Raw genomic sequence first — 55,609 nt, 5'->3', positions numbered from 1 at the left:
TACGGAAATGTTACGGTTATTGAAGAACAAGAACTTCCTGATCCGAATTTCTCGACGGTTAAATCTCCGAATCCTGAAGAGCCGGCTGCATTTGAATATGCTGTTCGTAAAGGAAAAGAAATTGATGCCGATATCTTAATCGCAACGGATCCAGATGCAGACCGTTTAGGAATTGCTGTCAAAGATCCAAGCGGCGAATATGCGTTATTAACAGGAAACCAAACCGGTGCTTTATTGCTTCACTATTTGCTTTCTCAAAAGAAAGAAAAAGGTGTGCTGCCTGCTAATGGCGTTGTGTTAAAAACGATTGTAACGTCAGAAATCGGCGCACAAATTGCTCGTTCATTTGGATTGCAAGTTGTTGACACTCTAACAGGTTTTAAATTTATCGGTGAAAAAATTAAGCAATATGAGCAAACGGGCGAGTATACATTCCAATTCGGTTATGAAGAAAGCTACGGCTATTTAATTGGTGACTTTGCTCGTGACAAAGACGCTGTACAAGCAGCCATTCTAGCGGTAGAAGCTTGTGCTTATTATAAAAAGCAGGGCATGACGCTATATGAAGCGCTTCAGCAAGTGTTTACTAAATATGGTTTCTATCGTGAAGGTCTGAAATCTTTAACGCTTAAAGGAAAAGAAGGATCTGAGCAAATTCAGCATATTTTGGCTACATTTAGAAATGAGCCTCCTACTGACATTGCAGGGTTAAATGTTTCGGTTGTAGAGGATTATACATTAAGTGAGCGCCAGCATATTAAAGCAGGAAAAGTAGAAGAGATTACATTACCAAAATCAAATGTATTAAAATATATCTTAGAGGACGGTTCTTGGTTCTGCCTTCGTCCGTCTGGTACAGAGCCAAAGGTGAAGTTCTATTTTGGCGTTGTGTCAGAAGATGAAGCAACGAGCATTGCCCATTTAGAAGCTGTACAAACAGCTGTAATGGGTGAAGTGGAGCGTGTACTAGATAAAGTGAAAACGGTATAAAAATAAAGCCTGCTTAAACTTGAGCAGGCTTCTTTTATGATACTTTATTTGATTGCGTATTTGACAAATATGAAGAAGATCGTAGGGCTTTATAAATTCTCGGAGCAAGCATAGCCCCAAGAACAGTGAAAATAAGATCCTTTACAGCAAACCACGACATAATCTTCCAAGCAGCTGCATATGTCATTGCAGGAGCTTCAAGCCAGTAGTTAACCGCTATATACATATACGTAGTACCAATTAAATAAATAACGGCAATACCAACTAGCGATGAAATTAAAAAGATAGAAAAAGTCGGCTTGCCGCGCATTTCCATAATTTTTCCTGTGATAAATGCAGCGACAATATAAGAAAGCAAAAAGCCGCCGGTGCTTCCAAATAAAATACCAATTCCTGCTTTAAATTGAGCAAATACCGGAGCGCCGGCAATGCCAATTAATACATATACAATCATCGAAATAGAACCCATTCGGCTCCCAAGTAAAAGTCCTGCTAATATAACAAAAAAAGGCTGAAGCGAAAGAGGCACGCCGCCTACTTGTAAAAAAGGTGCCCAAGAAGTAATGTTTGCACCAATAGCCATAAGAGCTGCAAACATACCGGCTAATGTTAAATCTAATGTGCGAAACCTTTTAGTATTCATATATGTTCCTCCCAGTATGTACTGAAATATCTTAGCGTATGTACTGAAGATTGTACGTCGAATTCACTTTTATGTCAACGATAAAAATAAATATGTTTACATATATTATTTGATGTTTTTTGAAATGAAATATGCATATTTTTAGTGCAACATAAAAAAATAAAGAAGGGAATTCATCCCTTCTTTGTCCAAGTGTGTGTATCAAAAATACTAGTACAATGATTCTTCCAGAAGCTCCGGGTTGTGCTCCGAATATTCCGTTGCATGATCAATGTAGCGTAGTAAAGAATAAAGCTCTTCTTGAATGATGCGGTAGTTTCGTTCAAAATTGTAGGCGTGCAAAAAATGTTCAATCTTTTTTGAAAGAAAATCGTCGTCTGTTCGAACCATTAAAATTAATAAGTTATCCCATTGTGAACGGTGTGTGTAATATAAAGCTCGATCATAATCAATTACATCCATTAATAACGTTCCTCCTTTTGAGGAGTTGAAATTAGTGTATGATATTTGCGGGAATTCTTACGCTGTAAATGTTGGGCAAAAGACCAGTGCATAATTAAAAGAGGTTGTAGTCATTATGTAAGAAGAATAAACGTACAGCACCGGATAAATGATAAGAAAGGCAAAGAATAACGAAGCGTAACAGTTACATTACATCCATTATTTAAGACAACTAAATAAAAATCCCCTTTTCTTGAAAAAATAAAGCTTCTTTTTGATGAAAACACATGAATTGACATGTTTGTACATAGATTGAAGTAAGGAGTGAAAGGGGGAGCTGTCGTGAAAGAAGCAGATTATAAGCAATTATACCGTGCGATTGATGAAATTACGGAAATAGCTAGCGGTTTCGGTTTGGATTTTTATCCGATGCGCTATGAAATTTGCCCGGCAGATATTATTTATACGTTTGGTGCATATGGGATGCCAACTCGTTTTTCACATTGGAGCTTTGGAAAACAATTTTACAAAATGAAATTACACTACGATCTTGGATTGAGTAAAATTTATGAATTAGTTATCAATTCAGATCCTTGTTATGCATTTTTATTGGATTCCAATGCGCTTATTCAAAATAAATTAATTGTAGCTCACGTGTTAGCTCACTGTGACTTCTTTAAAAATAACAGCCGTTTTGCCAACACGAAACGGGATATGGTAGAAAGTATGGCAGCGACCGCTGATCGAATTAAAGAATACGAAGTAAAGCACGGTAAGCGTGAAGTAGAAAAGTTTTTGGATGCTGTCTTATCGATTCAGGAACATATTGATCCGTCTCTTATGCGTGCCAAGCTTTCTTGGAGCATAGATGATGTAGAATCATCGGAAGAAGAAATCATTTCTCCTTATGATGATTTATGGAATTTGGACTATAAAGAAAAGAAAAAACCAAAACCTCCAAAGTCTTTTAAAAAATTTCCGCCTCAGCCTGAAAAAGACATCTTATTATTTATTGAAGAATACAGTCCTTATTTAGAGGATTGGCAGCGGGACATTTTAACGATGATGCGAGAAGAAATGCTTTATTTCTGGCCGCAGCTTGAAACAAAAATTATGAATGAAGGCTGGGCTTCTTTTTGGCATCAGCGCATTATTCGAGAAATGGACTTAACGAGTGATGAAGCGATAGAATTCGCCAAGCTAAATGCAGGGGTTGTGCAGCCGTCCAAGACGGGAATCAATCCATATTATTTAGGATTAAAAATATTTGAAGATATTGAAGAACGTTACAACAATCCAACAGAAGATATGATTCGCCGAGGCGTAGAGCCGGGGTCAGGAAGAGAGAAGATGTTTGAGGTACGTGAAGTTGAATCAGATATTTCCTTCATCCGCAATTACTTAACAAAAGATTTAGTTATGCGCGAGGACATGTATTTATTCCAAAAGCAAGGAAAAGATTATAAAATCGTCGACAAAGAATGGACGGAAGTCAGAGACCAGCTTGTTAACATGCGCGTAAACGGAGGCTTTCCTTATATCACAGTAACGAATGGAGACTATTTAAAAAATGGAGAGCTTTATTTAAAGCACTGGTATGAAGGAATTGAATTAGATGTCAAATACTTAGAAAAAGTGGTACCGTATGTTCATCAGCTTTGGGGCCGACCGGTTCATTTAGAAACGATGATGGAAGGCAAGCCAATTGCCTTCACGTATGATGGAAAAACAGTGCATCGAAAACATTTATAAAAAGGAGACCGCTTAAATAGCGGTCTTTTTGTGCTTCTGTAATTTTATTATCCATATAAATTGAAAAAATAAAATTACTATGCAATAATTTGGTGAGAATCATTTTCATTTAGAAAGGGAGATAAGATGTTTGTTGTAAACGCAAGTTTTGAAACGGAAAAGAAATTTGAAAAACAGCTCAAGCAAAAAGCTAAGAAAAATAAAACAGAAATTGAGGAAGCCAAAGGAAATTTATCGTTCGAATGCTGGAAAAAAGATTCCGCAGATAAAGTTGAATATGTCTTTGTATCCAAGTGGGAAGATAAGCAGTTCTTTCAAGCGTGGATATCCAAGAGAAGAACATGTGAACGAACATAAAGAAGCGAATAAAAAGAAAACGAAAGCATGTTCTGAAGCTATGGAAATCAAGAAAACGCTGCGTTTTTATGAGGCGGTAGAAGAGGACATTCTTTTCTAAAAAAGCATGCTTGACTTTCATAAATGTTGTAACTATAATGATTACAACAAAATAGGAGTGAGAGCAATGAAAATTAGCAGTCGATTCACCGTGGCCGTTCACATACTATCTTTAATTAAAGTAGATAGCAGTCATCCTAGTACTTCAGAGTGGATTGCTAGCAGTGTAAATACAAATCCTGTTGTTATAAGACGAGTAATTGGGATGTTAAAGAAAGCTGGACTCGTGGGTGTAAAAGCCGGAGCTGGCGGAGCGTATCTATTGAAAGATTTAGACGAGATAACGTTGTTAGACGTTTATCGAGCGGTGGCAGCAGTGGAAGAAGGAGAATTGTTTCAAATGCATGAAAATCCGAATGTGGAGTGTCCTGTAGGAGCCAATATTCAAAGTGTTCTTGAATTGATTTTAAAACGTTCTCAAGATGCCATGGAACAAGTCTTAGCCGATGTGACCATGAAAGAATTAGTGACGGATTTAATAGCAAAAATAGATGCATAATAACATGCTTCTGTTTGTAAAAAACGGAGAAACCTAGGTTTCTCCGTTTTTTTTATAGCTTCACAATTGTTCGTCCTCGAGCTTGTCCTTCTAATAAAGTCGGAAGTACCTCAGGGAGCTGTTGTAGTGAAATTTCCTGCTGAATGAAAGGTTCGAAGCTTTCAGGCTTAAAGTCATTAGCGAGTCTATTCCAAATCTCTTTTCGAGTATTCATTGGACAGTAAACAGAATCGATACCGAGTAAATTAATCCCTCTTAAAATGAAGGGAAAGACGGTTGTTGGCACTTTGCCTCCAGCTGTTAGCCCGCTGACCGCTACAGAGCCTCCGTACTGAATTTGACTGAGGACAGAAGCTAGAGGCTCTCCACCCACAGGATCAACCGCAGCGGCCCATTTTTGCTTGCCTAATGCTTTTAATTTGCCGTTATAAACGTCTTCACGCGCTACAATAGAGGAAGCGCCAAGCTCTTTCAAATAAGCTGCTTCCGAGCTTTTTCCCGTACTTGCTTCCACTTTGTAGCCTAATTTTGAAAGAATGGCAACCGCAAAGCTTCCTACACCTCCCGTAGCGCCTGTTACAAGCACAGAGCCGTTAGATGGACTAGTATGGTTTTCCTCTAAGCGATGCACAGATAAAGCAGCTGTAAAGCCCGCTGTTCCGATAATCATTGCTTCTTTTAACGTTAAATTTTCAGGAAGAGGGACAATCCATTCGCTGGGTACGCGCGCATACTCACTGTAGCCTCCAAAGTGTGATACGCCAATGTCATAGCTTGTTGCGATGACACGATCACCTTCTTTAAAATCAGGGCTGTCAGAAGATACAACGATTCCTGCTAGGTCAATACCTGGAACAAATGGATAGCTTGTCACAATATTGCCGTTTGCGATGCTGGCTAAGCTATCTTTATAATTCACCCCTGAATAATGAACGCGAATAAGTACATCGCCTTCTGGCAAATCGTTTAGCGTCAGTTCTTGGACAGACGCCTCCACTTGGTCTTCACTTTTTTTATCTACTATTAATGCTGAAAATGATTGCTCCATTTTATTTCTCCTTTCTATACTGAGATGTATACATCTATACATAGATTACCTTATTTCTATACCCATTATAGAAAATAGTAAAAGAAGTTCCTAATACTTTGATTACGAAAGAGATCATTTCATTATAAAATAGCGGTATAGCTATTAGTTAGCAATACATAGAAAAGAGGAGAAGAGACATGAGCACAAACGTATATTTTAACCATGATGCAGGCATTGATGATTTAGTATCGCTTTTTTTACTGCTGCAAATGGATGATGTAAAGGTAACGGGGGTATCTGTTATTCCTGCTGACGGATATCTAGAGCCAGGTATCAGCGCAAGCCAAAAAATTATTGATCGTTTTGGAAGTTATGATATCGAGGTAGCCAAATCTACGTCACGCGGTATGAATCCATTTCCAAAAGAATGGCGCATGCATACGTTTTATGTAGATGCACTGCCGATTTTAAATGAAAAAGGGAAAGTGCAAACAAAAATAAGTCAGCTGCCTGCTCATGATCATTTAATTGAAACATTGCAGCACACAGACGGAAAAACGACTTTATTATTTACAGGACCGCTAACTGATTTGGCAAGAGCACTTGAAAAAGCGCCGGAAATAGAAGAGAAAATTGACAAGTTAGTGTGGATGGGCGGTACATTTCAAGAAGTAGGAAATGTGCAGGAGCCTGAACATGATGGAACGGCGGAATGGAATGCTTTTTGGGATCCAGAAGCAGTAGCAAAAGTATGGGAAAGCAGCATTAAAATTGAGATGGTTGCTTTAGAAAGCACGAATCAAGTTCCATTAACGCCGGCTATTCGCCAAATGTGGGCTTCACTTCGCAGGTATGAAGGAGTAGACTTTGTAGGGCAGTGCTACGCGGCTTGCCCACCGCTTGTGCATGTTGAAACCAATTCGACTTATTATTTGTGGGATGTACTCACAACAGCATTTACAGGGAATTCAACACTTGTGAAGGTAAAAACCGTTTCGAGTATTGTGTATACAGAAACACCAAGACAAGGAAGAACAGAAATTTCTGAAGAGGGACGACCTGTAGACGTCGTGTATGACGTCACAGCTGAAGCATTCTTTGCGTACATTACAGATTTAATGAAAAAAGCAGTAGCCAAATAAAGAAAAAGGTTGCACGTGAAAATGTGCAACCTTTTTAATGAATCATATTCAAGAATTGACGTGTCCGCTCTTGTTGAGGATTTGAAAATATTTGATCCGGTGTACCTCTTTCCATAATGACACCTTGATCCATAAAAATAACTTCATCTGCTACTTCACGGGCAAAGCGCATTTCGTGAGTTACCACCACCATCGTCATTCCTTCTTTTGCCAGGTCTTTCATCGCTTGAAGAACGTCTCCTACAAGCTCAGGGTCAAGAGCTGAAGTAGGCTCATCAAATAGCATAACTTTTGGGTCCATCGCCATTGCTCTGGCGATGCCAACACGCTGTTGTTGTCCGCCAGACAGCTGGAAAGGGTAAAAGTCGAGCTTATCGCCTAAGCCAACGCGTGTTAACAATTCTTTCCCTCTTTTTTCTGCCTCTTGAGTAGAAACGCCTTTTACAATTACAGGACCTTCCATAACATTTTCAAGCGCACTTTTATGAGGAAATAAGTTATAGTTTTGAAAGACCATACCTGTTAGGCTTCGAAATGAAGTAATGTCTTTTTTACGAACAGGTTTGGTGAAATTCATGCTTTTTTTATCAAGTTCAATCGTGCCGTCTGTTGGGATTTCTAAAAGATTTAAGCAACGTAAAAAAGTAGTTTTACCCGATCCAGAAGGACCAATTAATACAATTACCTTGCCCTGTTCAACTTCTAAATCAATCCCTTTTAATACTTGCAAATCACCGAATGATTTATGCAAATTTTTGATATTAATCATATGAAAAACTCCTTTAGCTACTCGAAACGGTTATTTAGATACGTAACGATCTAGTCTTATTTCAATGCGTCCTTGGATAATGGATAAGATTGTACACATAATCCAGTACAAGAGCGCTGCTTCACTATAAAGAAGTAAAAATTCATAGTTAGTCGAAGCAATTTCTTGAGCTTTACGGAACATCTCAGAAACAAGAATAAGCGATGCAAGTGACGTATCTTTAATAAGGCTAATAAAAGAGTTAGATAATGGCGGAATCGATACACGTGCTGCTTGCGGTAAAATAATCCGTCTTAACGCTTGGGAATAGGTCATACCAAGTGAGTAGCCAGCTTCCCACTGTCCTTTAGGAATAGATTGAATCGCTGCTCGGATAATTTCAGATGCATACGCACCTACACTTAATGAAAATCCAATAATAGCAGAGATAAATGGGTCAATTGTTATATCTAAATTGGGTAAGCCGTAGAAAATAATAAATAATTGCACAAGCAGCGGTGTACCTCGAATAATCGATACATAGATGCGCGCAATTATATTTAAAACTTTTATAGATGATAAACGAGCCAAGGCTGTTAAGACAGCTAAAATGATACCGAGTACAAACGTGATTAATGTTAGTGGAATAGAATATTGAATAGCTCCCTTTAGCATTGGTAAGAGAGATGATTGAGCGATTGAAATCAATTGATTCAATCGCTCTCCATCAGGGAAAATATTATTTAGGAGAAACATCTTCGCCAAACCATTTCTTAGAAATTTTTGCGTATGTTCCGTCTTTTTTCATATCTTTCAATGCTTTGTTTACTTCATCCACTAACTTACCGCTGTCTTTTCTAAACATAAAGCCGCTTGCAGCACCATCGGATTTTTCATCCGCGATTTTGATAGGTGCGTTAGGGTGCTTTTTCTTATAGTCAAGGAACGATAATTTATCGTTGATTGTAGCATCAACACGGTTTGCGCTCATTAGTTCTACTGCTTGAGCAAAACCTTCAGCACTCGTAATGTTTGCACCATAAGATTGAGCCATGTCTTTATAGTTACTTGTTAATGACTGCGCTGATTTTTTTCCTTTTAAATCTTTAAATGATTTGATATCTTTTTCGTCTTTACGAACAATTAATACAGCCCCTGACTGGATGTATGGATCAGAGAAATCGTATTTCTTTTGACGATCTTCACGAATACCAACTTCATTAGCAATCATGTCAAATCGTTTAGCATCTAATCCAGCAAACATGCCATCCCACTGTGTTTCTTTGAACTCAGCTTTTACGCCAAGACGTTTAGCTACTTCTTGAGCCAATTCTACATCAAACCCAGTTAGCTTTTGTTTGTCATCATGAAAAGTGAACGGAGGGTATGTACCTTCAGTTCCAATTGTTAATACACCATCTTTTTTCACTTTATTATATAAATCCTCTTGTGAAGATTTATTGTCTCCATTGTTTGCTTCATTTTTTGAGCTAGAACCGCATGCGGCAAGCACAACTGTGAAAGCTAATAGTAGCGACAAAAGTGCAGCAAATTTCTTCATTTTCTAAACCCCCTAGTATTCTGATAGGAAATGATACTCTGTGATACTAAACAAGAACACAGCAAAAGTCAACAAAAAAAACTTATACGATTAATGTGACTTAAAATAAGGGAAATATACCTTCTATACACGGTTTGTCATAAGGATACAGAAAGATTTTAGAATTTGGATTAAATGGATTTTTAAGGGATATTCGAGGAGTAAAAAGGAAGTTTCATGCGACGATTTTCTCTTTCATTTTTTCATGACTTTTGGTGCAATAAACATATAGTTAAATGTTAAGGTAGAAATAAATTCCTTATGGTACACTTAAAGAAGAATTTATGAAACGGAGCGATATGATGAAAGCCATAAACTTAATCTCAATTGCCTTTGGTGCTATCGCTGGTACGTATGCACGTTATTTTCTAAATCTTTCCTTATTATATACGGGGTATCCAATAGGAACAGTAATTGAAAACCTATTAGGTAGCTTCATATTAGGACTATTAACGGGATTTTTTGCGTGGAAACAGCCAAAGGAATGGATCAAGCTTGGACTAGGCGTGGGCTTATGCGGCGGTTTTACCACGTATTCAACGTTTGCAGGAGACTTCGTTTCTCTCACTCAGCATTATTTATGGGGTGGAGCCATTTATTTCATTGTCTCTTTAGTAGGCGGAATCCTTTTTGCTTTAGCAGGCTATCTATGCGGTGAAACGGCAGGAAAAAATTTAGTAAAAGTACATGAGGTGAAGTAAATGAGCATAGTGAGCTTGGCACTTGGGGGGGCAGCTGGAGGCATATGCCGTTATCTTTTGGGATTAAAGGTTACAAAAACAGCTTCAAATCCTCCTTTTCCAGTATCAATGCTGTTTGTTAACTTGCTTGGTGCGTTTGGACTTGGTCTTTTTTACGGTAGTTATTATGGAAAGGTTCCGAGTCATGCTTATAATGATTCAATATTTCTAATGATCGGCATTGGTTTTTTCGGGGCTTTTACCACTTTTTCAACGTTTAGTGTGGAAACCGTGCAGTTAATTCGAGAAAAATCTTATCAGAAAATGTTGGTGTACGTGGGGATTTCAGCATTTGGAACAATTGGTTTATTTACAGTCGGTTTACTGGCAGGAACGTTTTTATTTAAATAAAGAGAACGTTTCTAGTAGGGAAAAACAAAAAGACGGAGAAGTAGAGAATGGATAGAAAAGCAGAAGTTTGGAAATACATTTTGTTGATTGTTGCTGTTGCAGGTCAGATCATCGGTTTTTTATTTTTATTTATAAATGTTGTGGCGGCATTTATTTTTTACGGTTTTTATATTCTAACTTTTATTATGTTACTCCTGCTGTTTATATGGGATCGGAAAAAGGAAAAAGACAAAGAAGAATTTGACGACTATACCGATTACTAACGATATAAAAAGCAGAATGGTGCGGTGCGCCGGGCCTCTTAGTAAAGAAGCTTAAAAGATACATCTATAAAAGGAAGAGAGCCGTAAGAGCATAAAGAGATATTGTATTTACATCTAGTTGTGTTATAATTTTAAGTGCAAAAACAAAATCAATAAATAGCAATCACTAGGGGAGCTTTTTGAAGCTGAGACGAATGCATTTCGGACCCTTTGAACCTGATCTGGTTTGTACCAGCGTAGGGAAGTGGCGATCATGTTTACATAACGATACATGCTAACCACTCTACGTTGTAGAGTGGTTTTTTTGTATGTAATAAAGCCCTCTACACAAGATAAAGTGATTGAAATTTCTCTTTATTCTGAATGGAAAGGTTTCGATCATATGGATATTCCTAAATTTCATGTCATTACAACAGATAAGCAGCCAATTGAAGAGGTTCGGGACATTTTAACGGCTATCGTGCCTTTTGCGGGTGCCATTCATATTAGAGAAAAAAAGAAAACGGCAAAGCAGATTCAATGTTTACTAGAAAGCCTGCCATTTTGTCGCTCTAAAATTATTGTAAATGACCGAGTTGATGTAGCGCATGCTTTAAAAGCAAAAGGGGTGCAGCTTGCCTATCATAGTTTAGACGTTTCGTGCGTTAGAGACGCATTTCCTTCTCTTATTGTCGGAAAATCAGTTCACTCTGTGGAAGAAGCTCTAGAAGCTGAAAAAGATGGAGCTCACTATATTCTATACGGACATATTTATTCAACTCATTCAAAAAAAGAATTAAAAAGCCGAGGGATAGCAGCGTTAAAAGAAGTAGTAGACGCTGTGAAGATACCAGTTATTGCGATTGGTGGAATTACACCTGTAAATGCCAAAGAGGTGCTGCAAACAGGAGCACACGGTATAGCTGTGATGTCTGGTGTCATGCTTGCGCAATATCCGCTTAAAGCAATCAAACAATATTCTCATATATGGACATCTGGAGGTGGAGAAAATGAAGCAGCATTATGATGTACTGTTAGTCGGAGGAGGCATAATTAGCTCTTCTATCGCTTATCATTTGTCAAAACAAGGAGCGTCAGTAGCCATTCTTGAGCGCAATCAAATTGGTTGTGAAGCTTCAAGTGCAGCTGCTGGTATTTTAGGTGCTCAAGCTGAAATTGATGAAGAAGGTCCTCTTTTAGACCTTGCTATTAAGAGCAGAAGTATGTTTCCTGAACTGGTGAAGGAACTAAAAGAAAAAACGGCAATCGACGTAGAGCTTATTCAAAAAGGCTTATTAAAAGTCGCTGTAACAGAAGAAGATGCACACGTATTAAAGAAAAAAGCCGATCAGCATCATCAATGGGACAAAGATGTAAGATGGATCGACGTAAAAGAAGCGCGGTTGTTAGAACCGGGGCTCTCTCCAGACATATACGGAGCCATTACAATACCTGGAGACGGCCAGCTAGCTCCGGCTAAGTTAACACATGCTCTTGCTCATGGAGCCTTGTATCACGGAGCAGATGTATTTGAATACTGTGACGTTCATTCTCTTATTACGGAAAATGAAACAGTAAAAGGTGTACAGACGTCTAAAGGCTCTTTTTATGGAGGAAAAGTAGTGATCGCAGCAGGCTCATGGGCTAAACGTTTTATTTCTTCTGAACATTTAGGTCAGGTATTTCCTGTAAAAGGAGAGTGTATTGCTCTTCAAAGTCATAAGCCGCTGCTTTCTAAAACGATTTTTTTAGATGAAGGTTTTTATTTAGTGCCAAAGGCTGGTGGAAGAATCGTAATCGGGGCAACTAAGCTGCAGCATGATTTTACTAAGACCGTTTCTGCACAAGGTATTCAATTTCTGCTGGATAAAGCTGCTGTGCTTCTGCCGGCTATTAAAGAAGCCACATTTGAAAAAGCATGGTCAGGTCTTCGTCCACAAACAAATGATGGCTGGCCTTATTTAGGAGAGCATCCTGAAATAGCGAATCTACACATGGCGTTTGGCCACTACCGAAACGGTATTTTATTAAGTGCTGCAACTGGAAAAATTATGGCTGATGCTTTGGTAGGGAAAGAGCCGAATCATTCATTTTTTACATCATTTCAGCTAACGAGAGTAATGGAGGGAGTTCATTGAATCTAATCATTAATGGTAAGACCGTTACTGTTGGAGATGAAATTGAAACGGTCGAGCACTTGTTGCAGGCTCAGAACCTGCATGAACGAGTGGTAATTGTTGAGCTAAACAAGAACATTTTACAAAAAGAAGAACATAGTGCTGCAAGTTTAAAAGATGGAGATACATTAGAAGTCGTTTCATTTGTAGGAGGAGGATGAAGAGTATGTTAAAAATTGGACAATATACATTTAATTCACGTTTATTATTAGGAACAGGGAAATTTCCGGACTTTACGACTCAGCGTCAAGCGGTAGAAGAGTCGGAAACAGAAATTTTAACATTTGCTGTTAGACGAATGGATATTTTTGATCAAAATCAGCCTAATTTACTAGAAGCACTTGATGTGAAGCGTTTCACTCTGTTACCTAACACGGCTGGAGCAAAAACTGCAGAAGAAGCGGTACGTATTGCTAAATTAGCTAAAGCTTCTGGACTTTGTGACATGGTGAAAGTAGAAGTAATTGGATGTGATAAAACGCTGCTTCCTGATCCCGTTGAAACATTAAAAGCTAGTGAAGAGCTGTTAAAGGAGGGCTTTACCGTTTTACCTTACACATCAGATGATGTTTTACTTGCGCGTCGTTTAGAGGAGTTAGGCGTACATGCCATTATGCCAGGAGCTTCGCCTATCGGTTCAGGTCAAGGTATTATTAATCCGTTGAACATGCGTTTTATCATTGAACAATCAACTGTTCCAGTAATTGTAGATGCAGGTATTGGAACGGCTTCAGATGCGGCTCAAGCTATGGAGCTAGGAGCAGATGGTGTGTTATTAAATACAGCTGTTTCAGGAGCAAAAGATCCTGTGAAAATGGCTCGTGCTATGAAGCTAGCGATTGAAGCAGGAAGAGCAGCATTTGAAGCAGGACGTATTGAAAAGAAACAATATGCAACGGCAAGCAGTCCAACAGAAGGGATGAGTATCGGTTGATTAATCGTTATTCCCGCCAAGAACTGTTTCAACCTATTGGAAAAGGCGGACAGCAGCAAATTCAAGAAAAGCATGTTCTGATTGTAGGAGCAGGTGCTCTTGGAACAGGGAACGCCGAGGCCCTTGCGCGAGCGGGGGTAAAGAAAATAACGCTCATTGACCGGGACTATGTAGAGTGGAGCAACCTTCAGCGGCAGCAATTGTATAGTGAAAAAGATGCTGATAAAAGAATCCCAAAAGCAATTGCCGCTAAAAAACGGCTTCACGATATTAATCATGATGTAAAAGTAGAAGCGCACGTAGCAGACGGTACCCCTCAAGTTTTAGAACAGCTTGTTGAGGGGGTAGATGTTATGATTGATGCGACCGATAATTTTGACACACGCCTTGTAATGAATGATTTATCACAAAAATATGATATTCCTTGGATTTATGGAGCATGTGTAGGAAGTTATGGAATTAGTTATACTATCATACCAAGTGAAACACCGTGTTTATCCTGTTTGCTTGAGTCTGTACCGCTTGGAGGGTTAACATGTGATACAGTGGGGATTATTAGTCCTGCTGTACAAATGGTAGTCGCTCATCAAGTAACAGAAGTGTTAAAAATATTAGTCGGAGACTGGAATGCGCTCAGAAGGGAACTTGTTTCGTTTGACGTATGGAAAAATGAGTATACGAGCATCAATGTGAACGTGTTTCGCAAATCTGCTTGCCGCTCATGCGGCAGTGAACAAACGTATCCCTTTTTACAATATGAAAATCAAACGAAAACAGCTGTGCTATGCGGAAGAAACACGGTACAAATCCGTCCGGGCAAATCAGCTAAGCAGCCGCTGCAGTCTTTAGGTGAACGATTAAAAGAAAAAGGATATAAAATTGAACAAAATCCGTATCTGCTTTCTTTTTATGTAGATGATTACCGTTTAGTGATGTTTCAAGACGGGCGCGTCTTTGTCCATGGAACAAACGATATAGTAGAAGCAAAGTCACTTTATCATCGGTATATTGGGTAAGAAAGAGATGGAGGTTTCAAGCATGACAGTACCAAAAGCATTAACCATTGCTGGATCAGACAGCGGTGGAGGAGCAGGAATTCAAGCAGATTTAAAAACATTTCAAGAGCGTGACGTTTTTGGCATGTCTGTTATTACAGCTGTGACTGCACAAAATACAGTTGGCGTTCAAGGAGTTTATCCTTTAGAAGTAGAAGCAGTTGAAACGCAGTTAGATTCAATTGCCACTGACTTATTTCCCAATGCAGTGAAGACAGGTATGTTGTTCAGTGCTGATATTATTTACGCAGTGGCTCGTAAAATCAAACAGTACGGACTGCAAAATATTGTAGTTGATCCCGTTATGATTGCAAAAGGTGGTCAATCTCTTCTTCAAAGAGAAGCTGTACAGGCTCTAAAAGAATTGTTGCCTCTTTGTGAAGTCATTACGCCGAACATACCGGAGGCGGAAGTCATCACGGGTAAAGAAATTCACACGATTGAAGACAGAAAAGAAGCGGCAAAACAGATGCATGAGCTGGGTGTAAAGCACGTGGTAATTAAAGGCGGACATGATCAATCTCATCAAGATATGATTGATATAGTGTATGATGGTCATACGTACGTTGAAATCACGCATGAAAAGATGAATACAAAGCATACACACGGAACGGGATGCACGTTTGCTGGTTGCGTCACGGCTGAACTAGCAAAAGGCAAAAGCGTGGTTGAAGCAGTTCAAACCGCCTCGGATTTTGTTCACTATGCGATTAAGCATACGCTTGAAATTGGTTCCGGACACGGTCCTACTAATCACTGGGCGTATAGAAAATACTTTCGTTCAAACACATAAAAAAACGTGCCTACAATCTAGGCACGTTTTTTATGAAGAAGGAATATGTGTAGGAATCTCTCCGTCGATGCCTAAGTAATAATGTCTAATGGGCTTTAAATTATCATCAAGCTCATACACAAGCGGCACACTTGTGGGAATATTCAAGTTCGCAATGCCATCAGGTGAAATGTTATCCAAATACTGCATCAGAGCTCTAATCGTATTACCGTGAGCGGAAATAATAACTCTTTTGCCAGCTTTAATAGAAGGAGCAATAGTTTCGTTCCAATATTCTAGAACCCGCTTTTCTGTATCAGCTAAGTTTTCCGTTACAGGAAATTGTCCCTTAGCTAATTCCTTATACTTAGGGTTGGAAGCTTCATAGCGAATATCTGTTGTCTTTAAAGCAGGAGGGCGTTCGTTCATCGACCTTCTCCACAAATGTACTTGCTCTTCGCCAAATTTTTTTGCGGTTTCTTCTTTGTTCAAACCTTGAAGAGCTCCGTAGTGTCGTTCATTCAACCTCCAAGATTTGTATACAGGAATCCACATGAAGTCCATTTGATGTAAGATAATCCATAGAGTGCGAATGGATCGTTTTAAAACAGAAGTATAGGCAATATCAAAAGTATATTCGTTTTTCTTTAGCACTTTTCCAGCTTCTCGCGCTTCTTGCAATCCATTTTTAGAAAGATCTACATCCGTCCAGCCTGTAAATTTATTTTCAAGATTCCACACGCTTTGTCCGTGCCGAATCAACACAAGTTTTATCATCGTGTTCTCCTTTCAACAGTGACTAAGGACTCTATTCTTTTTTATTATGAGAAGGAAAGAGTTTTTTATCCTAAAGCCGGGGAAAGGAGTTTTTATCATTTAGAAAAAGTGATGCTGAAAAGTAAAGCTTTAACTTTTTTACGCATATGATAAAAATAAAAAGGGAGGGGAAGATAGTCGATGAGTGACCAAGAACGTCAGATTCAAGCGTTGCACGGCCAGATTGAAGATTTAAAAGAAGAAATGTATCAGATGAAGCTTGATATTAGCGCATTAGAGAAAGAAAAAGGAAAGCCTGTTTTGACACCGGCTCTCGTTGGTCAAATAGGAGGTTTTGTTCTAGGTGGATTAGCTATAATCGGTATTTTCTGGATGTAGAACTTCTCGTTTTGAAAACGAAAAGTTCTTCTGATTTTTCAATAAGCAATTCCAACGCGGCATTTGGAGAAGTTTTGAGCCCATATCTCATGGTAGGTAAAGTGAGCGGTATCTCCCGTTGAAATTTTAACCGCATCAGCTGGTAAAATATCTTTTTCCACTCGATAAGTGCCTGTTACTTCACCGTCAGGCAAGTAGGTTGGGCATATAACAGTCCAGTTTAGATCACTTTCCTTCAAGTGTAAGTATCCTTTTAAATGATCTTCTGCTGCTCTGGTCGTTTTACGCTTTGATTCATTTGATTGAAAACGATACTTTTCTGGTTCTGTTCGTGACTGTAAGATGCCTGCAGTTCCAATAGTAAGAATACGATGAACGCCGTAATGCTTCATGCTGTTTATAATTAGCGGTATACTTTTTGAAATCGTCTCTGCACCATCTGTATTTAACGCGCTGACTACAATATCTTGGTGCTTGAGGGCAAAGCTGATATTTTCTTGATGAAGTACATCGCCTTGTAAGATATGTAGGTTTGGATGACTGATTTTTAGCTTATTGCGGTCTCTGACAAGTACAGTAACGTCGTTTTCATCTTTGAGCATCATTTTTAATAAAGACTGTCCCACTCGCCCTGTAGAGCCTAATAGTAAAATTTTCATTGGCTACACCCCTCTATAAAAGATAGTATCTATTCTTTAGGATATACAATCTGTATACTTATTCATAATAAAAAGCATGCGTAGCATAAAGTAATACAAAGTTGATGAATGAAATATTCAACAACAAAAAAATTTGATATGATAAAAAGACAGAAAAATCAAAAAACAGGAGTGTGAATGTCTTTTGGGAGACTTGCCTCTGAATCAAATGATGATATTAGTCGTTTTGCTTATGTTATCAGCGTTCTTTTCATCTGCTGAGACAGCCTTTTCAAGCGTAAATAAAATTCGTTTAAAACATTACGCTGAGAAAAAGTATCGAGGAAGTAAAAAAGCGCTGCATATTGCTGAACACTTTGAGCAGACGCTATCGACAATTTTAGTAGGAAATGTTGTCGTAAACATTGCTGCGTCCTCTTTGGCAGCTAAAATTGCCCTCGATGTGTTTAAAGGAAACCTAGCACTTGTGATTAGTATCATCGTTATGACCATCATCATTTTGATTTTTGGTGAAGTCTTACCGAAATCGTTAGCGAAAGAGCATGCCGAATCTTTTGCGCTGATGATTTCTTCCTTGTTATTTCTTATTATTAAATTATTAACCCCGATTTCCTTCTTATTTTTACAGGTGAGAAAAGGAGCTTCTCACTTGTTAGCGTCTGCTCCCACACCAACGATCACAGAAGATGAAATTAAAGTGATGGTAGATTTAAGCGAAGAAGAAGGAACGATTAATAATATTGAAAAAGAGCTAGTTCATCGTTCACTCAATTTTAATGACATTGTGGTGGGGCAAATTTTAAAACCTAGAATAGATGTCACAGCAGTTGACGTAAATGCTGATATTGATTCGGTTTGTCAAATGTTTCTTGAAGAGAGATATTCGAGAGTCCCTGTATACGAAGATCATATTGATAACATTATTGGCATTTTATCAGAAAGAGAATTTTTAACCTGTTTAGTCCAAAGAAAAGAGATTTTTATTCGTGATTTGTTGAGACAACCTATTTTTGTAGTAGAATCCATGAAAATATCTGTACTATTGCCAGAGCTCCAAAAAAGTAAGGTTCACATGGCAATTGTAGTTGATGAGTTTGGGGGAACGGCCGGTCTTGTGACCTTAGAGGATATATTAGAAGAAATTGTAGGAGAAATTTGGGATGAACATGATGAAGCTGTTAAGTATGTACACCAGATAGGGGAAAAGGAGTACGAATTTAACGCAGACATCCCTATTGATGAATTTTTAACCTATGTAGCAGTTAGTTCTCCTGACAGTACGTGCCATACCTTAGGGGGATGGATATATGAGCAGTTTGATCATATTCCTGCTAAAGGAGACTTTTTCTCATATGAAGAGATATTGTTTACCATTAAGGAAGTAGAAAATCGACGCATTCGCAAAGTTTCCGTAAAATCATTTGCGAATAAGAATGAGGAAGCTGATTAAAAGAAATTAGAAAGCGCTCCAAGAGATCTTGGAGCGCTAAAGCCATAATATGAAATTAGTTAATATTAGTACTTGCCGCCTAAGTTTTGCTCAGCTAATTGTACTAAACGTTTTGTGATTTCGCCACCAACAGATCCGTTCGCACGAGCTGTTGCATCTGGTCCTAAGTTTACACCAAACTCACTAGCGATTTCGAACTTCATTTGATCGATAGCAGCTTGAGCACCAGGAGCTACTAACTTGTTTGATGAATTTCTGTTTGATGCGTTTTGATAATTTGCCATGTGTATTCATCTCCTCGTTAGATAAAATAGATTGTAATGGTTGAGTTAGCTGGAGTTGAACCAGCCGAGCAGATACATCGATTAGACCTGCTTGCCTACCGCGGCGTAACTCAATGTTTGCGAGCTGTTGTGCTCGGTTGTTACTAGTATTATGGCGAAAGGTAAAAAAACATATACATAGAAAATTATTGGTAATTTATAGAAATTTTTGTGTGGAGTTTGATAAAGAGTAAGAGAGTTTTATTCCGTGCATATTATAGGTACATATTGATCAGGTAAAGCGAGGTGTGCGGATGTCGATTTGTTCCTTATGTAATGGGTTTAGTGATGTACAAATGACGTGTAAAGCATGTGGAGAAGTGCTAGGGGATATGGGAAAAGTCAGCGATTATTTTGATGATTACAGTGCTTACATGGAAATCGATCAGTTAAAAGTAGAAAATGGGTATCCTAGTGATTTAGCAAATCACCAATGTATTCATCTCTTTTATTGCTCTACTTGTCACAGTGAGGAATTGAAGCAAATACAGGAATAAAAAAAGACCCCTAAGGGTCTTTTTTATTCGTGTTCAGCACGGATGCGCTGTTCAGATTCTGCATCAAAGAAATGTGCTTTGTTCATATCTAATGCTAAGTCTAGAGACTGAAGCGGTTTAATATCTGTTCTTGAATCTACGCGTGCTACAAAATCTTGTCCGCCAAGTTTAGAATAAAGCATGGTTTCAGCTCCCATTAACTCGGATACATCGACTTTAATGGTAACTTTTGTGCCGGGTGAAGATTCAATAAATACAGGCTCATCATGGAAATCTTCAGGACGGATGCCTAAAATAATTTGTTTATTTAAATATCCTTGCTCGCGAAGTATTTTCATTTTACCTTCCGGAACTGCAAGAAGAGAATCGCCTACTTGAACCTTTCCGTCTTTTAACGTTCCGGTTAAGAAGTTCATAGCAGGAGAACCAATAAACCCGCCTACAAATACATTTTCAGGTTTTTCATATACTTCTTTTGGTGTACCAACCTGCTGGATAATCCCATCTTTCATAACAACCAGACGAGAAGCCATTGTCATTGCTTCGGTTTGGTCATGTGTTACGTAAATTGTCGTTGTACCCAAACGCTGGTGAAGCTTCGCAATTTCAGAACGCATTTGCACACGTAATTTCGCGTCTAAGTTTGATAAAGGTTCGTCCATTAAGAAGACCTTAGCATCACGAACGATTGCACGACCTAGAGCTACACGCTGACGCTGTCCGCCGGATAATGCTTTTGGCTTGCGCTCTAAGTATTGCTCAAGTCCTAAAATACGAGCGGCATCTTTTACGCGGCGTTCGATTTCATCTTTTGGTAATTTACGAAGTTTTAAGCCGAAAGCCATGTTGTCATATACGCTCATATGCGGATACAATGCGTAGTTTTGGAATACCATTGCAATATCGCGATCTTTTGGAGCAACGTCATTTACACGCTTGCTGTCAATATAAAAATCACCTTTGGAAATTTCCTCTAGCCCTGCAACCATACGAAGCGTTGTCGATTTCCCGCAGCCTGAAGGCCCAACAAATACAATAAATTCTTTATCTTGAATGTGAAGGTTAAAATCTTTTACCGCCGTCACATCTTTATCATACATTTTATAAATATGTTCTAAACGTAATTCAGCCATTTCCATTTCCCCCTTGTATGTACTCTGTGAAACCGTTTTCTTAACTCTAGTGTAATTTTTTTTAATGAAACGGTAAATGGCAAACATGCACAAAAAAAAGAAAGAGTTTTCGTGCACTATTTACGAAAACCCTTTCATTTTATTTTTTATCCTGCGAATTTTTTAACGCAAGAATAGCTAAGTAAGCAGACACAGCTCCCGTGAAGTGTTTGATATCAAGGTGTGTGCGATCAATAAATTTCTCAATTCTATACTGCAAGCTGTTGCGATGCATGTACAATTTCTTAGCAGCAAGAGATACGTTTAAATTACATTCTAAATAAACTTTAATCGTTTCTAAAAGATCTCCATCATCTTTTACTAAGTCAAGTAAATGTATCATATGATTTTGGATTGCCTCTGAAGACTCTTGCAGAACCAAATGGGGTAAAACGTCGGTAAAATGGATAACATGGTTTTGTTCGACTGTATGCTTAATTTGATAAAACCATTTCTTTTCACGCTCAAAAATTAATCGCGGTGAAGACGGAAAAAAGTGAATTTGTCCTTCAAAGAACTGAATTGAAGTTTCAAAATCATGACATAGCACCTCGATAGAATCTGATAAATTTTCAGTTAAGTCATTAGGATCATCAAAGGTTTCGATAACGATACCTGATTGTTTATCAATCCACAACACAGTAATCGAGGTAGAATACAAGGCGTGAAGCGCATTTTCAAACTCTATTTTTTGTTCAAACAAACGTTTAATTAAAAACTGGGTAAAGCGAAAAGAATGGTGCGTATGATGAGAGTGAATGACTTTTTCAGGTGCTTTAAATAACAGGTTTGACCAATACAATTGTTCTGGCGTCAGGAAAGAAACTTCCTCATCATAAGGCGTTAAAAAAGCAGAAAGTAATGCCTGCTCTTTTTGAGACAAAGCCGTGTGTTCAATTCCAATGAAGCCTTCATCACATGAAAACCATTTGTATCGTTCAAATTGAGAAGGGATTTTAGCCTTAATCATTTTATCCCCAAATAGTGTGTGCAGCTGTTTCATCTGTGCTCGTTCCCTTCGGTGAAAGCTTACTATTCATAAACGTGAAAAAGCATAAGCTCATGAATATAATCAATTAATTGTGTTTCATCTATTTGATTAGAAAGCGCAGTTTTCCATACAATTTGTCCATCTTTTAAATAATCAGCCTCGTAATAAACCCGATTCATATAAAACGAGATGTGCCAGCCCGGCATTCGATTATTTTGATACAGTGGTTTAACCTGAAAATGTGCAACCATAAAGAAAATCTCCTTTCTCAAGTAGTTATTATAAGCTTACCATGAGAAAAGGAGATGAAAAATCATTTAATCTAAAAATTTTGTTAATTTGTAAAATATGTTGCATATGTGTTTAGCACCTTGCGTTTGAATGTCTGTTTCATCAAAAATCATCGGTTTTGCATTCACTTCAAACAGATAATAATGACCTTGGACTGACTTTGCCATATCAAGAGAAAATTCTTCAATGAGAGGGAAGGACTTTTGAAGGACTTGCCCGCACGTATTTACAAAAGACGAAAGAAAGGAAGTATCTACTTCATCTTCAAGATCTTGAGAAGGTGAAATGCTTCCGCCGTTTAACGTATGTGTTGTAATGGAGTGATAGGGACTATGTCGAATACCGACGCCGCTAATAACATACCGGCTATCTTTGTGATGCGCTAAAATACGTAAGTCATAGCGCCGGTCTTTGAATGGCTGCGTCTCAATTGCTTCTTGAATGAGATAAGCAGACCTGGGAAGGTCAATTGCTTGTAAAGAAGAAAATTCTTCTTTGCGTGTATGATCTTGATAAATAATCGTATGCTTATCGGAAGATAATCGGAAAATTCCAGCGCCTTTACTGCTGTTAATAGGCTTAAAATAAAGAGAAGAGTGTTTTTGCAGAAGCTTAGCAATATCAATTTCTGGTGTTAAACGATAGGTTTTAGGAAGGTGAGAAGATAATAGTGGATGTTTTGAAAATAACTGATACACTTTCCATTTTGAAAAAAAAGCGGAATTAAAAAGGGGGATGTGCCTGCTTTTTATTTTTTTGTGTAAAGATTTCAGCTTTTTGGTTTCTGATTTTCTTCCTGGATAACGATTATATATAACGTTTGGCAGCGGCAAAGTTGTTTTGATCCACTGCTTTTTTGCCCCGTCAAAGCAATACCCTTCAAAGAAGTGATGAGACATTGTTTCTTCAGCGAATAAAGCAAGAAGCCCGCCTTTCTCTTGCAGGGTATGATGTAAGAGTTCTAATAAAGGACGCTGTTTTACATTCAGTTTTTCCAAAACAGCTTTGTTCGTTAAAACTCCCACAATAGGACCTGCTTTTTCTCCTTTTAAACGAAGAAAAGCTTGAGTAGGAGAAATGCTTTGAGTAAAGGGAAGTTCAATTTCTTGAACTCCCCATGTGTAAGATGCTGAAGGATTATTATGAAACCACTGCTGCTTTTCTTTGTGATAGTAAATTGTAATCATATGCTGATGCCTTCAGGTGTATTTAGATAGTATCCAGATAAGTAAATCGCATATTCTAGAGAAAGTTTTCTAGTTTGTTGATCTGCTTTTCGTAAGGCAGGGTGTGAAAAAATAGAGCGACCGGGCTTAGAGTTAGCTTCAAACAGCCACACGTTTCCTTGATAATCCACTCCAAAATCGAATCCAAGCTCTCCAATTAATCCGTTCAACTCCTGTTCAAGTATATGACTAATTGAGATAGCGGCATCTTTTAGCTTATTTTCAATTTCTTTTTTGTAAGAAGGGTTAGTGAATATTTTGGCTGTAGCTTCAATTTCTCCGCCGTAATCAAGATGCGTAGTGATGCTGTTGGGACCGGCTACTTTAGCAGCTAGAGCAGTAAGCACCCATTGGTTATTCCCGTCTTTATTCGTATGCACGCGAAAGTCTACACAGCGCTTTTCTTTTTTGATTAATGAAATACCTTGCTGAGCAATGTATGAAGGATTAGTAAGTAAATATTCAAATTCTGATAATAGTTCCTCCAAGGTTTCTTTTTCTTGAACATGAAGACCTTTTTCTCCTTTGTAAGTCAGCGTGTACATGGAATCCTTAAAAGATAGGGTATAAATGCCGCGGCCTAAGCTTCCGTTTTTCGGCTTTAAATAAACGGTTTGATGAAGAAGCAGAAGTTTTTTTATTTGCTCACACGAAGGACTTTCAACCGTGTAAGGTAACAAATAGGCTGTCTGCTCGTTCAGTTTTAAAAGCTCATGAATTTCCCACTTGTTGAAAAAATCAGGATTAAAAAATGGAATGCCGTAATCAGTCATCATCTTTTCTTTAATGAACTTAAAAGGAGCTAACCCCTCTGTTTTTCGATTTGGCAAACGGTTATATACAACGTTAGGAAGCGGGACTTCATGCTGTGTCCAGCCGCTTTCTTCGTAAAAATAGCCGTTTATGGTCCCGGTTTCCCAGTTGATATGATGAGTTCCAAAAATAAAAGGAAGTCCCCCTGTTATACTTGCAGTAGAAAGAAGTTTAGCTAAGTGAAGGGAACGCTTTCCAATTGGCCGCAGCAGAGAACCAGTAAAACCAGCTGATAACACACCAATTAAAGGTCCTAAGTGAATGGTCTCATTCACAATAATAGGGTGCATCATATGAGCGAAAGGAATTTGCAGTTTTGTCATTAGCTCAGCTGAAATCTGAATTTCTTCACATTCTGAAGATTGTATAAGGCATGGAGCTGTCATTGTTCCAAAAGCTGCTTGTTTCAAGGAGTCTTTGTAAAGAGATGCAGGAACAGAAAGATCGCATCCTAGCTGCTCTACTACAACAAGGCGAGTAAGAGTTTTTTTCATAGCATTACTCCTTACGATACGATAGTGTGTTAGCTAAATAGATGCAGTAAGACAGGACATTTTTATACATGACTTCTTTTTGTTCAGGAGCTGTCTCCATTACGATTTTTCTTCCTGGTTTCGAATTTAAATCTAGAATCCAGATGCTGAAGTCTCTCGAGATACATAAATCAATACCTAATTCAAAAAGAGAAGGAAAATGATTTTCCAGCACGGACGGAATCGTTTTACAAATGGTGTTGATTTCATCCATTACATATTGACGGTGAACGCGAGGGATGCGAGGCAGCAAGTTCTCAAAAGGTACAATAGAGGCTCCTGAACTTACATTTGTTACGATGGAGTCTCGTTCACCTTGTCTAATTCCTCTTCCAATTTCTTTCCAAGCACCATCGTTTCCTTTTTGTAATAGCAGTCTTATATCAAAAGGAGTGCGCTCATAAGGGAAAAATGAAATATGGGGCTGAGCAATATACAATACATCACGGGTCGTTTTCGTAAACCAGTTCTTAAACTCCTGAAAAGAGGAAAATAGAATGGTGTTTACAATGTCATTTTGTTGATAAGAAGCTTCAATTTCACGTCCACGCTGTCTTAATTTCACAATTCCTTTACCTTGTGAACCGTTGGCAGGCTTAATCATTAGGCTATCATTTGTTCGAAGCAGCTGAACAAGCTGCTCTACACTTTCGATTGGAGTGGTAGGAGGAATATATGAAGATAAATAGCTATCTTTTTTAATGGCTTCATAGACATCTAGCTTATTGGGCAATCCATGGCCTAAAAATGTAACATCTTCCCGCTGTTTAAGCCAGTTTACAATAGGGCGAGCCTTATTAGACAGCGAGTCTTTTCGATAAAAGCAGCGATCGTAAATAAACGAAGGAAGTAAAAAGGAATCTTCTATCCATTTCTTTTGTTGTAAATCGTAGCGGAAGCCTTCAATATTTTCGGTGTTAGGATGAATGTTAAAAGGAGTAAAACGGTATATTTCAATTGAAAACTCAGAAGCATGTTTAGCAATTTCGGTCACATACTCCACTTCTTGCTGTGGGTGAATCGTTAAAAAGCCTAATGAAATCATCGTAAATCCTCCTTGGCAAATTGAAAATTCGTTGCATGCAGACAATAATCAAGCAGTGCTTTTGTTGAGGGACGAACAGAGGAAGCGCTTGAATCTAATTGTTTGGAAGGTTTGACATTTACTTCAATAATCCAAGGCTTTCCTTCTTGATCAATCGCTAAATCAATACCAAATTCTGCATAAAGTTCAGACGGGTGAGAAAGCTGTGTGCAAATTTCAATCGCAATCTCTTTTAAAAGTGAAAGGATATGGCGCGTCGTTTTTGAATCATAGAGCTGAGTTAAAACTTGATGAGAAGGATAAATATCCCCTCCACGGGCAAGATTTGAGACGAAATTGCCGGGTTTTGATACACGCGTGACAATGGACGTGATTTTCCACGTCAAGTCGTCTTTTTTATGGCAGAGAATGCGGAAATCAAAAGGGCACTGTTTGTATGTCTGCAGTGAAATTCCTTCTTGGATGAGAAATCCTTGTCTTTTTAATTGACTATAAAGCGTTTCAAATAAGTCATAGAGAGATTCATATTCTTTTTCATACGTCTGTGTAAACGTTGTATAGTCTAAAATATACTTCTCTTTCTTTGAAATTTTAAAAATATTTTTTCCTTGGCTACCATGAACAGGCTTCAGAAAAACATCGTCATGAAGTTCCAAAGCGTCAAGAAGATCTTGACGTGAACGAAGCTGATACGTTTTTGGCAAATATGGAAGCAAGTGTACAACATCTTTAAGCTGTTGAAAAACCGTCCATTTATTTAAGTAGCGTGCGTTAAAGAAAGGAACGTCATGCTCTTTCAAAAATGTTTTAAAGGTTTGAAAATCAGCGCTTTGCTCGGTTTTCCTGGCATGAATCCGGTTGTGTACGATTCCCGGAAAGGGAACGTCTGAATAAACCCATCGATCACCGCGATAAACATATCCTTTAGGGGACAATGACTTCACGTCGCTCAATTTGCTCACATAGCAAAAACACCCTAACTCCTTGCAAGCTTGAACAAATTCCTTACAAAATACAGAAATGGAGCCAAAGGGTTCTTCATCTTCTCGAACTTCTGTTACGATGCTAATCACGGGTCCCATCCTAAACGTGTTCTCTTCGTAAATGCCTCTCAGCTGATGCGTTTCATACGGAAAGCAAAAGTCTGCAAATAGAGCTTCCGACATCATGAAGCAGCATTCTCGATGCTGAAAAACAGTGGCTTTGACTTCTTTCGTGATGGAGCCTACTGTTAACGTAAACTCGTGCTTGCATTTCACACGTGAGAACAGAGCAGAACTAATGTAAATGTCGTCGTTCATATGGTTCTCTAGTGGTTTTAGAGAAATGGTAAAAGTATTCATAAACGAATCCTCTTTTTCTTTCCTTTAGTAGGCGAATGCTGATATATACTATGAGGAATTAGCCCAATCTGTGAAGAGAATTTATCGTTTTCTGAGAAAATAAAGGTCTTAAGCTGAATTTTATATAATAATTTGTTATAGTTAGGGAAGTCAAGAAATTATAGAACTGAATTAGGAGGAACTTAACGTGTCTGTAAACTTACATGATGTAGCAAATGATTTAGAAAAAGCAATTCGTCAAAGCGACGATTACACAAACTTAAAAAACTTATATGCAGCAGTAAACGCTGATCAAGGTTCAAAACAATTATTTGAGCGTTTCCGTACAATGCAAATGGAGCTGCAACAAAAGCAAATGATGGGCCAAGAGATCACTGAAGAAGAAGTTCAGCAAGCTCAACAAACAGTTGCAATCGTTCAACAAGATCAAAATATCGCGAAGCTAATGGAAGCTGAGCAACGTATGAGCATGGTAATTGGTGAATTAAACAAAATTATCATGAAGCCACTTGAAGAACTTTACGGTGCGGCTGAATAAGAGATAGAGAAAAGAGGAAAAGAGAAATCTTTTCCTCTTTTTTTATGCGGAAATTCCTTCTAATTGTGCAGTTCTGCTCATAAGCTTAGTAACAAGGCTACACATGCCGACTATCATGAAAAGGTCATTTATAACCGTATCCTAACGGATTAGACATCTATGAAAGAAGGGGTTCTCATATGGCTTATCGATTGCTAGCGTTGAATATTGATGGAACCATTTTAAATAGCCAAGGGCGCGTTACAAAAGAAACGAAAGACGCAATTCAATTTGTGAAAAATAAAGGGGTTTACGTTACATTAGTAACAAACAGGCATTTTCCGTCTGCTAAAAAAATTGCTCGATCGCTTAAAGTTCATCCAGCAATGCTCATTACTCATAGCGGTGCCTTTATCGGAACATCGATAGACAAACCGATACTAGATAAGAGAATTAGCGAGGAAAAAACATTTAATCTCATTCAGCTTTTTGAAAATTTTAATTGTCATGTCCGCATTTTGCATGAAAGGTTTTCAATTGGAAATCGTGTAAAGCTTCCTAATAATATTGTAGCTAAAAGCGTGTTAAAAACGGGAGAACCGCTCTTTTATCCCGTGCAGTTCGTAGATTCATTAGGAGATACGCTTCGTGATGAACCTGTTTCTACTCCAAAAATAGAAGTGTATTTTGCAGATCGTAGAGAAAAAGAATACGCTGAGCAAACAATTGCCAGTGCAGTTCCGGATATTGAATGGTTTTCGTATCCAAATGAAAATAGATGCTATATTACGCCAAAAGGAGCCACAAAAGCTGCCGGCGTTCGTTATGTAGCAAATCGTCTAGGGATACTGATGGAAGACGTAGTAGCCATTGGAAATTGCTATGATGATGTAGAAACGATTGAACACGCGGGAATGGGTGTGGCCATGGGTAATTCACCAACGGAATTAAAAATGCTTGCGGATTGGGTTACTCGTTCTAATAATGAAAATGGTGTAGCATATATGGTGAAAGAATTATTTAGAAAGCAGCAGCGTCTTGGTTATCTTCATCAAATTGACAGCTTTCGTTTAAAATAAATAAAAGTATGTTAGTTGAAGGGAAATCCGAACGAAGAATCCAACTCGTTCGGATTTTTTTCATTGGTAGGATAAACGTCAGCTTCACGTATGTAGCTGTTTCTAACTGTTGATTGAAGGGCAAGGCGAAGACTCCTGCGTAAATCAACAGAAGTGTAACAAGCAATTCATATGAGCTTATTTGTCCCATTTGTTCGTCTGTAGGTTGAATTAATGTAATTATGGTTCAACTTCTTTTTCCGTTTGTTTCCTGTCCGCATATTCCCTTGAGCTGAGCACCTTGACCGGACATACGTAGGTTTTGTAAACTGATTACTTAGATAGAATTGATTTGAAAGGTGATTATATTGAACATTTATATAAAAGGTATAGAAGATGAGCGTTTTTTACGTCCGCTTCACCGAATTTCAGATTTGTTTTTTGAAGAAAGCAACGTCTCCTTTGAGGATGATAACGAAGCTCAGCTGAAGGTCGAAGTAGAGCTAAAAGTTCATGAAGAAATTTATGCGAAAGCAGTGCTGCATGATGCTGCAACGGACAAGGTGTTTACAGAAGAGCTTTCTAAATCGTTTACGCCGTATGAAACAGAAAAAGAAAAATTTAAGCAAATAAAAAATGTGGTGCTTCGCGTCTACTTATCTGTGTTGCAGGAGTATACAAACATTGTTCAAAAATGGGGTATTTTAACCGGTATACGTCCAACGAAGTTGCTTCATATGAAACTGCAGTCAGGCAAAAGTAAAGAACAAGCACATCGTGAGCTAAAGGAAGAATATTTAATCACTGATGACAAAATTAATTTAATGCAGCATATTGTGGATCGTCAACTAGCAGCTATTCCCGATTTACATGAGTTAAAGAACGAGGTAAGCATTTATATAGGCATTCCGTTTTGTCCGACGAAGTGTGCATACTGTACATTCCCAGCCTATGCGATTAACGGACGTCAAGGATCCGTTACGTCATTTTTAGGCGGCTTGCATTATGAGATGCGTGAAGTAGGGAAATGGTTAAAAGACAATGATGTCAAGATTACAACCGTCTATTATGGCGGAGGCACACCAACGAGCATTACCGCTGAAGAAATGGACATGCTGTATGAAGAGATGTATGAATCGTTCCCTGATGTACAAAATATCCGTGAAATTACGGTAGAAGCAGGAAGACCCGATACGATTACGGAAGAAAAGCTAGCTGTTTTGAACAAATGGAATATTGACCGGATTAGTGTAAATCCGCAGTCTTATATTCAAGAAACTTTAAAAGCTATTGGACGTCATCATACAGTTGAAGAAACGATTGATAAATTTCATCTTTCTCGAAAAATGGGGATGAATAACATTAACATGGACTTAATTATTGGGCTTCCAAATGAAGGTGTAGAAGAATTTCAGCATACGCTAGACGAATCTAAAAAATTGCTTCCTGAATCTTTAACTGTTCATACGCTATCGTTTAAACGCGCGTCGGAAATGACTCAAAATAAAAGGAAATACAAAGTAGCAGATCGCTATGAAATTGGTAAAATGATGGATTTAGCGACTGAGTGGACTCAAGAACAAGGATATGAACCTTATTATTTATATCGCCAAAAAAATATTTTAGGTAATTTAGAGAACGTTGGATATTCATTCCCTGGTCAAGAGAGCCTGTACAATATTATGATCATGGAAGAAAAGCAGACGATTATTGGCCTTGGGTGCGGGGCATCCAGTAAGTTCGTGCATCCAGAAACAGGCATTATTACAAGGTTTGCGAATCCAAAAGACCCAAAATCGTACAACGATGGATTCGAGCACTATACGCAAGAGAAACTCAAGATTTTAGATGAATTGTTTAGGAAATAAAAAGGTCACTTTTTAGTGATCTTTTTTATTTTCAGCAGGGAAATGTCGGAATCTGTTGAATATATAAGAAAGTTGTAAGCGTTTTCTTATTATGACGATGCGAGGTGCCGCTTAATGATGAATGTACAGTTAACCGTACCATCTATGATGGAAAGAGCTGAAAAGCTGTTTGGTAAAAAAGAAGTGGTTTCTAAATCTTCAAAAGGGATTCAACGTTTAACTTATAATCAGTTAATAAAACGGACTCGGCAGCTCTCTAGTATGCTAGAACGAATTGGAGTGAAGCGAGGAGAAAGAGTCGGAACGTTTGCATGGAATCATCATAGACATCTGGAGGCTTATTTTGCTGTACCGGGAATAGGCGCTGTGCTTCACACAATTAATATCCGGTTAGATTCTGAGCAAATTGTATACATCATTAACCATGCACGCGATAAAGTCATTTTACTTGATGAATGCTTTTTACCTTTATTTGAAAGCATTCATCAAAGGCTTCCACATGTTGAAGCCTATATCCTTATGTCAGATGAAGGTGAGCTGCCAGAAACAGAGTTGCCAGTGTATCATTACGAAAATTGGATTCAGCAAGGGGATGCATCGCATTCCTTTGTTCAAGATTTAAGCGAAGAAGAACCAGCAGGTCTTTGTTATACCTCTGCTACTACAGGAGAGCCAAAGGGCGTTGTATATTCTCATCGCGCTATTTATTTACACTGTATGGCGCTAGGGCTTGCTGATAGTGCTGGATTATCAGAAGGTGATACCGCTATGCCTATCGTTCCAATGTTTCATGTAAATGCATGGGGAATTCCTTTTGCTGCGGTCTGGTTTGGAACAAAGCTCGTGCTGCCGGGTGCTTTTTGTACCTCAGAGACGATTGCCTCTCTGATTGAACAAGAGAAAGTAACTCTTGCTGCAGCAGTACCTACCGTTTGGTTAAATTTTTTACAAGAGTTAGAAAAAAAAACTTACTCAGTTGATAGTTTGCGGGCTATTTTATGCGGCGGATCAGCGGCCCCAAAAAGCGTCATTCGAGAATTTCAGGAAAAATATCAAATTGAATTTATGCATGCATACGGAATGACGGAAACAAGCCCTGTTGTAACCGTCTCCCGCTTAAAAAGCTATCAGTACAGCGAAGACCCTGAGTATCAGCTCAGCGTAAAAGCGAAGCAAGGTTTCTTAGTTCCTGGCGTTGAAATGAAAGTAATAGGTCAAAATGGAGAAGTTGCTTGGGATGGAGTGGAAATGGGTGAGCTATTACTAAAGGGGCCATGGGTAGCTTCTGAATATTACAAGGATAAAAGAACAGAAGATACGTTTAAAGACGGCTGGCTGTATACGGGAGATATTGTGACGGTTGACGAAGAGGGAACGATCAAAATTGTAGACCGAACAAAAGATTTAATTAAAAGCGGAGGAGAATGGATTTCGTCTGTTGATTTAGAAAACGCGCTTATTGCTCATGAAGCTGTTTTTGAAGCCTGTGTCATAGCAGTCCCTCATAAGGTGTGGCAAGAGCGTCCAGTTGCTTGTGTCGTGTTAAAAGATTCATATAAAGGTGTCGTTTCGTCAGAAGAGCTGCTCAAATTTTTAGCGCCGCAGTTCACAAAATGGTGGCTTCCAGATGACATTTTATTTATGGATGAAATCCCAAAGACAACGGTCGGAAAGTTTTTAAAACGTACGCTTCGTGAACAAGTCCTCAATCATTATCAGAAAGGGTGAGTAAATATGACCGTCGAATTAAAAGTAGTAGAACTAGTTTTGCAAGAACGTGTCGCCACAATTTCGTTTAACAGGCCGGATGCGTTAAATGCATTAAACCAAGAAGTGCTAGAGCAGTTTATTCAATGTTTAAAAGTTGTCGAAGAAAGTGAAGTGGACTTCTTAGTAGTAAAAGGAAACGGAAAAGTGTTTTCAGCAGGGGGAGATATTAATATGATGATGTCACCTTCACAATCAGAACGTTTTGAGCAGGTGATGGATTTAATTAATGAAGCCGTGCTGACTTTATACAGCCTGCCTCAAATGACGATAAGTGTACTGCACGGTGCGGCAGCAGGGCTAGGGCTCAGCATTGCGCTTGCTTCTGATTATATTATTGCAGAAAGACACACGAAAATTGCAATGAACTTTATCGGCATTGCTCTAATTCCAGACGGAGGCGGTCACTTTTTACTAGAAAAGCGCATCGGTTCTCATCGTGCGAAACAGCTGATTTGGGAAGGAAAGACATTAAAAGCAGAGGAAGCTCATCAATTTGGCATAATTGATGAAATAAAAGAAGGAGATTTGGCGAAGCGTGTAGAAGATTATCTCTCATATTGGCTAAAAAAACCTTCACGTGCTTTGAAGGAAACAAAGCGAATTTATGTGGAGACATCTATTTCACAATTAAAGCAAGTGCTTGCGCTTGAGAAAAGAAGTCAGTTTGCTATGAGCCAAAGTTCGGATCATAAGGAAGGTGTACGTGCGTTTCTGGAAAAGCGAGCGCCTGTTTTTAATCAAAGTGAAAAAGATATTTCCGAAAATTAAGTGAACTAGTTTAAAAGCCAATATTTTTGTCTATCATATTGATAGAGCATGTTTAAAAGTTGCAAAACAGTGGTAACACAAGATAATGTAGAAACTAATGAGGTGATTGGAAATGAACAAAACAGATTTAGTAAACGCAGTGGCAACAAAATCAGAGTTAACAAAAGCAGATGCATCTAAAGCAGTTGACGCATTACTAGAAACAATTTCATCAACGCTAGGTGAAGGTGAAAAAATTCAGTTAATCGGCTTCGGTACATTTGAAGTACGCGAGCGTGCTGCTCGTACAGGCCGTAACCCTCAAACGGGTGAAGAAATGCAAATTCCAGCATCAAAAGTACCGGCATTTAAAGCTGGTAAAGAACTAAAAGAAGCTGTAAAGTAATATAAAACGCCGGAAAGCTAAACCTTTCCGGCGTTTTGTATTAACGATGAAATAATACAAGTTTTCCGCTAGAGCTAACGCATCGATGTGTTTTTTCTAAATAGGCAAGCTCTTCTAACTTTTTGGTGCCGATCGTCTTTGCTTCTGTTTCAGAAGCTGCTTCGAAGCTTTCATCTAATAATTTTTCTCCAGTCTTTTCAAAAGCGGTTAATGTATAAGTACTCATAAAATCTACTCTCCTCTTATAGTATAATTGTAAGCGTATTCAACATATTTCTCGTCTTATTCCTCTAAATCCTGCTAAGGTTTACAGATATCATTTTTTTCCATACAATAAACATAGGTTTATTTACAAAGGAGGAATTAAATGTCTCTTTCTATCCGTGAAGTTTCAAAAAGGTACGGTGAATTTACAGCTGTAAATGAACTATCCTTGCAAATTCCAAAGGGTGAAGTGTTTGGTTTTTTAGGTGCAAACGGTGCTGGCAAAACAACGACGTTTCGAATGATTTTAGGGCTCATTGAACCAACCTCAGGTCACATCCAATGGAATGATAAATCTTTAACTTACAGTAGAAGTCATCTAGTTGGTTACCTTCCAGAAGAAAGGGGATTATATCCGAAATTAAAAGTCAAAGATCAGCTTGTTTATCTAGGACGGCTGCGCGGGATGAAAAAAGCTAAAGTGCTGCAAGAAATGGAGCGCTGGTTATCTCGATTTAATATTCCTCAATATGCTTCAAAAAAAGTAGAAGAGCTATCCAAAGGAAATCAGCAAAAAATTCAATTTATCGCTTCCGTTATTCATCGTCCCGAGCTGCTTATTTTAGATGAACCTTTTAGCGGCTTGGATCCTGTAAACGTAGAGGTACTAAAAGAAGCGGTACTTGATTTGAAAAAACGCGGGACGACGATTGTTTTTTCAAGTCATCGAATGGAACATGTGGAAGAACTTTGTGAATATTTATGTATTATGCATCATGGTACGCCTGTTGTATATGGAAGACTGCCGGAGATCAAGCGTTCATTTGGTAAGAAAAACGTCATTATACATGGGAAAGGTCCGTTTGAGAGAATTACGGAGCTTGAAGGTGTTGTAAAGGTGAAAAAAACGGTTGAAGGCATGATTGTTCAAATTCAGCATGAATCCGTATCGCAACTCATTTTTCAAGAACTTAAACATTTTTCATTTGTATCTAAATTTGCAGTGGAAGAGCCTTCATTAAATGATATTTTTATTGAAAAGGTAGGTGCTTCCTATGAATAAATTTTGGGTCATCGTTTTTCATACATATCTTAATAAATTAAAAACAAAATCTTTTATTATTACGACGATTATTACTGCTCTTATTCTAGTTGCTCTTACAAATATGGAGAAAATTATCGACGTTTTTAATTCAGACGATAATGGCACAAATGTGGGTGTCATCTATGAAGTGGAAAGCGTATATACGTTGTTCAAACAAAATGTAAATGCTATGGATTCAGACATTCATTTAAAAGAATTTACGTCTGAGGCTAAGGCAAAGCAAGCGGTAAAAAGCGGGCAGCTCGATAGCTATTTACTTTTATCTTTAAACGATAAGCAGCTGCCTCAAGCTGTGTACAAAGCTAACTCTTTGGCCGAATCAAATCTTTCGTCTACCTTAGAACAGGCGGTACAGCAAACAAAAGTGGCTATGGCTACAGTGAAAATTGGTTTAGAAGAAAAGCAAATTGATCAGCTTTACAGCCCTGTTTCATTTGAAAAAGAAGCGTTAGTTGAAAATGCCAAAACAGAACAAGAGCTAAATCAAGCAAGAGGTCTTGTGTATGTTCTGCTGTTTGTTATTTATTTTGCCGTTATCATGTATGGGAGCATGATTGCGATGGAAGTAGCTACTGAAAAATCATCCCGCGTTATGGAGATCCTTGTATCGAGCGTATCACCTATTACACAAATGTTTGCTAAAATTATTGGAATTGCACTGCTCAGCTTAACACAGCTTGCAGTGATACTGAGCGTGGGCTACACATCGTTAAAAGCCAGTGTGGAAACAAATCATAACGGCATCTTTTCTTATCTCGGATTTAATGATGTTCCGCTGACTACATTCGTGTATGCATTTGTCTTTTTCATATTAGGGTACTTTCTTTTTGCTACGCTCGCGGCTTTTTTAGGTTCTCTTGTAAGCCGTATTGAAGATGTACAGCAAATGATTACGCCCATGACCCTTGTGATTGTGGCCGCTTTTTTAATTGCTATGTTTGGACTTGGTGATCCTGAAACCACAATCATTACGGTCACATCTTTTATCCCGTTTTTTGCTCCGATGATTATGTTTTTGCGTGTAGGTATGTTAAATGTTCCTATGTGGGAAGTGAGTGTATCGATAGGGATTTTGGTTGTGACGATTACTGCTTTAGCTATATTTGGTGCCCGTGTGTATAAAGGAGGAGTCCTTATGTATGGTCAATCTACCTCTTTTAAAGATATTAAAAAGGCGCTGCAGTTAACGAAAAAAGAAACATAAAGAAGTGAGAGGCTGAGACAAAAGTAGATTAGTTGAAGGGAGGTCCGGACGAACAATCTAGATTCTTGATGGAGAATCCAACTCGTCCGGATTTTTTTATTGGTATGGTGACCATAGTTTGCATGTATGTAGTTGTTTCTAGCTGTGTATTGGAGAGCAAGACGAAGACTCCTGCGGAGAAAGCGGAAGCGACGAGGAGGCTCAGCGGCTGCCGGAAAGAGAAGTCTTGCACGGAAATCAACAGCGGTGCCTCAAGCGATTCATACTAGCTCCTTTATCCAATCTGTTTGTCTTTAGAATGTATTGATTTTGTTGTGTCATAATCTCATCTCTTATGAAAAAGCGTCTACCCGTGCATTCGGTGCCAAGCGATGGTAAAATGAAATGTAAAGAGCTGTAAATAAGCGGACGAAGCGATAAGAGCTTTGCTATCAAATACATAGAATGAAGTGGTAAGGAGGAAAAGGGCATGACAAAAGGAATTGCTCAATACGAAGTAGGAGAGCAAGTTGATCTTTATTTTTTAATTAAATCCTCAACGAGAGGAATTGCAAGCAATGGAAAACCATTTTTAACGGTAATCCTACAGGATAAAACAGGTGATATTGAAGCCAAGCTGTGGGATGCATCCCCAGATGACGAGGAAAATTATGCTGCTCAAAAGATTGTGCGAGCTGCTGGAGAAGTAATGAATTACCGCGGGCGCAACCAGCTGAAAATACGCAACATTCGTCCTGCGCAGCCCCAAGACGGAGTGCGCACATCTGACTTTTTAGAAGTGGCGCCTTTATCTCAAGAAGAAATGGTGGAACATATTACAAAGAGTATATTTGAAATGAAAAATTCAAATGTCCAGCGCATTACTCGCCATTTGTTTAAAAAATATCAAACGGAATTTTTAGAATATCCGGCAGCAACTAAAAATCACCATGAGTTTGTATCGGGGCTTGCCTACCATGTGGTGTCTATGCTGAAGCTGGCTGAGTCATTTTCAACCCTTTATCCAAGCTTAAACCGCGACTTGCTGTATGCTGGAGTTATTCTTCATGACCTTGGCAAAGTATTTGAACTTTCAGGTCCTGTTTCGACGATATACACAGTCGAAGGGAACTTGCTTGGCCATATCTCGATTATGGTGAATGAAATTGGAAAAGCGGCGGAAGAATTAGCGATTGAAGGAGAAGAGGTCATGCTTCTTCAGCACCTTGTATTATCGCATCACGGTAAGGAAGAGTGGGGAAGTCCGAAAAAGCCGTTAATTAAAGAGGCTGAGATGCTTCATTTGATTGACAATGTAGACGCTAAAATGAATATGCTGGACCGAGCATTAACAAAAGTGAAGCCTGGTGAATTTACAGAGCGTATTTTTGCACTTGATAATCGTTCATTTTATAAACCAACGATTGATTAAAAAGGTATAAGTCTTTCTTCCTTCGCATATAGTGGTTGTAAATAACTGTGATGGGGGATCAATATATGGTGACACTACCAATTTGGATTTATTTAGTTGTAGCAGGCATTTTCTTTAGTGGATTTATGGCAATTCGTGCTGCACAACATGATAAGCAAGTGGATGATTCGTTTATTGAAAAAGAGGGACAAGTCTTCATCGAAAGAATGCAAGTGGAAAAAGAAAGACGCAACAGCGATTCTATCTGATTATATAAAAGAGCCTGTCACATGAGTGACAGGCTCTTAGCATTACTGCTGAGGAGTTTCTACGCCAGATTGACTATCTGTCGCACCTTCTTCGAAAATTGGTTTTACATTTTTATCTTTGACTTCCACTTTTGCTTTATCAAGCTCTTTTTGAATCTTCTTGTTCGCTTCTGCTTGATCTACTTTTGAACGTTTGATTTGCTGCTCAAGTTCGGGTTTCTTTTTCTCAAACGATTCTACTTTCTTTTTATCGACTAGTTTAATGATATGGTAGCCGTACTCTGTTTTGATTGGTTTACTTACTTCACCTTTTCTCAGCTTGTAAGCCGCTTCTTCAAATTCTTTAACCATTTGGCCTTCACCGAAGTAGCCTAAATCGCCGCCGTTAGCTGCAGACTGCTGATCCGTTGAATATTCTTTTGCTAGACTAGCAAAGTCCTCGCCTTTTTTGATTTTCGCTTCTACTTCGTTTGCTGTCTTTTCGTCTTTTACTAAAATATGACTTGCGCGAATTTGAGGTTTTTGAGCTTTATATTCATCATAAGCTTTTTTCAGTTCTTTGTCCGATACCTTAATGCCTGCCGTAGCAGCTTTTTCACGGAGAATATCAACTTTTAGCATATCTTTGACTTCTTTTTCGCCTTTTTGCTTAATAACTGAATCCACCTGATCACCGTATTGTTCTCTTAGAATGTTCAGCTGCTGATCAAGCTCTTTATCCGTTACTTTATATTTTTTACTCAATACTTTTTCTTCGGTAACGCTTCGTACGAGTGTATTAAATTGGTCTTGTCCGATTGTATCTTTCATTTGCTTATACAAATCACCTTGAGTGATATTGCCTGCTTTTGTTTCTACAATTACTTTTGAAGAATCGTTTGCATTTGAAGCATCATTTCCCCCACTGCATGCTGATAAAGCAACGAGGCTGGCTGCCGTTGTTAGTGCAACTAAGCTTTTTTTCATACGTAAACACTCCTACTCATCATTTTTACTTATGTAGCTTGACTCAAGATTTACTATATCACATTTCCTGATGTTAGCAAATGAAGTTAAAACCACGTAAATTTACATTTATTTTCCACTAAGCATGGAGTGATTATACGCTTATGATGGCTTTTTTATAAAGCGTTTTCAAAATGGTGGACAAACTCACAGAGTAATCTCCAAACGAGAAGCAAGAGAAATAAATTATGGAGTTTGGGCTAAAAGCCTAGACGTTTTTTGAGCTGATGCATAAGATGCAGTATTAGTAAACAAAGGGGGTGCTCAAATGAGCGGATGCGGATATGGAGGCGGTTTTGCACTATTAGTTGTACTGTTTATCTTATTAGTCATTGTTGGTTGTGCATGTTACCACTAGGAAACAGATGAATATAAAAGGAAAGGGGCGATAGATATGGGTTCTTACGGATGCGGATACGGCAGTGGATTTGCTCTATTAGTCGTATTATTCATCTTATTAGTTATCATCGGCGCTAGCTGTTTTTGCTAAGCCTATAAAAAAGCGGTGAGACATCTCACCGTTTTTTATGTAAATGATACTTCAATATAAGATGAAACTAATAAAATGGTAATTAATACATTAATCGTACGAAAAACTTTAGGCTGTTTTTCAGCTGGAATTTCTTTTTGAATACACAATGTATTTGTTAGTGCATTGATGTAGAATAAAATGAATAGTGCAAATACAATAAAGAATATGTACATAAAAATCCCCCTAACAAAATCAGTGTGACGAAGACAAAAAGTCTTATAGTCATTTATATAGTACAGCTTTGTATGAATTTACAAATATCTATATTAACATTACCAAAAAAGCGGTAAAATAGATAGTTATATATACAGTTGAACAAAGAATTTCAAAAGGTATTTACACAGAAATGCGGTTTTTATTTTATAAAGGGTAGTTAAGAAGTTGAGAAATAGGTTTTAAACGAAATAGCAAAGTGAATGGATAAGAAATGAGTAACAATCAGCCATTGTGCAAAAGGATTGTTAAAAAGGACAGAGGGATTTATATTAATATATGCAGTGAGTACATAATCAGTATATGAAAATCTTTATACGGTGCTACTCAAACAGGAAATGTGATTGACGAAGAAAGAATTATTTGGAAGAACATGAATGAATCATGTACAATATGGAGTAGAGATATATGAACGTTGAAGGAGTAGGGGAAGCGGATGGAAACTTTAGAATCTCGAGTATCACGTTTAGAATATTACATAAAACTGTTATCTGGGACATCTGAACAAGAAGCTAAACCATTTATTGATTTAGTGGTAAGAAATCAGCTTACAAAGAAGGAAGTAGAGGAAATTTTAATTCTGTGTGAAGATACAAAAAACGAATATATTGAGCAAAAAGCGGAAGGCCTAACAGACTTTGTTCCGCTTCTTACACAATTTGTTGGTATGCTGAATTATAAATTAACTCCTAGAGAGACGGTCGAATCGCTTCGTTATCAACCTTCTTATCAAGATGTGATGAATGAATTTTTTGAAATTATTCAATGGATAAGGGACTAACCATTAAGAGTTTGAAATAGTCTCCTGGTGGTTCTCTTTATCTTTCTTGACAAGCTTGCCATCTTCTTCAGTGAATTCTTCTTCGATATGATGGAAATATTGCTCGAAGATATCCATAAAATCTTCACCGTAAATTTTGCGGATGACGGTCATTAGTTCCATAAACTCAGGGAATTTGCCGTACAAGTCGCGCAACGGAAGTGCGCCGCTGAATACTGAATTATTAGAAGGTTCGTAATGTTCCATTAAATCCAGTAAAATGGCCTCGCCTTTATCTGTCAGCTGAATGTACGTATTTCGCTTGTCGCTTTCTTTTTTAGAAAACTCAAGTAAACCTCGTTCTTCTAGTTTTTTGGAGAAGTTAAATGCAGTAGAAACATGCATAACTCCAAACTTGGCAATTTCGGAAATGGAAGCCCCGTTTAAATGATATGAAATCCACAAAATATGATGCTCGTTAATATTAAGGTCATAAGGCTTAATCCATTGCTGCCAATCCTTCTCTACGGTTTTCCAAAGGGCTTTACTTAATTGGGCAATACGTTGGCTAAATAGAAGTGCTTCTTTCAAACTGTAATCCTGATCACTAGTCTTTTTCATCTTCTCCCACCTACTTAGTCTCTTTTTTTATTTATCTTCTATTATGCCAATAAAATAAAAAATTATAAAGATGTAAATTTACAAAATTTTAAAAAATTAAAAAAGAAGGCGCTTTAACCTTCTTTTTTGTCAATTTTTTCATTGGGATTTTTAGTTGTCTGTACATGTTCCTCTAGGTTTGACAAAGAATTTTGGATTTCTTTCAAATGATGCTGAATGGATTCCTTATGAGGGACAATTTCTTCTTTAAACTGACCAAGGGTAGTAGAAAGGTCACTTGCGATATTTTTCACTATAGTATTTCCTTCTCTGGCGGTCATTTGTACTTGTTGAGAAACAGCTTTTATTTTTGTTGAGAGCTCTTGTTGTGAAGCGTTAACTCGGTCTTTTCGAGAACTGACACGCTGTTTAAGTTCTCGTCCTGAATATGGAGTAATAAGAAGCGTTGTAATAGCGGCTACGGTGCTTCCGATTGCTGCTCCAGCTGCTAGTTTTTTCATTCTACTCATTATTTATTTCCTCCTATGTAGTAAAGTAATTGCTAACACTTCCTTCTGACATAATCATAAAAAAATAGCATAGATTTATACAAAAGAAGGAGGTTATCAACATGGGATAGCTTTATTCATTCTTTTGATGATTAGCCTGAGTTTTTTTCTCGCTGCTTTTAAATGGTTTAGCCTTACGACTAGAACGGCATCATATCCACCTAAACACGTACTTAAACAAAAGTCTCTTACATGTGCGACAGTGGCTTTTGCGAGTTTTTTATTGGCGCTTATACTTTATTATGTAACCTAGGATGGGGAACTTAAACCTTTATTACATAGTAAGTCTTCATACCTATTGTATGAGCTGCAAATGAAATTTAAGTGAAAAGCATCCTGTATCATTTCTTTTTAAACAACAAGTTAAGAGCCGGACTTTAGGTTGTCTCTAAAAGATCAGCAACATACTATAAATGAACCGTTTTATCTAAAGGTCCGCCACGCTTTGGCGGGCCTTAGCTTTTGGTGTAAAAAAAGAGCCTGATTCTTAACTAAATCAGGCTCTTGACGTTACGATAATTTTGCTTTGATGCTTGTGCGTTTTAGAACGGATTGAACAATTGGATAAATAACGACCATAACGATTGTATTCACTACTGTTGCAGGTAACACAACCGCAGCAACAAGCGCCATGACGCTGTTTCCGCCCGGTAAGCCGACGATTAGCGCGGCAGCAGACAAGAATACGGTTCCTGATACGAGCGTGCCAACAGCTGTTAAAGCAGCGGCAACTGGTGTTTTCATGCCTATTGCTTTTTTCACAAGCATAAATAATGCAAAGAAAACAAATGCTGTAATTGGTTTATCAATCAAGTTTGCAATTTGTCCGCCAGGAAAGCTTGTTGTTAAAGCAGAAATAACTGCTGTGGTTAAGCTAACCAATGCAACATTTTTTACGCTAGGAAACAACAGGATTGCTAAAAACATCATTGTTAACATCATATCTGGCTTCATTCCAAATAAAATAGGAGGTACCACCGTGTGGAGAACCGCTCCAATTCCGACTAATAACGCTAAAGAAACTAAAACTTTTGTATTCATTTCTCATCTCTCCTCTTCTAAGCTAAGCTCGAAATATACCAATAGTGCGTCTATGCCCATTGCATATATTTACATACTGATTATAACATATTTATGTGAAAAAAGAATCAGCTAATTCTGCCAATTACGCGTTTGCCTGCGCAAATTCATCCATAAAGACGGCAAGAGCTTCACACGCTTCAAGCGGCACAGCATTGTAAATAGAAGCGCGGCATCCGCCGATTGAACGGTGTCCAGCTAATCCTACAAAGCCTTTTTCTTTTGCTTGCTGTAAAAACTCAGCCGTTAGCTCATCGTTTGGTAAAGTAAACGTGACATTCATAATTGAACGGCTTTCCTCTGTAGCGTGAGGAGTATAGAAACCGTTTGAACGTTCCATGCTTGCGTAGAGTAACTTAGCTTTTTTATGATTTTGAGCTTCAATGGCTTTAACGCCCCCTTGTTCTTTAATCCAATCTAAAACAAGTGAAAGCATATAAATACCAAACGTTGGAGGAGTGTTGTAAAGAGAATTGCTCTTTACGTGAGTCTCATAGTTCAGCATTGTTGGTAAACCTTCAGGGATACGTTTAAGCAATTCTTTCTTCAAAATGACAACTGTTACACCAGATGGTCCGAGGTTTTTCTGAGCACCAGCATAAATGAGTGAGAACTTAGATACATCAATTTGACGGCAAAGAATGTCGCTTGACATGTCAGCAATTAAGTCTACTCCTTCAATAGAAGGGTAGTCAGCCCATTGTGTACCAAAAATGGTATTATTGGACGTGATATGCAAGTACCCAATCTCTTCTTTTGGAAGCTTTACATCATCTAAAGCTGGAATAGAGCTGTAGTTCTCTTCTTTAGTAGAAGCAACAACTGCTGTTTTTCCAAGTTTCTTTGCTTCTTTTAACGCTTTTTCTGACCATGATCCCGTTAGCACATATGCCCCCACTTGATCAGGAGCTAAAAAGTTCATTGGAATCATAGAGAATTGCAGGCTTGCTCCGCCCTGCAGGAATAAAATTTCATGTGTATCTGGAATATTAAGCAATTCCGTTAGTGTTTCTTTAGCATGTGTTAATACATCTTCAAACTCTTTGCTGCGATGTGATAATTCCATCACAGACATACCTGTATTTTTGAAGTTAACTAGCTCCTCTTGAGCAAGTTGTAAGACAGGTAGGGGAAGCGCAGATGGACCTGCATTAAAATTATAAGCTCTGTTTAACGTAATCACATTAATTCCTCCTCAAATTAGTTCGAACACTCATCATACAAAATGGCTAATGACTGATGTCAGAAAGAATATCATTATACTATCATGAAAACCATTGGTTGTGGAGGTAACTTTTCAAAAATTTAAATTAATCTGTAAAGAGAAAATAATAGAAAAAAGATAAATAAAAAGTATACGTAAACATGTTTTGGCAAACATGTAAATGAAATGTTTATATGCTATACTGATGGAAGAAATAATGTGGAGGAACAGAATGAGAGTATTAAAATATGCAATATTAGGGCTCTTAAATCAGGAGGAGCTCAGCGGGTATGACATTACCAGACTTTTTAAAGAAGAGGTTGGTAATTTTTGGAGCGCTAAACACAGCCAGATTTATCCCGAGCTAAAGCGATTAACAGAAGAGGGATTTATTCGCTATGAAACGGTGATTCAAGGCAAAAAATTAGAAAAAAAGATGTATTCGATAACGGAAGAAGGAAGAGTCGAGCTAAGCAAGTGGCTCACTACGATTGATCCTATTCCTGAAACAACTAAAGATGAATTTATGTTAAAAGCTTATTTTGCTTCATCCATGTCAATAGAAGAGTTAAAGCAACAAATAGATAACCAATTATCAAGCAGGAAAATGAAGCTGACTTTTTTAAAGAAACGAATGGATGATCTTTTAGAAGAAGTTAATCACCACATTACCGTTTCTTCTCCTCAATTTGGTCATTACTTGGTGCTATCTCGCGCTCAAGACCGGGAGACAAGCTATATCAATTGGCTTGAACGTACGCTGAATTTAATTGAAAAAGAACAATAAGAAAAGGTGAGCAGATCATGAGTTGGTGCATAAAATCATTTCAAGAGCTGACAAACGATGAGCTTTATGAAATTCTACAGCTTCGCACCTCTATTTTTGTTGTGGAACAGAAGTGTGCTTACTTAGAAGTAGATGGAAAAGACAAATTTGCTTATCATTTGTTCAAAAAAGAAGATGAGAAAATTATCGCATACCTTAGAGTTTTACCAAAAGGAATTAGCTATAAGGAAGCTTCTCTTGGACGTATTATTGTAAAACAAGCACAGCGCGGTACAGGTCTCGGAAGAGAACTAGTAGCAAGAGGAATTGCTTTTCTAGAGAATGAATTGCACGAGAAGACAATTAAAATTCAAGCTCAAAGCAGACTTCAAACATTTTATGGATCGTTTGGTTTTAGACCTATTTCCGATATTTATTCAGATGAAGGACTCCCACACGTCGATATGCTAAAGACACCTTAGAAACTTCACCATTTGTGTGAAGTTTTTCTATTTTTAAAACGGGTAAGGTGAAAGAAACGTGTAGGGTTTAGTGGCATGCAGATAGAATCGATATGACTACTACTAAATTAGTAATTTATGAATAAGATAGATAGTGAATTTGTTTCTTTTTACTTATTCTTTGATTTTCAGTAAGTGATATATTGAAGAAAGTAATAATATTGTATATAATGATTTTTGTAACAAAAATGTAACAATTACGTAATATTCTTAATATTTATTGAGAAAGAAATTTGTTGTACATATTGCTTGGAGGCATTTTTATGAGTGCAAAAGAAAAGAAAAATAGGTATATATATAGTTTGGACGGACTTCGGGCCTTTGCTGTCATGGCTGTGATTGCTTATCACTTAGGCTTTGGATGGGCGTCTGGAGGATTTTTAGGAGTTGACGTTTTCTTTGTATTATCTGGGTATTTAATTACCTCAATTTTACTGGTGCAATCTTGGGAAAATCCTTTAAAGAATTTGAAGCATTTTTGGATTAGCCGTACGAGAAGACTTCTTCCAGCTGTGTATGTGATGGTCGTATTAACTGCAGCGTGGGTTATTTTATTTAACCGACCATTGTTAACAACGCTACGAGGCGATGCATTATCGTCTATTTTTTATATGAGTAACTGGTGGTTTATTTTTCATAAAGTTTCATATTTTGATAGTTTTGGATCACCGTCACCATTAAAGAACTTATGGTCACTTGCTATTGAAGAGCAGTTTTATATTGTATGGCCACTTGTTTTATTGTTGGGTTTGAAATTTATTAAAAAGAGAGGAATTCTTTCTCTATTTATTTTAGCTGGAGTAATGGCCTCAGCCATTCTGATGTCTTTTTTATATGAGCCAGGAGGAGATCCTAGCCGCATTTATTATGGAACCGATACTCGGCTGTTTGCCCTTTTAATCGGTTGTTTACTTGCATTTGTCTGGCCGATGTATCGTTTATCATCAAAAAATCTTCCAGCTGTGGGCAAGCAAGTATTAAACGCAGTAAGTATGGTAAGCTTCTTTGTATTTATTCTCTGCGTATGGAGCGTTGATGAGTATACGCATGCATCTTTTCTTTATCAAGGTGGCATGCTGCTGATTTGTTTAAACGCTGCTGTGCTGGTTGCAACGATTAGTCACCCTAGTAGCTTTTTAGGAAAAGCTTTGTCGTTTAAACCGCTTCGCTGGCTTGGTACTAGATCATACGGTATCTATTTGTGGCATTATCCGGTTATTGTTCTTACAACACCTGTAGCCGAGATTGGCCGCCCGGTCTATTGGCATGCGCTGTTACAAGTAGGAATTACATTTATCATTGCTGAACTTTCGTACCGTTACATCGAGGTGCCTATTCGCACACGCGGTTTTCGCTATTATTTCCGGCATTACCATCCGAGAGAGCTTTTTAAATGGCGTAATCTCTCTCGTTCGAGACAAGCGGTTTTGGGCAGTCTCATTTTCTTTTTGGCGTTGTTTACAGCGGATATGACAAGCTTTGCTATTAGTACGCAGCAAAAGGATGAGACCGAAGCAAAACAAACAGAGGTTAAAATTCAAACGAATCATAAAGAAAATGCTTCAACTTCTGTCAAAGACAAGAACAAAGCGGAGGATGAAAAAACAAAGAACGCGGAAAAGAACTCCGCAGAAGAAAAATCTGATGCAAAAGAAGAACAGCAGCCGAATTCTTACAGAGATGTTCTTGCGATTGGAGATTCGGTCATGCTGGATATTGCTCCTAATCTTAAAGAGATGCCGCTTAGTATTACGATTGACGGAAAAGTAGGAAGGCAGCTCAATGAAGCACTGCAGCTAACTCCTAGTTATCAAGCATTTAATAATCCGAACAGCGCAGTGATTATTGAGTTAGGAACGAACGGTTATTTTACCAATGAAGAACTTGAACAACTGTTAAAAGCTTTTTCACAAGCGGACGTTTACTTAGTGAATACGCGCGTTCCTCGTTCCTGGGAAAGCACCGTGAACCAGAACTTGAAAGCTGCTTCTGAAAAGTTTGATCACGTCACGCTTGTAGATTGGTACTCTGAGGCTTCTAAGCACCCTGAATACTTTACATCAGATGGTGTCCACTTGGTACCTGAAGGATCAAGAGCATTAACAAAATTGATTGAAGAGCGTATGAATTTAGAAGTTAAGGCAGAAAATGGTTCATAATGAGCGAGAGACGTATTGAGTTTTACATCATAAACTGATTAATAGATAAAACAAAAAAAGCTTACATGTGTAAGCTTTTTTTGTTTCAAGAAAGGCGAGAAGAAATATTGCCAGCGATTTCTTGAAGTTTTTCAGGCGTGTATTCGCTTGTATGCTCTTTCCATACAGCACCGAATCCATCGCCTTCCCCGTAGCGTGGAATAATGTGCATATGATAATGAAACACGGATTGACCAGCTTTTTCACCATTATTATTTAAGATGTTTAAGCCGATTGGGCTGTATGTTTCTTTAATTGCATTTGCGATTTGAGGAACCACTTCAAATAAATTGCGCGCAATTTCCGGTGTTAGTTCGTGAATGTCTTTTTTATGTACTTTTGGAATCACCAACGTATGACCTTTTGTTACTTGACTAATGTCTAAAAAAGCTAATACATGTTCATTTTCAAATACTTTTGCACCTGGAATTTCACCGCGAATAATTTTGCAAAAAATACAGTTTTCATCATGTGTGCTCATTATGTTCACCTTCCGTTACTAATATAAATGTATGGGTATACATGTACGTTTATTTTACCACAAAGTAGAAATGCAATCAGCAGGCAAGAAATAGCCACTCATATTTTATACACAAAAACGGGATGCAAACGATTATGCATCCCGTCATGTGAAGAAGGAAAAAATAGCTTTTAATGCAGCATATGATCTTTAAGGAACACCTCATTTACGTAATTGCATTGCCTAATGAAACAGTCACTTGAAAAAGTATATTCTCTTTAACAAACACCTCATTTAAGCATTAAGCTAAAAAAATATACAATGTGAACGAAATCGTTCTTGGTCTTTGACAAACACCTCATTTACACAGTAATAAATGAACATTATTGTCTACCCATTATATATATTCTTACTACGTTCATGACTACCATCCCCTTATGAATCAAACATACATTGATTTACAATAAGGTTTTCTGAAATATGCCTGCTGTAGACACCTCATCCCAAATGTAAGAAGCTTTGTAATGATTAGTTGTAATCAATAACTTGTTTTCCTTCTTCCCTATATAGAATGTCCCGATATTTCGATTATATTCTGGAAAAATTAACCGAAAAGAATTGAAAACGATGTGAGGACGAAAAAGATTTGGTACAATAGAGCAAATAGCGCTTGCGCTTTTAGACAAAAAAGAACAAATAAAAGGAGATCGTGATGGGTTCTTTATTGCAAATTAACAATATTACAGGGGGATATACAAAAACTCCCGTCTTAAAAGATGTATCGTTTGATGTAAATGCAGGTGAACTAGTTGGGTTAATCGGGTTAAACGGAGCCGGAAAAAGTACAACGATTAAACATATCATTGGATTAATGGAAGCAAAAAAAGGAAGTGTATCCATTAATAATAAAACCTTTCAACAAGACCCAACAGGTTATCGAAGTCAGTTTACGTTTATTCCAGAAACTCCGGTGCTCTACGATGAATTAACATTAAAAGAACATTTAGATATGACAGCTATGGCTTATGGACTTGAGCCTCAAACATATGAAGCACGTCTGCAGCCGCTTTTAAAAGAATTTCGTTTAGACCGGAAGTTAAAATGGTTCCCTGCGCATTTTTCAAAAGGAATGAAGCAGAAGGTTATGATTATGTGCGCTTTTTTGGTTCAGCCGTCTCTTTATATTATTGATGAACCTTTTTTAGGTTTAGACCCGCTTGGTATTCAATCTTTACTTGATTTGATGACGGATATGAAAAAGCAAGGCGCAGGCATTTTAATGTCCACACACATTTTGGCGACCGCGGAGCGCTACTGCGATAAATTTGTTATTTTACATAACGGAGAAGTAAGAGCGCAAGGAACGCTTAAAGACCTTCAAGAAGAATTTCAAATGCGCAATGCTACTCTTGATGAAATTTATATTGAATTAACAAAGGAAGAAGGCTATGAGTAAGATTGATGCATTATGGAAGCAACGATTTCAGCAATATTTAGTGGATGTAAGAAGATATACAAAATATATCTTAAATGACCACATTAAATTAGTGTTAATTTTTGCGATTGGCGGTTTAGCCTACTATTATCAACAGTGGCTGAGTACATTAACACCTGCGTTTCCTTCGGCTGTAGTGATTGCGATTCTTATGGGATTGATTTTAACAATGGGCCAAATTCAAACGTTTTTAAAACGACCTGATTTAGTCTTTTTACTTCCTTTGGAGACGAAGCTGCAGCCTTATTTTAAAAAATCTTTTTGGTTTACCTTTACGATTCAGCTTTATATTTTATTATTTGCGACTGGTGCAGCAGCACCTCTTCAAGTAAAGGTAATGCACGATTCTTACTCAAACGTTTTTGTGTTTTTTCTGTTATTACTCATTCTGAAAGTTGTAAACTTAGGCATGTCTTGGTGGGCCGTATGGTTTGAAGAAAAGTGGGCGAAGTGGACAGATTATATCGTCAGGTTTTTCTTAAACGCAGTTTTTACTTATTTCTTATTTTCGCATGCATACGTATTTTTCACAGGAATTGTAGCGGTAATTATGATTGCGCTAGCCGTTTATTATCGCTCTCTTACAAAAAGGAAGCCGATTAAATGGGAAAAGCTAATTGACTTAGAAGAAAAGCGCATGGGCTATTTTTATCGATTAGCTAATTTATTTACGGATGTTCCACAAGTCAAAGAACGAATCAAACGCCGTAGATATTTAGATTGGCTAGTAACACGTATTCCATTTCGTCAAAATGCTACTTACCATTACTTGTACACCAGAACATTTTTGCGATCAGGAGATTATTTAAGCTTGTTCGTTCGCTTAACTGTCATTGGCGGATTTTTAATTGTAGCTGCGCCGTTTCAATACGGCAATATAGTGGTTGTTTTATTTGTTGTATACATGACGGGTTTTCAATTACTCCCGCTTTGGAAGCAGCACAAGCAAATTTTATGGCTTTCTCTTTATCCAGTCGAAGCTAAAGAACGAAAAAGGGCATTTTTGGACGTATGGAAAAAAGCGCTGTATGTACAAATTCTTGTGCTCGCCATAGTGGTGGCTTTTTCTAATATAGTTGCTGCACTGCTTTCCTTGGCAGCAGGTGCTATATTTATTCACTTATTTGTAAATGCATATGTAAATAAAAAATTAACGTAAAAAAAGCTCCGAATGGAGCTTTTTTTACGTTTTTAGACTACTTTTGAGACGAAGATAATATCCGAAAGCGATAGACGTTCATCGCTACTTTTGTGAGATGATCAAGAAGCTGATAATTCGCATACGCACCTACAACAGCTCCAATTCCCGGCATCAGCTGAAACATTTTCACAACATCAATGTAATCGCGATATTCTTGTTGAAAAGCTTTCCAATCAAGCTCAAGAAGTTCCTCTTTCTTTTCCTCCCAGCTTTCTACTACTTCGAGCAGCTTCGTTCTATGGTCGTCGCTGCAAAAGGCAAGATGAAAAATATACAGCATATAAATGCGTTCTTCTTTTTCTTTTACATCAAAACCATACGTCGCGGCAATGTCAAATAAGCACTTCATTTTTATGGAAAGAAGAAGTGGGAAATCTGCTGCGCCCAAAAGGAGACCACCTGCACCAGTACCAGCTCCTTCTACAGCAGCTGTTTTTTTGTACTTAGGTATGAGCTCCAAAATTCTTTTCTCTTTTTCTTCAAACGAAAGACCGCTGACATCTCTTTTTTTAGTCGTGAAATCGGACCCAACAAGCGTGGTTTCAACCATTTTTTTTATACTTTCAGTTATAATTCTATGGACTTTAGCAGGGATTTTTTCATTTAGTTTAAGCTGTAAGGATTTTGCGGTACGCTGAAATTTAGAAGGTCGTTTCAACATGCTAAATTTCCAATGTTCAGCTTCTCGTAACACTTTTTCTTCATACGTATTCAAAAAAGTCACCTCTTTTCAGTCGATATAAATACTACGTTTTAAGTGAGAAAAAGTTTCCTAAAATAAAACAGCAAGCAATCGTCTGTTTATCTGTACGAATGCTTGCTGAATGATTAATTCGCTTTTATTGCGTTTTTAGAATGAGCTTGTTCTCTTAAATACTCAACAGCAGCCGTACCAAGCGTTTTCGCTGCGATAAGCATTGCTTTTTCGTTAAAATCAAATTTAGGATGATGATGAGGATAAGGAGCATCTACACCTTCTGGCTGAGCTCCTGTAAAGAAGAACGTTCCTTTAATATGCTGCAAATAATAAGAGAAATCTTCTCCAGTCATGTGAGGCTCCGTTTCTTCGACTGTATGAACTTCATCGATTTGAGAAGCAGCAGAAGCAAGAAAGGCCGTTTCTTCCGGGTGGTTTACGACGGAAGGATAGCCGCGCGTATAACTCAGCTCATAAGAAGCATCAGCCGTTAAGCATGTACCTTGGACAATTCGTTCGATTTCTTTTTCGACATCATTTCGTACATCTTCATTAAATGTTCTTACCGTTCCAATTAGTCGAGCAGAATCAGCGATAATATTAAATGCATTTTCCGCTACAAAAGAACCTATGCTTACAACCGCTGAATCAATTGGATTTACACGTCTGCTTACAATTTGCTGTAAATTAACAACAAGCTGAGAGGCGATGACGATTGAGTCTTTTGTTTTGTGGGGCTGTGCACCGTGTCCGCCTGCTCCTTTGATCGTAATTTCAAAGCGATCAGCAGCAGCCATAATAGGGCCCGTTCGATATTGAACCACACCAGTCGGAGTTAATGACCATAAATGCGTTCCGAATATCGCGTCTACACCGTCTAAGCATCCGTCTTCAATCATGGACTTGGCGCCTCCGGGAGCATACTCTTCGGCGTGCTGATGAATGAAGACGATTTTACCAGGGAGAGAATCTCTTATTTCAAAAAGCGCTTTAGCAAGGACTAAAAGAGTAGCCGTATGACCATCGTGGCCACATGCATGCATCACGCCCGGAACAGTTGATTGATAGGGTACATCTTTTTCATCTTGAATAGGAAGGGCATCAAAGTCGGCTCTCAAAGCTACAGTAGGACCAGGTTTTCCTCCTTGAATGCTTGCTACAATGCCGTTTCCTCCTACATTTGCTTGGTAAGAAATACCGATCTTGTCATAAAAAGACCGAATGTAGGCAGCAGTTTGAAATTCTTTAAAAGACGGTTCTGGATACTGATGCAGATATCGGCGAATTTGAACCATTTCATCAAATTTTTCTTCAAGTAAAGTATGTAGCTTGGAGTTCACATAACCATATCCTTTCTGTGTAAGTTGAATAAAGTTTTGAATTTTTTGACATTTTAATCATTATATCATTATCTATAAAAAAGAAAAGAATGTAAGCGTTGTTATTGAAAAAAGTAATTGAATCATGAAATATTTTATATACATAATAGATACATAAGATGAGAAATAGGGACAAAGAATGAGTTTTTTACCAATTTTCTCGTGAGATAATAGGAGGTAACGATATGGTAGATTCACAAACTGTATCTCTGTACAAAAAATTGATGTGGGCGTTTGGGATTGCGGGTCTCGTTTTTTTAGGAGTGTTGTTTGCTGTGTCGACAGATTCTTTTCAAGGAGACCGCTGGCTTGTTTCAGCTATAGATGACAGCACTATTCTTCAGTCAGCGTCATCTGTTTTTCACGGCCTGTCTTTTTTAGCTTCAAAAGTGATGATTATGGTTCTTTTAGCTGTACTTATTGTTTTTTTATTTTTAAAAAAAGACTATATTGGCATGATATCCTCATTTTTACTTATTTTAAGCGGCGATATTATTAATAAAGCAGTTAAAGATGCGGTAGAACGAGCCCGTCCTCTTGAAGGCATCGAAGGCTACAGTTTTCCAAGCGGCCATGCAATGATGGGAATTCTTATCTACGGTCTGATTTTCTTTTTTCTGATCAAGCATATAAACAATCAAAAGGTGGCCAAGTGGTATCAGCGGGCAATTACTTTAATTGTTTTGTTAATCGGCGTGAGCCGTATTCTGTTAAGAGAACACTTTTTAACAGATGTATTAGCTGGCTACAGCTTAGGGCTTATGTGGCTAATTGTAGGCATTTTCTTCTATACGCTTGTTTATGCGTATGTAAGGCCGTCAGCGGAAAAAGAGTTTCCAAAAGGTATGTAACAAATATATACATATGACCCCCTTCATCAAAAGAAGGGGGCTTTTGTTTAAACTAGGAACATTGCGACAATCGTTGTAACAACTAATCCAATCGCTACAGGTTTTAAATTGCGTCTAGCGAGTTCAAACGGACTGACTCCACAAATCGCAGCAGCTGGAATGAGCGCCCATGGAATCAACGTTCCCCCTCCAACCCAAATCGCAGCAATTTGCCCCAAAGCAGTTAGCGTGGCAGCGCCCGATCCTAAAGCAGATGCAAATAAATGAGAGACAGAGCCTACGAGTGAAATACCTGAAAAGCCTGAACCGTCTAACCCTGTAATAGCTCCTAGCGCAGTTATCGTCACAGTAGCGACCTGTGCAGTTAACGGTACAGTCGAAGCAAGCGCAACACCTAGGTCATTGACAAGTCCATGTGATCCTTTCGGAAGAAAGTCACCAATGATTGTTTTGAATCCAGCATCTCCTAAATAGAAAAAAGCGGCAATCGGAATAACGGGACCGAATACTTTAAACCCAAACTGCAAGCCTTCAATCAAGTAGGAAGTGGTTTGTTCGAGACCTTTTCCTTTGTGAGCAATAAGCGACACCACTACTAAAATAAATAGAGCTGTACCTCCAACGAGAGCAGTGGCATCTCCTCCCTGTAAATGAAGGGCGAACATTGCCCATACGTCTATAGCAAAGAAAAGAGGAACTATAATGGCTAAAGCCCGGCGTAATGAAGGAGAAAGAGGTGTGGATTGGTTAGAAGAGTTGCTTGTTAAAATTGTCGGTTGCGACTGAATTTTATTGTGCTTCATATCTTGTTTTAGAAAGTAAAAAGCAGAGAGTGTGGTAACGACTCCCATCACAATGACAAGAGGGACACTTGCTTGAACAACCTCGTGAACCGGAAGACCTGCTGCGTCAGCGGTTATCTTAGGGGCAGCTTGAATAACAAAGTCTCCTGAAAGCGCAACGCCGTGGCCGAATAAATTCATCGCTACAGCTACGCCTATAGCTGGAAGCCCTACGCGGATGGCAACTGGTAAAAGCACGGCTCCAAGTAAAGCAACTGCTGGAGAAGGCCAGAAAAAATAGGAGATGGTCATCATAACTAATCCAATAACCCAATAGGCAAGAGTGGGTGTTTTAATGAGGCGAGCAAAAGGTGAAATCATCGATTCATTTATTCCTGTAGCCATTAAGACTTTGCTCATGGATACAATAATTGAAATAATTAAAATGGTAGGAAGCAGTTCTGTAATGGCATAAATGAAGCTGGAAAAAACAGCGCTGACGGAGTGGCTTAACGAAGAGGTAGCCGTTAAGGAAAGCAAAAAAATCCCGAGTATACAAAGGATACTCGTATCTCGCCGCATAATCATAAAGCCGATAATGAAGGCGATAAAAAGGACATACATCCAATGAAGAGCTCCAAGCTCTATGCCCATAAAAATTCCTCCCAATAGGTGATGTAGTATACAATATGACGTTTATGCCTATTGTGATACTCGCCTACTAGGAGGATGTTTACTTATTTAACTACGTGGTATGAGGTCACATAAGAAGGGCGAGAGAAAATCGATGGCTGCTGATCCACGCCTTCTGACGTACCGCGTTTTTTGTGTGCTTCATTATAGGCTTTTGAAGACTGCCAATCGCTAAATGAACTTTCATCTTTCCATCCTGTAAAGATAATGTATGTGTCATTTTGCAGTGGACGAAGCACACGAATAGCTGAAAAGCCTGCTTCATTTTCAATTAAACGAGCGCGTTGGCTAAATCGCTGTTCAAACAAAGGACGGCCTTCATCTGTAACTGAAATATTATTTAGTACAGCAAATCCGCTATCTGCAAGATCTCCAGAAGCATCTAATACTTCATAAGCATGTCCTTCTTTAAAAATTGTATCTCCATCTGTTTCGTGGACTAGTGCAAATTGATCGTCATCTTTGTGAAGCAGTAATAAACGTTCACTCGGATGTTCGTCGATCAACTTTTGAAGGTAAGGGCCTGTTCCGTAAGTAATAAAGATCTTCATGGATTATACTTCCTTTCTAATTGGGAATTGCATACAATTTACAATTGTAAATCATACTAAAATTATAAAATTTTACACACAAAAATTCAAAAATTGTGAACTTCTAATGAAGATGGTAAAGTAAAACATTGATGAAGTTGTTTTCCATATTATCAAAAGTTTAGCGGAAGAAAAGGGGTGGCACGATGTACAAAAAAGGCTTATACGCAATTGCTGCCTTAGTTGGAATTTTTCTATTAGGATTGATTGGATATATTATCATCTTGTTTCTTGGAAACTATGTAATTGATGAGAAAAAAATCGTCATGGACTCGGCTACGAGATTAGTCGATGAAAATGGAGACGAATTAACAAAGCTCTATGTGAAAAATCGGGACTTGGTTTCAATTGACAAGATTCCAAAGCATGTGCAACAAGCATTTATTTCAATTGAAGATGTTCGTT

General features: G+C 38.1%; 66 protein-coding genes, 1 tRNA gene and 1 riboswitch (2 of these 68 running past the window's edge). Of the genes, 38 read left to right on the top strand and 29 right to left on the bottom strand.

From position 1 onward, the window contains the following. Positions 1–990, top strand: partial view of a phospho-sugar mutase gene (locus ACXAE4_RS25135; RefSeq protein ID WP_165573915.1) — the 3' portion only. It extends 765 nt beyond the left edge of the window; 990 of the gene's 1,755 nt are visible here — the last part of the coding sequence; its start codon lies beyond the left edge, outside the window; it ends in the stop codon at positions 988–990. Between the two features lie 34 nt (positions 991–1,024). Here ACXAE4_RS25135 and ACXAE4_RS25130 read toward each other — a convergent pair whose 3' ends face one another. Together ACXAE4_RS25130 and ACXAE4_RS25125 are read right to left on the bottom strand one after the other, a co-directional pair. Continuing rightward, entirely contained in the window at positions 1,025–1,633 is a 609-nt protein-coding gene (locus ACXAE4_RS25130) for a biotin transporter BioY (protein WP_014461709.1), read from the bottom strand. 210 nt (positions 1,634–1,843) lie between these two features. After that, positions 1,844–2,095 carry a YhdB family protein gene (locus ACXAE4_RS25125; protein WP_013055267.1) on the bottom strand — a complete coding sequence of 84 codons (252 nt, stop codon included), beginning with the start codon at positions 2,093–2,095 and terminating at the stop codon, positions 1,844–1,846. Between the two features lie 321 nt (positions 2,096–2,416). On the opposite strand from ACXAE4_RS25125, the gene ACXAE4_RS25120 reads away from it, so the two are divergent. From ACXAE4_RS25120 to ACXAE4_RS25110, 3 genes are all read left to right on the top strand, one after another. After that, positions 2,417–3,826, top strand: a complete 1,410-nt coding sequence (locus ACXAE4_RS25120; protein ID WP_014461707.1) for a SpoVR family protein — start codon at positions 2,417–2,419, stop codon at positions 3,824–3,826. Positions 3,827–3,952: 126 nt separating this feature from the next. Further along, positions 3,953–4,183 (top strand): antibiotic biosynthesis monooxygenase family protein, encoded by a 231-nt coding sequence (locus ACXAE4_RS25115; protein WP_475237179.1) that lies wholly within the window; start codon positions 3,953–3,955, stop codon positions 4,181–4,183. A 166-nt stretch (positions 4,184–4,349) separates the two neighbouring features. Then, complete coding sequence (locus ACXAE4_RS25110) at positions 4,350–4,781, top strand: Rrf2 family transcriptional regulator (RefSeq protein ID WP_014461705.1); 432 nt, start codon at positions 4,350–4,352, stop codon at positions 4,779–4,781. Positions 4,782–4,833: 52 nt separating this feature from the next. Here the strand turns inward: ACXAE4_RS25110 and ACXAE4_RS25105 are convergent, their stop codons facing one another. Continuing rightward, positions 4,834–5,829: an NADPH:quinone oxidoreductase family protein gene (locus ACXAE4_RS25105; RefSeq protein ID WP_014461704.1), complete on the bottom strand. Its 996-nt coding sequence runs from the start codon at positions 5,827–5,829 to the stop codon at positions 4,834–4,836. 179 nt (positions 5,830–6,008) lie between these two features. Between ACXAE4_RS25105 and ACXAE4_RS25100 the strand changes: the two genes are divergently transcribed. Further along, entirely contained in the window at positions 6,009–6,953 is a 945-nt protein-coding gene (locus ACXAE4_RS25100) for a nucleoside hydrolase (protein ID WP_014461703.1), read from the top strand. A gap of 34 nt (positions 6,954–6,987) precedes the next feature. Here the strand turns inward: ACXAE4_RS25100 and ACXAE4_RS25095 are convergent, their stop codons facing one another. Genes ACXAE4_RS25095 through ACXAE4_RS25085 form a run of 3 tightly spaced genes read right to left on the bottom strand, consistent with a single transcriptional unit; the run spans position 6,988 to position 9,262 of the window. Then, on the bottom strand, positions 6,988–7,722 hold the full coding sequence (locus ACXAE4_RS25095; protein ID WP_013081645.1) for an amino acid ABC transporter ATP-binding protein: 735 nt from the start codon (positions 7,720–7,722) through the stop codon (positions 6,988–6,990). Between the two features lie 30 nt (positions 7,723–7,752). Further along, complete coding sequence (locus ACXAE4_RS25090) at positions 7,753–8,457, bottom strand: amino acid ABC transporter permease (RefSeq protein WP_013055275.1); 705 nt, start codon at positions 8,455–8,457, stop codon at positions 7,753–7,755. After that, the gene (locus ACXAE4_RS25085) at positions 8,441–9,262 is read right to left on the bottom strand and encodes an amino acid ABC transporter substrate-binding protein (RefSeq protein ID WP_013081647.1); all 822 of its coding nucleotides are present in this window, start codon (positions 9,260–9,262) and stop codon (positions 8,441–8,443) included. The genes ACXAE4_RS25090 and ACXAE4_RS25085 overlap by 17 nt, the downstream gene beginning before the upstream one ends. Before the next feature lie 341 nt (positions 9,263–9,603). Here ACXAE4_RS25085 and ACXAE4_RS25080 point away from each other — a divergent pair, with 341 nt between their 5' ends. The 9 genes from ACXAE4_RS25080 to thiD all read left to right on the top strand — a co-directional run bounded on the left by ACXAE4_RS25080 (position 9,604) and on the right by thiD (position 15,593). Further along, positions 9,604–10,002 carry a fluoride efflux transporter FluC gene (locus tag ACXAE4_RS25080; RefSeq protein WP_116740308.1) on the top strand — a complete coding sequence of 133 codons (399 nt, stop codon included), beginning with the start codon at positions 9,604–9,606 and terminating at the stop codon, positions 10,000–10,002. Further along, a complete protein-coding gene (gene crcB, locus ACXAE4_RS25075; protein ID WP_014461701.1) occupies positions 10,003–10,392 on the top strand; it encodes a fluoride efflux transporter CrcB in 390 nt (129 codons plus the stop codon). A gap of 47 nt (positions 10,393–10,439) precedes the next feature. Then, entirely contained in the window at positions 10,440–10,655 is a 216-nt protein-coding gene (locus tag ACXAE4_RS25070; RefSeq protein ID WP_013055279.1) for a hypothetical protein, read from the top strand. A gap of 158 nt (positions 10,656–10,813) precedes the next feature. Further along, positions 10,814–10,915: riboswitch (TPP riboswitch) on the top strand. A 122-nt stretch (positions 10,916–11,037) separates the two neighbouring features. Then, entirely contained in the window at positions 11,038–11,661 is a 624-nt protein-coding gene (locus ACXAE4_RS25065) for a thiamine phosphate synthase (RefSeq protein WP_475237363.1), read from the top strand. Continuing rightward, complete coding sequence (thiO, locus tag ACXAE4_RS25060) at positions 11,645–12,772, top strand: glycine oxidase ThiO (protein WP_228307475.1); 1,128 nt, start codon at positions 11,645–11,647, stop codon at positions 12,770–12,772. The genes ACXAE4_RS25065 and thiO overlap by 17 nt, the downstream gene beginning before the upstream one ends. Continuing rightward, positions 12,769–12,972, top strand: a complete 204-nt coding sequence (gene thiS / locus ACXAE4_RS25055) for a sulfur carrier protein ThiS (RefSeq protein ID WP_228307476.1) — start codon at positions 12,769–12,771, stop codon at positions 12,970–12,972. Before thiO ends, thiS begins: the two co-directional genes overlap by 4 nt. Positions 12,973–12,977: 5 nt before the next feature. Continuing rightward, entirely contained in the window at positions 12,978–13,745 is a 768-nt protein-coding gene (locus tag ACXAE4_RS25050) for a thiazole synthase (protein ID WP_014461697.1), read from the top strand. After that, positions 13,742–14,761 carry a thiazole biosynthesis adenylyltransferase ThiF gene (locus ACXAE4_RS25045; protein WP_013055284.1) on the top strand — a complete coding sequence of 340 codons (1,020 nt, stop codon included), beginning with the start codon at positions 13,742–13,744 and terminating at the stop codon, positions 14,759–14,761. Before ACXAE4_RS25050 ends, ACXAE4_RS25045 begins: the two co-directional genes overlap by 4 nt. Positions 14,762–14,783: 22 nt before the next feature. Further along, positions 14,784–15,593: a bifunctional hydroxymethylpyrimidine kinase/phosphomethylpyrimidine kinase gene (gene thiD / locus ACXAE4_RS25040; RefSeq protein ID WP_042992349.1), complete on the top strand. Its 810-nt coding sequence runs from the start codon at positions 14,784–14,786 to the stop codon at positions 15,591–15,593. Positions 15,594–15,623: 30 nt separating this feature from the next. On the opposite strand, the gene gpmA is transcribed toward thiD, so the two are convergent. After that, a complete protein-coding gene (gene gpmA, locus ACXAE4_RS25035) occupies positions 15,624–16,349 on the bottom strand; it encodes a 2,3-diphosphoglycerate-dependent phosphoglycerate mutase (protein WP_014461694.1) in 726 nt (241 codons plus the stop codon). Between the two features lie 180 nt (positions 16,350–16,529). Here gpmA and ACXAE4_RS25030 point away from each other — a divergent pair, with 180 nt between their 5' ends. Further along, positions 16,530–16,727, top strand: coding sequence for a hypothetical protein (locus ACXAE4_RS25030; RefSeq protein WP_014461693.1), 198 nt, complete (start codon positions 16,530–16,532; stop codon positions 16,725–16,727). A gap of 38 nt (positions 16,728–16,765) precedes the next feature. Here the strand turns inward: ACXAE4_RS25030 and ACXAE4_RS25025 are convergent, their stop codons facing one another. Next, on the bottom strand, positions 16,766–17,386 hold the full coding sequence (locus ACXAE4_RS25025) for an NAD(P)-dependent oxidoreductase (protein ID WP_228307477.1): 621 nt from the start codon (positions 17,384–17,386) through the stop codon (positions 16,766–16,768). A gap of 184 nt (positions 17,387–17,570) precedes the next feature. On the opposite strand from ACXAE4_RS25025, the gene ACXAE4_RS25020 reads away from it, so the two are divergent. Further along, positions 17,571–18,836, top strand: coding sequence for a hemolysin family protein (locus ACXAE4_RS25020; protein ID WP_028412572.1), 1,266 nt, complete (start codon positions 17,571–17,573; stop codon positions 18,834–18,836). Positions 18,837–18,901: 65 nt separating this feature from the next. On the opposite strand, the gene ACXAE4_RS25015 is transcribed toward ACXAE4_RS25020, so the two are convergent. Together ACXAE4_RS25015 and ACXAE4_RS25010 are read right to left on the bottom strand one after the other, a co-directional pair. After that, positions 18,902–19,120: an alpha/beta-type small acid-soluble spore protein gene (locus ACXAE4_RS25015; protein WP_013055290.1), complete on the bottom strand. Its 219-nt coding sequence runs from the start codon at positions 19,118–19,120 to the stop codon at positions 18,902–18,904. 37 nt (positions 19,121–19,157) lie between these two features. Next, positions 19,158–19,233, bottom strand: a tRNA-OTHER gene (locus ACXAE4_RS25010). Between the two features lie 180 nt (positions 19,234–19,413). On the opposite strand from ACXAE4_RS25010, the gene ACXAE4_RS25005 reads away from it, so the two are divergent. Beyond that, the gene (locus ACXAE4_RS25005; RefSeq protein ID WP_034268022.1) at positions 19,414–19,656 is read left to right on the top strand and encodes a hypothetical protein; all 243 of its coding nucleotides are present in this window, start codon (positions 19,414–19,416) and stop codon (positions 19,654–19,656) included. A 23-nt stretch (positions 19,657–19,679) separates the two neighbouring features. Here the strand turns inward: ACXAE4_RS25005 and ACXAE4_RS25000 are convergent, their stop codons facing one another. From ACXAE4_RS25000 to ACXAE4_RS24970, 7 genes are all read right to left on the bottom strand, one after another. Beyond that, positions 19,680–20,789 (bottom strand): ABC transporter ATP-binding protein, encoded by a 1,110-nt coding sequence (locus tag ACXAE4_RS25000; protein ID WP_025752961.1) that lies wholly within the window; start codon positions 20,787–20,789, stop codon positions 19,680–19,682. A 139-nt stretch (positions 20,790–20,928) separates the two neighbouring features. Next, a complete protein-coding gene (locus ACXAE4_RS24995; RefSeq protein ID WP_028412570.1) occupies positions 20,929–21,831 on the bottom strand; it encodes a PucR family transcriptional regulator in 903 nt (300 codons plus the stop codon). Between the two features lie 29 nt (positions 21,832–21,860). Further along, the gene (locus ACXAE4_RS24990) at positions 21,861–22,070 is read right to left on the bottom strand and encodes a YheE family protein (RefSeq protein WP_028412569.1); all 210 of its coding nucleotides are present in this window, start codon (positions 22,068–22,070) and stop codon (positions 21,861–21,863) included. Between the two features lie 66 nt (positions 22,071–22,136). Continuing rightward, positions 22,137–23,297, bottom strand: coding sequence for a YheC/YheD family endospore coat-associated protein (locus ACXAE4_RS24985; RefSeq protein ID WP_098112845.1), 1,161 nt, complete (start codon positions 23,295–23,297; stop codon positions 22,137–22,139). Next, a complete protein-coding gene (locus tag ACXAE4_RS24980) occupies positions 23,294–24,643 on the bottom strand; it encodes a YheC/YheD family endospore coat-associated protein (RefSeq protein WP_047751686.1) in 1,350 nt (449 codons plus the stop codon). Before ACXAE4_RS24980 ends, ACXAE4_RS24985 begins: the two co-directional genes overlap by 4 nt. 4 nt (positions 24,644–24,647) lie before the next feature. After that, a complete protein-coding gene (locus ACXAE4_RS24975) occupies positions 24,648–25,727 on the bottom strand; it encodes a YheC/YheD family endospore coat-associated protein (protein WP_028412566.1) in 1,080 nt (359 codons plus the stop codon). After that, complete coding sequence (locus tag ACXAE4_RS24970) at positions 25,724–27,070, bottom strand: YheC/YheD family endospore coat-associated protein (RefSeq protein WP_165573920.1); 1,347 nt, start codon at positions 27,068–27,070, stop codon at positions 25,724–25,726. The genes ACXAE4_RS24975 and ACXAE4_RS24970 overlap by 4 nt, the downstream gene beginning before the upstream one ends. Positions 27,071–27,257: 187 nt before the next feature. Here ACXAE4_RS24970 and ACXAE4_RS24965 point away from each other — a divergent pair, with 187 nt between their 5' ends. The 6 genes from ACXAE4_RS24965 to ACXAE4_RS24940 all read left to right on the top strand — a co-directional run bounded on the left by ACXAE4_RS24965 (position 27,258) and on the right by ACXAE4_RS24940 (position 33,436). Beyond that, the gene (locus tag ACXAE4_RS24965; RefSeq protein ID WP_013055299.1) at positions 27,258–27,608 is read left to right on the top strand and encodes a YlbF/YmcA family competence regulator; all 351 of its coding nucleotides are present in this window, start codon (positions 27,258–27,260) and stop codon (positions 27,606–27,608) included. Between the two features lie 179 nt (positions 27,609–27,787). Next, entirely contained in the window at positions 27,788–28,666 is an 879-nt protein-coding gene (locus ACXAE4_RS24960; protein WP_475237166.1) for a Cof-type HAD-IIB family hydrolase, read from the top strand. A gap of 344 nt (positions 28,667–29,010) precedes the next feature. Beyond that, positions 29,011–30,513 (top strand): coproporphyrinogen III oxidase, encoded by a 1,503-nt coding sequence (locus ACXAE4_RS24955; protein WP_182029536.1) that lies wholly within the window; start codon positions 29,011–29,013, stop codon positions 30,511–30,513. A gap of 114 nt (positions 30,514–30,627) precedes the next feature. Then, entirely contained in the window at positions 30,628–32,241 is a 1,614-nt protein-coding gene (locus tag ACXAE4_RS24950; protein ID WP_289578712.1) for a long-chain fatty acid--CoA ligase, read from the top strand. 6 nt (positions 32,242–32,247) lie between these two features. Then, positions 32,248–33,051, top strand: coding sequence for an enoyl-CoA hydratase (locus ACXAE4_RS24945; protein WP_154974284.1), 804 nt, complete (start codon positions 32,248–32,250; stop codon positions 33,049–33,051). A 112-nt stretch (positions 33,052–33,163) separates the two neighbouring features. Next, on the top strand, positions 33,164–33,436 hold the full coding sequence (locus ACXAE4_RS24940; protein WP_013055305.1) for an HU family DNA-binding protein: 273 nt from the start codon (positions 33,164–33,166) through the stop codon (positions 33,434–33,436). A 40-nt stretch (positions 33,437–33,476) separates the two neighbouring features. Here the strand turns inward: ACXAE4_RS24940 and ACXAE4_RS24935 are convergent, their stop codons facing one another. Continuing rightward, entirely contained in the window at positions 33,477–33,662 is a 186-nt protein-coding gene (locus tag ACXAE4_RS24935) for a YhzD family protein (protein WP_154974286.1), read from the bottom strand. A gap of 141 nt (positions 33,663–33,803) precedes the next feature. On the opposite strand from ACXAE4_RS24935, the gene ACXAE4_RS24930 reads away from it, so the two are divergent. The 4 genes from ACXAE4_RS24930 (at position 33,804) to ACXAE4_RS24915 (ending at position 37,608) form a co-directional block, all read left to right on the top strand. Next, on the top strand, positions 33,804–34,703 hold the full coding sequence (locus ACXAE4_RS24930; protein WP_154974288.1) for an ABC transporter ATP-binding protein: 900 nt from the start codon (positions 33,804–33,806) through the stop codon (positions 34,701–34,703). Then, positions 34,696–35,949: an ABC transporter permease gene (locus ACXAE4_RS24925; protein ID WP_098999425.1), complete on the top strand. Its 1,254-nt coding sequence runs from the start codon at positions 34,696–34,698 to the stop codon at positions 35,947–35,949. The genes ACXAE4_RS24930 and ACXAE4_RS24925 overlap by 8 nt, the downstream gene beginning before the upstream one ends. A gap of 469 nt (positions 35,950–36,418) precedes the next feature. Further along, positions 36,419–37,360, top strand: a complete 942-nt coding sequence (yhaM, locus tag ACXAE4_RS24920; RefSeq protein ID WP_013055309.1) for a 3'-5' exoribonuclease YhaM — start codon at positions 36,419–36,421, stop codon at positions 37,358–37,360. A 65-nt stretch (positions 37,361–37,425) separates the two neighbouring features. Continuing rightward, a complete protein-coding gene (locus tag ACXAE4_RS24915) occupies positions 37,426–37,608 on the top strand; it encodes a sporulation YhaL family protein (RefSeq protein ID WP_013055310.1) in 183 nt (60 codons plus the stop codon). A gap of 42 nt (positions 37,609–37,650) precedes the next feature. On the opposite strand, the gene ACXAE4_RS24910 is transcribed toward ACXAE4_RS24915, so the two are convergent. Beyond that, positions 37,651–38,574 (bottom strand): peptidylprolyl isomerase, encoded by a 924-nt coding sequence (locus ACXAE4_RS24910; RefSeq protein ID WP_154990716.1) that lies wholly within the window; start codon positions 38,572–38,574, stop codon positions 37,651–37,653. A gap of 307 nt (positions 38,575–38,881) precedes the next feature. Between ACXAE4_RS24910 and ACXAE4_RS24905 the strand changes: the two genes are divergently transcribed. Further along, positions 38,882–38,971 carry a YjcZ family sporulation protein gene (locus ACXAE4_RS24905; protein WP_074682953.1) on the top strand — a complete coding sequence of 30 codons (90 nt, stop codon included), beginning with the start codon at positions 38,882–38,884 and terminating at the stop codon, positions 38,969–38,971. 36 nt (positions 38,972–39,007) lie between these two features. Then, positions 39,008–39,103 carry a YjcZ family sporulation protein gene (locus tag ACXAE4_RS24900; protein WP_016762974.1) on the top strand — a complete coding sequence of 32 codons (96 nt, stop codon included), beginning with the start codon at positions 39,008–39,010 and terminating at the stop codon, positions 39,101–39,103. Positions 39,104–39,138: 35 nt separating this feature from the next. Here ACXAE4_RS24900 and ACXAE4_RS24895 read toward each other — a convergent pair whose 3' ends face one another. Further along, a complete protein-coding gene (locus ACXAE4_RS24895) occupies positions 39,139–39,318 on the bottom strand; it encodes a hypothetical protein (protein WP_013055312.1) in 180 nt (59 codons plus the stop codon). 476 nt (positions 39,319–39,794) lie between these two features. On the opposite strand from ACXAE4_RS24895, the gene ACXAE4_RS24890 reads away from it, so the two are divergent. Beyond that, positions 39,795–40,139, top strand: a complete 345-nt coding sequence (locus ACXAE4_RS24890; RefSeq protein WP_013081673.1) for a DUF1878 family protein — start codon at positions 39,795–39,797, stop codon at positions 40,137–40,139. 3 nt (positions 40,140–40,142) lie between these two features. Here the strand turns inward: ACXAE4_RS24890 and ACXAE4_RS24885 are convergent, their stop codons facing one another. Then, positions 40,143–40,739, bottom strand: a complete 597-nt coding sequence (locus tag ACXAE4_RS24885) for an HTH-type transcriptional regulator Hpr (protein WP_475237159.1) — start codon at positions 40,737–40,739, stop codon at positions 40,143–40,145. Between the two features lie 113 nt (positions 40,740–40,852). Beyond that, positions 40,853–41,248, bottom strand: coding sequence for a YtxH domain-containing protein (locus ACXAE4_RS24880; RefSeq protein WP_028412556.1), 396 nt, complete (start codon positions 41,246–41,248; stop codon positions 40,853–40,855). A 73-nt stretch (positions 41,249–41,321) separates the two neighbouring features. Between ACXAE4_RS24880 and yhzF the strand changes: the two genes are divergently transcribed. Beyond that, complete coding sequence (gene yhzF / locus ACXAE4_RS24875) at positions 41,322–41,540, top strand: membrane protein YhzF (RefSeq protein WP_465245805.1); 219 nt, start codon at positions 41,322–41,324, stop codon at positions 41,538–41,540. Positions 41,541–41,797: 257 nt separating this feature from the next. Here yhzF and ACXAE4_RS24870 read toward each other — a convergent pair whose 3' ends face one another. Further along, positions 41,798–42,328, bottom strand: a complete 531-nt coding sequence (locus ACXAE4_RS24870) for a tryptophan transporter (protein ID WP_028412555.1) — start codon at positions 42,326–42,328, stop codon at positions 41,798–41,800. 124 nt (positions 42,329–42,452) lie between these two features. Continuing rightward, on the bottom strand, positions 42,453–43,550 hold the full coding sequence (gene serC / locus ACXAE4_RS24865) for a 3-phosphoserine/phosphohydroxythreonine transaminase (protein WP_098112849.1): 1,098 nt from the start codon (positions 43,548–43,550) through the stop codon (positions 42,453–42,455). A gap of 253 nt (positions 43,551–43,803) precedes the next feature. Here serC and ACXAE4_RS24860 point away from each other — a divergent pair, with 253 nt between their 5' ends. The 3 genes from ACXAE4_RS24860 (at position 43,804) to ACXAE4_RS24850 (ending at position 47,017) form a co-directional block, all read left to right on the top strand. Then, a complete protein-coding gene (locus ACXAE4_RS24860) occupies positions 43,804–44,358 on the top strand; it encodes a PadR family transcriptional regulator (protein WP_028412553.1) in 555 nt (184 codons plus the stop codon). 17 nt (positions 44,359–44,375) lie between these two features. Next, positions 44,376–44,819: a GNAT family N-acetyltransferase gene (locus ACXAE4_RS24855; RefSeq protein WP_098112850.1), complete on the top strand. Its 444-nt coding sequence runs from the start codon at positions 44,376–44,378 to the stop codon at positions 44,817–44,819. Between the two features lie 302 nt (positions 44,820–45,121). Then, positions 45,122–47,017, top strand: a complete 1,896-nt coding sequence (locus ACXAE4_RS24850; RefSeq protein ID WP_028412551.1) for an acyltransferase family protein — start codon at positions 45,122–45,124, stop codon at positions 47,015–47,017. An 85-nt stretch (positions 47,018–47,102) separates the two neighbouring features. On the opposite strand, the gene ACXAE4_RS24845 is transcribed toward ACXAE4_RS24850, so the two are convergent. Further along, positions 47,103–47,537, bottom strand: coding sequence for an HIT family protein (locus ACXAE4_RS24845; RefSeq protein ID WP_014461670.1), 435 nt, complete (start codon positions 47,535–47,537; stop codon positions 47,103–47,105). A 691-nt stretch (positions 47,538–48,228) separates the two neighbouring features. Between ACXAE4_RS24845 and ACXAE4_RS24840 the strand changes: the two genes are divergently transcribed. After that, positions 48,229–48,972, top strand: coding sequence for an ABC transporter ATP-binding protein (locus ACXAE4_RS24840; protein WP_013055321.1), 744 nt, complete (start codon positions 48,229–48,231; stop codon positions 48,970–48,972). Beyond that, a complete protein-coding gene (locus ACXAE4_RS24835) occupies positions 48,965–50,170 on the top strand; it encodes an ABC transporter permease (protein WP_289578713.1) in 1,206 nt (401 codons plus the stop codon). The genes ACXAE4_RS24840 and ACXAE4_RS24835 overlap by 8 nt, the downstream gene beginning before the upstream one ends. Before the next feature lie 37 nt (positions 50,171–50,207). Here the strand turns inward: ACXAE4_RS24835 and ACXAE4_RS24830 are convergent, their stop codons facing one another. Both ACXAE4_RS24830 and ACXAE4_RS24825 read right to left on the bottom strand, forming a co-directional pair. Next, complete coding sequence (locus ACXAE4_RS24830) at positions 50,208–50,927, bottom strand: EcsC family protein (RefSeq protein WP_028412549.1); 720 nt, start codon at positions 50,925–50,927, stop codon at positions 50,208–50,210. A gap of 113 nt (positions 50,928–51,040) precedes the next feature. Further along, positions 51,041–52,249 (bottom strand): M20 family metallopeptidase, encoded by a 1,209-nt coding sequence (locus ACXAE4_RS24825; protein ID WP_154990712.1) that lies wholly within the window; start codon positions 52,247–52,249, stop codon positions 51,041–51,043. A gap of 224 nt (positions 52,250–52,473) precedes the next feature. On the opposite strand from ACXAE4_RS24825, the gene ACXAE4_RS24820 reads away from it, so the two are divergent. Continuing rightward, entirely contained in the window at positions 52,474–53,139 is a 666-nt protein-coding gene (locus ACXAE4_RS24820; RefSeq protein WP_028412547.1) for a phosphatase PAP2 family protein, read from the top strand. A gap of 47 nt (positions 53,140–53,186) precedes the next feature. Here the strand turns inward: ACXAE4_RS24820 and ACXAE4_RS24815 are convergent, their stop codons facing one another. Next, positions 53,187–54,575, bottom strand: coding sequence for a hypothetical protein (locus ACXAE4_RS24815; protein WP_154990710.1), 1,389 nt, complete (start codon positions 54,573–54,575; stop codon positions 53,187–53,189). Between the two features lie 83 nt (positions 54,576–54,658). After that, positions 54,659–55,165 (bottom strand): antibiotic biosynthesis monooxygenase family protein, encoded by a 507-nt coding sequence (locus ACXAE4_RS24810; RefSeq protein ID WP_013055327.1) that lies wholly within the window; start codon positions 55,163–55,165, stop codon positions 54,659–54,661. A 185-nt stretch (positions 55,166–55,350) separates the two neighbouring features. Between ACXAE4_RS24810 and ACXAE4_RS24805 the strand changes: the two genes are divergently transcribed. Continuing rightward, on the top strand, positions 55,351–55,609 hold the start of the coding sequence (locus ACXAE4_RS24805) for a transglycosylase domain-containing protein (protein WP_154990708.1). 1,871 nt of this gene lie beyond the right edge of the window; only the first 259 of its 2,130 coding nucleotides appear in the window; the start codon lies at positions 55,351–55,353; the stop codon falls past the right edge of the window.

The sequence above is a fragment of the Priestia sp. ABM2_011 genome (assembly GCF_056158845.1).
The sequence above is the reverse complement of the archived record's forward strand: the minus strand, read 5'-3'. Positions and strand labels throughout refer to the sequence as shown.

Coding starts and splice junctions, on each gene's coding strand:
- ACXAE4_RS25130 (WP_014461709.1), bottom strand. CDS start 1,633: ATGAATACTAAAAGGTTTCGCACATTAGATTTAACATTAGCCGGTATG.
- ACXAE4_RS25125 (WP_013055267.1), bottom strand. CDS start 2,095: ATGGATGTAATTGATTATGATCGAGCTTTATATTACACACACCGTTCA.
- ACXAE4_RS25115 (WP_475237179.1), top strand. CDS start 3,953: ATGTTTGTTGTAAACGCAAGTTTTGAAACGGAAAAGAAATTTGAAAAA.
- ACXAE4_RS25110 (WP_014461705.1), top strand. CDS start 4,350: ATGAAAATTAGCAGTCGATTCACCGTGGCCGTTCACATACTATCTTTA.
- ACXAE4_RS25105 (WP_014461704.1), bottom strand. CDS start 5,829: ATGGAGCAATCATTTTCAGCATTAATAGTAGATAAAAAAAGTGAAGAC.
- ACXAE4_RS25100 (WP_014461703.1), top strand. CDS start 6,009: ATGAGCACAAACGTATATTTTAACCATGATGCAGGCATTGATGATTTA.
- ACXAE4_RS25095 (WP_013081645.1), bottom strand. CDS start 7,722: ATGATTAATATCAAAAATTTGCATAAATCATTCGGTGATTTGCAAGTA.
- ACXAE4_RS25090 (WP_013055275.1), bottom strand. CDS start 8,457: ATGTTTCTCCTAAATAATATTTTCCCTGATGGAGAGCGATTGAATCAA.
- ACXAE4_RS25085 (WP_013081647.1), bottom strand. CDS start 9,262: ATGAAGAAATTTGCTGCACTTTTGTCGCTACTATTAGCTTTCACAGTT.
- ACXAE4_RS25080 (WP_116740308.1), top strand. CDS start 9,604: ATGAAAGCCATAAACTTAATCTCAATTGCCTTTGGTGCTATCGCTGGT.
- crcB (WP_014461701.1), top strand. CDS start 10,003: ATGAGCATAGTGAGCTTGGCACTTGGGGGGGCAGCTGGAGGCATATGC.
- ACXAE4_RS25070 (WP_013055279.1), top strand. CDS start 10,440: ATGGATAGAAAAGCAGAAGTTTGGAAATACATTTTGTTGATTGTTGCT.
- ACXAE4_RS25065 (WP_475237363.1), top strand. CDS start 11,038: ATGGATATTCCTAAATTTCATGTCATTACAACAGATAAGCAGCCAATT.
- thiO (WP_228307475.1), top strand. CDS start 11,645: ATGAAGCAGCATTATGATGTACTGTTAGTCGGAGGAGGCATAATTAGC.
- ACXAE4_RS25050 (WP_014461697.1), top strand. CDS start 12,978: ATGTTAAAAATTGGACAATATACATTTAATTCACGTTTATTATTAGGA.
- thiD (WP_042992349.1), top strand. CDS start 14,784: ATGACAGTACCAAAAGCATTAACCATTGCTGGATCAGACAGCGGTGGA.
- gpmA (WP_014461694.1), bottom strand. CDS start 16,349: ATGATAAAACTTGTGTTGATTCGGCACGGACAAAGCGTGTGGAATCTT.
- ACXAE4_RS25030 (WP_014461693.1), top strand. CDS start 16,530: ATGAGTGACCAAGAACGTCAGATTCAAGCGTTGCACGGCCAGATTGAA.
- ACXAE4_RS25025 (WP_228307477.1), bottom strand. CDS start 17,386: ATGAAAATTTTACTATTAGGCTCTACAGGGCGAGTGGGACAGTCTTTA.
- ACXAE4_RS25015 (WP_013055290.1), bottom strand. CDS start 19,120: ATGGCAAATTATCAAAACGCATCAAACAGAAATTCATCAAACAAGTTA.
- ACXAE4_RS25005 (WP_034268022.1), top strand. CDS start 19,414: ATGTCGATTTGTTCCTTATGTAATGGGTTTAGTGATGTACAAATGACG.
- ACXAE4_RS25000 (WP_025752961.1), bottom strand. CDS start 20,789: ATGGCTGAATTACGTTTAGAACATATTTATAAAATGTATGATAAAGAT.
- ACXAE4_RS24995 (WP_028412570.1), bottom strand. CDS start 21,831: ATGAAACAGCTGCACACACTATTTGGGGATAAAATGATTAAGGCTAAA.
- ACXAE4_RS24990 (WP_028412569.1), bottom strand. CDS start 22,070: ATGGTTGCACATTTTCAGGTTAAACCACTGTATCAAAATAATCGAATG.
- ACXAE4_RS24985 (WP_098112845.1), bottom strand. CDS start 23,297: ATGATTACAATTTACTATCACAAAGAAAAGCAGCAGTGGTTTCATAAT.
- ACXAE4_RS24980 (WP_047751686.1), bottom strand. CDS start 24,643: ATGAAAAAAACTCTTACTCGCCTTGTTGTAGTAGAGCAGCTAGGATGC.
- ACXAE4_RS24975 (WP_028412566.1), bottom strand. CDS start 25,727: ATGATTTCATTAGGCTTTTTAACGATTCACCCACAGCAAGAAGTGGAG.
- ACXAE4_RS24970 (WP_165573920.1), bottom strand. CDS start 27,070: ATGAATACTTTTACCATTTCTCTAAAACCACTAGAGAACCATATGAAC.
- ACXAE4_RS24960 (WP_475237166.1), top strand. CDS start 27,788: ATGGCTTATCGATTGCTAGCGTTGAATATTGATGGAACCATTTTAAAT.
- ACXAE4_RS24950 (WP_289578712.1), top strand. CDS start 30,628: ATGATGAATGTACAGTTAACCGTACCATCTATGATGGAAAGAGCTGAA.
- ACXAE4_RS24945 (WP_154974284.1), top strand. CDS start 32,248: ATGACCGTCGAATTAAAAGTAGTAGAACTAGTTTTGCAAGAACGTGTC.
- ACXAE4_RS24940 (WP_013055305.1), top strand. CDS start 33,164: ATGAACAAAACAGATTTAGTAAACGCAGTGGCAACAAAATCAGAGTTA.
- ACXAE4_RS24935 (WP_154974286.1), bottom strand. CDS start 33,662: ATGAGTACTTATACATTAACCGCTTTTGAAAAGACTGGAGAAAAATTA.
- ACXAE4_RS24930 (WP_154974288.1), top strand. CDS start 33,804: ATGTCTCTTTCTATCCGTGAAGTTTCAAAAAGGTACGGTGAATTTACA.
- ACXAE4_RS24925 (WP_098999425.1), top strand. CDS start 34,696: ATGAATAAATTTTGGGTCATCGTTTTTCATACATATCTTAATAAATTA.
- yhaM (WP_013055309.1), top strand. CDS start 36,419: ATGACAAAAGGAATTGCTCAATACGAAGTAGGAGAGCAAGTTGATCTT.
- ACXAE4_RS24915 (WP_013055310.1), top strand. CDS start 37,426: ATGGTGACACTACCAATTTGGATTTATTTAGTTGTAGCAGGCATTTTC.
- ACXAE4_RS24910 (WP_154990716.1), bottom strand. CDS start 38,574: ATGAAAAAAAGCTTAGTTGCACTAACAACGGCAGCCAGCCTCGTTGCT.
- ACXAE4_RS24905 (WP_074682953.1), top strand. CDS start 38,882: ATGAGCGGATGCGGATATGGAGGCGGTTTTGCACTATTAGTTGTACTG.
- ACXAE4_RS24900 (WP_016762974.1), top strand. CDS start 39,008: ATGGGTTCTTACGGATGCGGATACGGCAGTGGATTTGCTCTATTAGTC.
- ACXAE4_RS24895 (WP_013055312.1), bottom strand. CDS start 39,318: ATGTACATATTCTTTATTGTATTTGCACTATTCATTTTATTCTACATC.
- ACXAE4_RS24890 (WP_013081673.1), top strand. CDS start 39,795: ATGGAAACTTTAGAATCTCGAGTATCACGTTTAGAATATTACATAAAA.
- ACXAE4_RS24885 (WP_475237159.1), bottom strand. CDS start 40,739: ATGAAAAAGACTAGTGATCAGGATTACAGTTTGAAAGAAGCACTTCTA.
- ACXAE4_RS24880 (WP_028412556.1), bottom strand. CDS start 41,248: ATGAGTAGAATGAAAAAACTAGCAGCTGGAGCAGCAATCGGAAGCACC.
- ACXAE4_RS24870 (WP_028412555.1), bottom strand. CDS start 42,328: ATGAATACAAAAGTTTTAGTTTCTTTAGCGTTATTAGTCGGAATTGGA.
- ACXAE4_RS24860 (WP_028412553.1), top strand. CDS start 43,804: ATGAGAGTATTAAAATATGCAATATTAGGGCTCTTAAATCAGGAGGAG.
- ACXAE4_RS24855 (WP_098112850.1), top strand. CDS start 44,376: ATGAGTTGGTGCATAAAATCATTTCAAGAGCTGACAAACGATGAGCTT.
- ACXAE4_RS24850 (WP_028412551.1), top strand. CDS start 45,122: ATGAGTGCAAAAGAAAAGAAAAATAGGTATATATATAGTTTGGACGGA.
- ACXAE4_RS24845 (WP_014461670.1), bottom strand. CDS start 47,537: ATGAGCACACATGATGAAAACTGTATTTTTTGCAAAATTATTCGCGGT.
- ACXAE4_RS24840 (WP_013055321.1), top strand. CDS start 48,229: ATGGGTTCTTTATTGCAAATTAACAATATTACAGGGGGATATACAAAA.
- ACXAE4_RS24835 (WP_289578713.1), top strand. CDS start 48,965: ATGAGTAAGATTGATGCATTATGGAAGCAACGATTTCAGCAATATTTA.
- ACXAE4_RS24820 (WP_028412547.1), top strand. CDS start 52,474: ATGGTAGATTCACAAACTGTATCTCTGTACAAAAAATTGATGTGGGCG.
- ACXAE4_RS24815 (WP_154990710.1), bottom strand. CDS start 54,575: ATGGGCATAGAGCTTGGAGCTCTTCATTGGATGTATGTCCTTTTTATC.
- ACXAE4_RS24810 (WP_013055327.1), bottom strand. CDS start 55,165: ATGAAGATCTTTATTACTTACGGAACAGGCCCTTACCTTCAAAAGTTG.